At 72.4% G+C, this 56,946-nt stretch carries 50 protein-coding genes (2 of these 50 only partly in view); 24 read left to right on the forward strand and 26 right to left on the reverse strand.

The window, feature by feature from the left end:
- The 11 genes from D9V37_RS17635 to D9V37_RS17685 form a co-directional block, all read left to right on the forward strand.
- A protein-coding gene (locus tag D9V37_RS17635) for a GntR family transcriptional regulator (protein ID WP_232524986.1) crosses the window boundary here: on the forward strand, positions 1-103 show its end. The gene continues 560 nt to the left of window position 1, outside the view; 103 of the gene's 663 nt are visible here — the last part of the coding sequence; its start codon lies off the left edge, out of view; it ends in the stop codon at positions 101-103.
- Positions 104-107: 4 nt separating this feature from the next.
- The gene (locus D9V37_RS17640) at positions 108-485 is read left to right on the forward strand and encodes a phage holin family protein (protein WP_121807437.1); all 378 of its coding nucleotides are present in this window, start codon (positions 108-110) and stop codon (positions 483-485) included.
- Positions 472-990: a low molecular weight protein-tyrosine-phosphatase gene (locus D9V37_RS17645; RefSeq protein ID WP_232524987.1), complete on the forward strand. Its 519-nt coding sequence runs from the start codon at positions 472-474 to the stop codon at positions 988-990. Before D9V37_RS17640 ends, D9V37_RS17645 begins: the two co-directional genes overlap by 14 nt.
- 27 nt (positions 991-1,017) lie before the next feature.
- Positions 1,018-2,073, forward strand: coding sequence for a sigma-70 family RNA polymerase sigma factor (locus D9V37_RS17650; protein WP_121807438.1), 1,056 nt, complete (start codon positions 1,018-1,020; stop codon positions 2,071-2,073).
- A gap of 4 nt (positions 2,074-2,077) precedes the next feature.
- Positions 2,078-2,641 carry a TIGR03086 family metal-binding protein gene (locus tag D9V37_RS17655; protein ID WP_121807439.1) on the forward strand — a complete coding sequence of 188 codons (564 nt, stop codon included), beginning with the start codon at positions 2,078-2,080 and terminating at the stop codon, positions 2,639-2,641.
- A gap of 29 nt (positions 2,642-2,670) precedes the next feature.
- Positions 2,671-3,588 carry a 2-dehydropantoate 2-reductase gene (locus D9V37_RS17660; protein ID WP_158604515.1) on the forward strand — a complete coding sequence of 306 codons (918 nt, stop codon included), beginning with the start codon at positions 2,671-2,673 and terminating at the stop codon, positions 3,586-3,588.
- Positions 3,589-3,649: 61 nt separating this feature from the next.
- On the forward strand, positions 3,650-4,501 hold the full coding sequence (locus D9V37_RS17665) for a fructosamine kinase family protein (RefSeq protein WP_232525044.1): 852 nt from the start codon (positions 3,650-3,652) through the stop codon (positions 4,499-4,501).
- Positions 4,502-4,565: 64 nt separating this feature from the next.
- On the forward strand, positions 4,566-5,132 hold the full coding sequence (locus D9V37_RS17670) for a hypothetical protein (RefSeq protein WP_121807442.1): 567 nt from the start codon (positions 4,566-4,568) through the stop codon (positions 5,130-5,132).
- Between the two features lie 53 nt (positions 5,133-5,185).
- The gene (locus tag D9V37_RS17675) at positions 5,186-5,905 is read left to right on the forward strand and encodes a response regulator transcription factor (RefSeq protein ID WP_269778390.1); all 720 of its coding nucleotides are present in this window, start codon (positions 5,186-5,188) and stop codon (positions 5,903-5,905) included.
- Between the two features lie 10 nt (positions 5,906-5,915).
- Entirely contained in the window at positions 5,916-7,340 is a 1,425-nt protein-coding gene (locus D9V37_RS17680; protein ID WP_121807443.1) for a sensor histidine kinase, read from the forward strand.
- 44 nt (positions 7,341-7,384) lie between these two features.
- Positions 7,385-8,866 (forward strand): S1C family serine protease, encoded by a 1,482-nt coding sequence (locus tag D9V37_RS17685; protein WP_121807444.1) that lies wholly within the window; start codon positions 7,385-7,387, stop codon positions 8,864-8,866.
- A 219-nt stretch (positions 8,867-9,085) separates the two neighbouring features.
- Here the strand turns inward: D9V37_RS17685 and D9V37_RS17690 are convergent, their stop codons facing one another.
- Positions 9,086-11,020 (reverse strand): anthranilate synthase family protein, encoded by a 1,935-nt coding sequence (locus tag D9V37_RS17690; protein ID WP_121807445.1) that lies wholly within the window; start codon positions 11,018-11,020, stop codon positions 9,086-9,088.
- A gap of 89 nt (positions 11,021-11,109) precedes the next feature.
- Between D9V37_RS17690 and D9V37_RS17695 the strand changes: the two genes are divergently transcribed.
- Positions 11,110-12,864, forward strand: a complete 1,755-nt coding sequence (locus D9V37_RS17695; protein ID WP_121807446.1) for a GAF domain-containing protein — start codon at positions 11,110-11,112, stop codon at positions 12,862-12,864.
- Between the two features lie 94 nt (positions 12,865-12,958).
- On the opposite strand, the gene D9V37_RS17700 is transcribed toward D9V37_RS17695, so the two are convergent.
- From D9V37_RS17700 to D9V37_RS17725, 6 genes are all read right to left on the reverse strand, one after another.
- Positions 12,959-13,342, reverse strand: a complete 384-nt coding sequence (locus tag D9V37_RS17700) for a GNAT family N-acetyltransferase (RefSeq protein ID WP_232524988.1) — start codon at positions 13,340-13,342, stop codon at positions 12,959-12,961.
- 184 nt (positions 13,343-13,526) lie between these two features.
- Positions 13,527-14,177, reverse strand: coding sequence for a helicase domain-containing protein (locus D9V37_RS20790; protein WP_232524989.1), 651 nt, complete (start codon positions 14,175-14,177; stop codon positions 13,527-13,529).
- Between the two features lie 1,518 nt (positions 14,178-15,695).
- Positions 15,696-17,051 (reverse strand): MFS transporter, encoded by a 1,356-nt coding sequence (locus tag D9V37_RS17710; protein ID WP_121807447.1) that lies wholly within the window; start codon positions 17,049-17,051, stop codon positions 15,696-15,698.
- A 34-nt stretch (positions 17,052-17,085) separates the two neighbouring features.
- Positions 17,086-18,477: a vWA domain-containing protein gene (locus tag D9V37_RS17715; RefSeq protein ID WP_121807448.1), complete on the reverse strand. Its 1,392-nt coding sequence runs from the start codon at positions 18,475-18,477 to the stop codon at positions 17,086-17,088.
- Complete coding sequence (locus tag D9V37_RS17720) at positions 18,474-19,340, reverse strand: AAA family ATPase (protein WP_232524990.1); 867 nt, start codon at positions 19,338-19,340, stop codon at positions 18,474-18,476. The genes D9V37_RS17715 and D9V37_RS17720 overlap by 4 nt, the downstream gene beginning before the upstream one ends.
- Before the next feature lie 130 nt (positions 19,341-19,470).
- Positions 19,471-21,402, reverse strand: a complete 1,932-nt coding sequence (locus tag D9V37_RS17725) for an APC family permease (RefSeq protein WP_332835764.1) — start codon at positions 21,400-21,402, stop codon at positions 19,471-19,473.
- A 120-nt stretch (positions 21,403-21,522) separates the two neighbouring features.
- On the opposite strand from D9V37_RS17725, the gene D9V37_RS17730 reads away from it, so the two are divergent.
- From D9V37_RS17730 to D9V37_RS17760, 7 genes are read left to right on the forward strand one after another with little or no spacing between them, the layout of a single operon-like run.
- Complete coding sequence (locus D9V37_RS17730) at positions 21,523-21,888, forward strand: hypothetical protein (protein ID WP_147455995.1); 366 nt, start codon at positions 21,523-21,525, stop codon at positions 21,886-21,888.
- On the forward strand, positions 21,885-21,974 hold the full coding sequence (locus D9V37_RS17735) for a K(+)-transporting ATPase subunit F (protein ID WP_121807452.1): 90 nt from the start codon (positions 21,885-21,887) through the stop codon (positions 21,972-21,974). Before D9V37_RS17730 ends, D9V37_RS17735 begins: the two co-directional genes overlap by 4 nt.
- 2 nt (positions 21,975-21,976) lie before the next feature.
- Entirely contained in the window at positions 21,977-23,611 is a 1,635-nt protein-coding gene (kdpA, locus tag D9V37_RS17740; protein WP_121807453.1) for a potassium-transporting ATPase subunit KdpA, read from the forward strand.
- A complete protein-coding gene (kdpB, locus tag D9V37_RS17745) occupies positions 23,608-25,611 on the forward strand; it encodes a potassium-transporting ATPase subunit KdpB (RefSeq protein WP_121807454.1) in 2,004 nt (667 codons plus the stop codon). The genes kdpA and kdpB overlap by 4 nt, the downstream gene beginning before the upstream one ends.
- Positions 25,608-26,198 (forward strand): potassium-transporting ATPase subunit KdpC, encoded by a 591-nt coding sequence (gene kdpC, locus D9V37_RS17750; protein ID WP_121807455.1) that lies wholly within the window; start codon positions 25,608-25,610, stop codon positions 26,196-26,198. The genes kdpB and kdpC overlap by 4 nt, the downstream gene beginning before the upstream one ends.
- Before the next feature lie 4 nt (positions 26,199-26,202).
- Positions 26,203-28,686, forward strand: a complete 2,484-nt coding sequence (locus D9V37_RS17755) for a DUF4118 domain-containing protein (RefSeq protein WP_198412632.1) — start codon at positions 26,203-26,205, stop codon at positions 28,684-28,686.
- A complete protein-coding gene (locus D9V37_RS17760) occupies positions 28,683-29,360 on the forward strand; it encodes a response regulator (protein WP_121807456.1) in 678 nt (225 codons plus the stop codon). Before D9V37_RS17755 ends, D9V37_RS17760 begins: the two co-directional genes overlap by 4 nt.
- Positions 29,361-29,482: 122 nt before the next feature.
- Here the strand turns inward: D9V37_RS17760 and D9V37_RS17765 are convergent, their stop codons facing one another.
- Both D9V37_RS17765 and D9V37_RS17770 read right to left on the reverse strand, forming a co-directional pair.
- A complete protein-coding gene (locus D9V37_RS17765; protein WP_121807457.1) occupies positions 29,483-29,986 on the reverse strand; it encodes a cysteine dioxygenase in 504 nt (167 codons plus the stop codon).
- On the reverse strand, positions 29,968-30,918 hold the full coding sequence (locus D9V37_RS17770) for an amidohydrolase family protein (protein WP_121807458.1): 951 nt from the start codon (positions 30,916-30,918) through the stop codon (positions 29,968-29,970). Before D9V37_RS17770 ends, D9V37_RS17765 begins: the two co-directional genes overlap by 19 nt.
- Before the next feature lie 217 nt (positions 30,919-31,135).
- Here D9V37_RS17770 and D9V37_RS17775 point away from each other — a divergent pair, with 217 nt between their 5' ends.
- The gene (locus D9V37_RS17775) at positions 31,136-32,872 is read left to right on the forward strand and encodes a GAF domain-containing SpoIIE family protein phosphatase (protein ID WP_121807459.1); all 1,737 of its coding nucleotides are present in this window, start codon (positions 31,136-31,138) and stop codon (positions 32,870-32,872) included.
- 25 nt (positions 32,873-32,897) lie between these two features.
- On the opposite strand, the gene fdxA is transcribed toward D9V37_RS17775, so the two are convergent.
- From fdxA to D9V37_RS17795, 4 genes are read right to left on the reverse strand one after another with little or no spacing between them, the layout of a single operon-like run.
- Positions 32,898-33,227, reverse strand: coding sequence for a ferredoxin (gene fdxA / locus D9V37_RS17780; protein WP_121807460.1), 330 nt, complete (start codon positions 33,225-33,227; stop codon positions 32,898-32,900).
- 10 nt (positions 33,228-33,237) lie between these two features.
- Positions 33,238-34,854: a benzoate-CoA ligase family protein gene (locus D9V37_RS17785; protein ID WP_121807461.1), complete on the reverse strand. Its 1,617-nt coding sequence runs from the start codon at positions 34,852-34,854 to the stop codon at positions 33,238-33,240.
- On the reverse strand, positions 34,854-36,536 hold the full coding sequence (gene boxC / locus D9V37_RS17790) for a 2,3-epoxybenzoyl-CoA dihydrolase (protein WP_121807462.1): 1,683 nt from the start codon (positions 36,534-36,536) through the stop codon (positions 34,854-34,856). The genes D9V37_RS17785 and boxC overlap by 1 nt, the downstream gene beginning before the upstream one ends.
- 52 nt (positions 36,537-36,588) lie before the next feature.
- A complete protein-coding gene (locus D9V37_RS17795; RefSeq protein ID WP_121807463.1) occupies positions 36,589-37,233 on the reverse strand; it encodes a TetR family transcriptional regulator in 645 nt (214 codons plus the stop codon).
- Between the two features lie 67 nt (positions 37,234-37,300).
- On the opposite strand from D9V37_RS17795, the gene D9V37_RS17800 reads away from it, so the two are divergent.
- Positions 37,301-38,176, forward strand: a complete 876-nt coding sequence (locus D9V37_RS17800) for an SDR family NAD(P)-dependent oxidoreductase (protein ID WP_198412633.1) — start codon at positions 37,301-37,303, stop codon at positions 38,174-38,176.
- Here D9V37_RS17800 and D9V37_RS17805 read toward each other — a convergent pair.
- The 4 genes from D9V37_RS17805 to D9V37_RS17820 all read right to left on the reverse strand — a co-directional run bounded on the left by D9V37_RS17805 (position 38,170) and on the right by D9V37_RS17820 (position 43,763).
- Positions 38,170-38,694, reverse strand: a complete 525-nt coding sequence (locus D9V37_RS17805) for a GNAT family N-acetyltransferase (RefSeq protein WP_121807465.1) — start codon at positions 38,692-38,694, stop codon at positions 38,170-38,172. The genes D9V37_RS17800 and D9V37_RS17805 overlap by 7 nt on opposite strands.
- Positions 38,694-40,181, reverse strand: a complete 1,488-nt coding sequence (gene boxB, locus D9V37_RS17810; protein ID WP_121807466.1) for a benzoyl-CoA 2,3-epoxidase subunit BoxB — start codon at positions 40,179-40,181, stop codon at positions 38,694-38,696. Before boxB ends, D9V37_RS17805 begins: the two co-directional genes overlap by 1 nt.
- A 77-nt stretch (positions 40,182-40,258) precedes the next feature.
- On the reverse strand, positions 40,259-41,572 hold the full coding sequence (locus D9V37_RS17815) for a dihydrolipoamide acetyltransferase family protein (protein ID WP_121807467.1): 1,314 nt from the start codon (positions 41,570-41,572) through the stop codon (positions 40,259-40,261).
- Between the two features lie 16 nt (positions 41,573-41,588).
- Positions 41,589-43,763, reverse strand: coding sequence for an alpha-ketoacid dehydrogenase subunit alpha/beta (locus D9V37_RS17820; protein ID WP_121807468.1), 2,175 nt, complete (start codon positions 43,761-43,763; stop codon positions 41,589-41,591).
- 116 nt (positions 43,764-43,879) lie between these two features.
- Here D9V37_RS17820 and D9V37_RS17825 point away from each other — a divergent pair, with 116 nt between their 5' ends.
- Positions 43,880-44,386 (forward strand): VOC family protein, encoded by a 507-nt coding sequence (locus tag D9V37_RS17825; RefSeq protein WP_121807469.1) that lies wholly within the window; start codon positions 43,880-43,882, stop codon positions 44,384-44,386.
- The gene (locus D9V37_RS17830; RefSeq protein ID WP_121807470.1) at positions 44,383-45,054 is read left to right on the forward strand and encodes a GntR family transcriptional regulator; all 672 of its coding nucleotides are present in this window, start codon (positions 44,383-44,385) and stop codon (positions 45,052-45,054) included. The genes D9V37_RS17825 and D9V37_RS17830 overlap by 4 nt, the downstream gene beginning before the upstream one ends.
- On the opposite strand, the gene eboE is transcribed toward D9V37_RS17830, so the two are convergent.
- Together eboE and D9V37_RS17840 are read right to left on the reverse strand one after the other, a co-directional pair.
- Positions 45,030-46,244 (reverse strand): metabolite traffic protein EboE, encoded by a 1,215-nt coding sequence (eboE, locus tag D9V37_RS17835; RefSeq protein WP_121807471.1) that lies wholly within the window; start codon positions 46,242-46,244, stop codon positions 45,030-45,032. The genes D9V37_RS17830 and eboE overlap by 25 nt on opposite strands.
- Before the next feature lie 37 nt (positions 46,245-46,281).
- Positions 46,282-46,935 (reverse strand): helix-turn-helix domain-containing protein, encoded by a 654-nt coding sequence (locus D9V37_RS17840; RefSeq protein ID WP_121807472.1) that lies wholly within the window; start codon positions 46,933-46,935, stop codon positions 46,282-46,284.
- Positions 46,936-47,064: 129 nt separating this feature from the next.
- Between D9V37_RS17840 and D9V37_RS17845 the strand changes: the two genes are divergently transcribed.
- Complete coding sequence (locus D9V37_RS17845) at positions 47,065-48,156, forward strand: SDR family oxidoreductase (RefSeq protein ID WP_121807473.1); 1,092 nt, start codon at positions 47,065-47,067, stop codon at positions 48,154-48,156.
- A 129-nt stretch (positions 48,157-48,285) separates the two neighbouring features.
- Here the strand turns inward: D9V37_RS17845 and D9V37_RS17850 are convergent, their stop codons facing one another.
- From D9V37_RS17850 to D9V37_RS17880, 7 genes are all read right to left on the reverse strand, one after another.
- Positions 48,286-49,263: a zinc-dependent alcohol dehydrogenase gene (locus tag D9V37_RS17850; protein ID WP_121807474.1), complete on the reverse strand. Its 978-nt coding sequence runs from the start codon at positions 49,261-49,263 to the stop codon at positions 48,286-48,288.
- The gene (locus D9V37_RS17855; protein WP_121807475.1) at positions 49,263-50,321 is read right to left on the reverse strand and encodes a 2,3-butanediol dehydrogenase; all 1,059 of its coding nucleotides are present in this window, start codon (positions 50,319-50,321) and stop codon (positions 49,263-49,265) included. Before D9V37_RS17855 ends, D9V37_RS17850 begins: the two co-directional genes overlap by 1 nt.
- A 36-nt stretch (positions 50,322-50,357) precedes the next feature.
- Entirely contained in the window at positions 50,358-51,410 is a 1,053-nt protein-coding gene (locus tag D9V37_RS17860) for a zinc-dependent alcohol dehydrogenase (protein ID WP_121807476.1), read from the reverse strand.
- A gap of 16 nt (positions 51,411-51,426) precedes the next feature.
- Entirely contained in the window at positions 51,427-52,848 is a 1,422-nt protein-coding gene (locus D9V37_RS17865; RefSeq protein ID WP_121807477.1) for a M24 family metallopeptidase, read from the reverse strand.
- Between the two features lie 63 nt (positions 52,849-52,911).
- Positions 52,912-55,446: an ATP-binding cassette domain-containing protein gene (locus D9V37_RS17870; RefSeq protein WP_198412634.1), complete on the reverse strand. Its 2,535-nt coding sequence runs from the start codon at positions 55,444-55,446 to the stop codon at positions 52,912-52,914.
- 84 nt (positions 55,447-55,530) lie between these two features.
- Positions 55,531-56,628, reverse strand: coding sequence for a substrate-binding domain-containing protein (locus D9V37_RS17875; RefSeq protein ID WP_121807479.1), 1,098 nt, complete (start codon positions 56,626-56,628; stop codon positions 55,531-55,533).
- 85 nt (positions 56,629-56,713) lie between these two features.
- Positions 56,714-56,946, reverse strand: the 3' portion of a protein-coding gene (locus D9V37_RS17880) for an ABC transporter permease (protein WP_121807480.1). The gene runs 799 nt beyond the window's last position; only the last 233 of its 1,032 coding nucleotides appear in the window; its start codon lies off the right edge, out of view; its stop codon occupies positions 56,714-56,716.

A 56,946-nucleotide genomic window follows, 5' to 3' on the forward strand; every position in this document is an offset into this window, starting at 1 on the left:
GCTCGTCGACCTGCTCGAGGCCGGCCGCACCGACGACGCCGCCGACGAGCTGGTGCGCCACCTCGCCGACGGGGAGACCTCCATGGCCGCCGCCCTAACCTGACCCCATGCGTTTCGTGCTGTGGCTGCTGGCCAACGTGCTCGCGGTCGGCGCCGCCGCGTGGCTGTTCACCGGCATCACCCTCGCCTCGTCGGGGGAGAACCGGGTGGCGACCCTGATCGTGGTGGGCCTGATCTTCGGCGTCGTGACGGCCGTGGTGAAGCCGGTCGTGAAGTTCGTGACCTTCCCCTTCATCCTGCTCACCCTCGGCCTGCTGCTGCTGGTCATCAACGCCGCGATGCTGGGCCTGACCAGCGCCATCGCCGGCGGCATCGGGCTGGACTTCCACGTCTCCGGGTTCTGGACGGCAGTAGCCGGCGGGGTCGTCATCTCCGTCGTGCTCGCCGCCTTCGAGGCCACGGTCGGTCGTCGTGACCGCGACTGATCCTCCGCGCCCCTACCGCATCGCGCTGGTCTGCCTGGGCAACATCTGCCGCTCCCCGATGGCGCACGTCGTGCTCGAGCACCAGCTGGTCGAGGCGGGCCTGACCGACGCGGTCGAGGTGTCCAGCTGCGGCACCGGCGGCTGGCACGTCGGCGACCCGATGGACCACCGCGCGGCGGCGACGCTGCGTGCCGCCGGCTACGACCCCGACCGCCACCGCGCGCGTCAGCTCGACGCCGACTGGGCCGACCGCGACCTGCTGCTGGCGATGGACGCCACGAACCTGGCCGACGTCCGCGCCCTGCTGCCCGAGGCCGACGTCCGGCTCTTCCGCGAGCTCGACCCGGTCCGGGACGCGGGAGGACCCGGCGACGTCCCCGACCCCTACTTCGGCGGCGACGAAGGGTTCGCGGAGGTGCTGGCGATGGTCGAGCGCACCTGTGAGCAGATCGTGAGCGAGGTAGCGATGAGTTCGACCCTGCCGGGCGGTCAGTCGGGTTTGTAGGCTGCGAACGAGCACCGGGAGGCGCACATGCCCACACCGACCAGCACCGCCGACGTACCGGTCCAGCGGACGGAGGTGCCCACCAGCGCCGAGTTCGACTCGCTGGTCGCGCAGTACCGCCGCGAGCTCGTGGCGCACTGCTACCGGATGACCGGCTCGGTCTACGAGGCCGAGGACCTCGCCCAGGAGACCTACCTGCGCGCGTGGAAGGCCTACGACCGCTTCGAGGGCCGCTCCTCGGTGCGCACCTGGCTGCACCGCATCGCCACCAACGTCTGCCTGACGAACCTGGAGGGCAAGGACCGGCGACCCCTGCCCACCGGGCTGGGTGCGCCGGGCTCGGCGGCCTCCGACGAGCTGGTCGAGGCCGGCGAGGTGCCCTGGCTGGAGCCGATCCCCGACACGATGGTCGACGCCGACGCCGGCACCGACCCCGGGCAGGTGGTCGCAGCGCGCGACTCCGTGCGCCTGGCGTTCGTGGCCGCGCTGCAGCACCTGCCCGCCCGGCAGCGCGCGGTGCTCGTGCTGCGCGACGTCCTGCGCTGGCAGGCCAAGGAGGTGGCCGAGGCGCTCGACACCACGACCGCCGCGGTCAACAGCGCCCTGCAACGCGCCCACGCCCAGCTCGAGCAGGCCGGGCTCAGCGTCGACACCGTCTCCGAGTCCACTCTCGACGCCGGCCACCGCGAGCTGCTCGACCGCTACGTGACGGCCTTCTGGGACAAGGACGTCGCCACCATCGTCTCGCTGCTCAGGGCCGACGCGGTCTGGGAGATGCCGCCGTTCACCGGCTGGTACGCCGGCAACGAGAACATCGGCCGCCTCATCGCCGGCCAGTGCCCCGGCGGCACCCACGACATGCCGATGATCGAGACGATCGCCAACGGACAGCCGGCCTTCGGTCTCTACATGCGCCAGCCCGACGGCAGCTTCACGCCGTTCCACCTGCAGGTCCTCACCGTCGAGGACGACGACGGGGTCGACCGCGTCTCCCACGTGGCGGCGTTCTTCGACCCACGACTGTTCGAGACGTTCGGTCTGCCGGCCTCGCTGCCGGCCGGCTACCGACCGTCCGGGAGCTGAGCCGATGAGCACGACCACCGGCGTGAGGTCGGTGGCGCTGCTGGAGCACGCCATCGACTACACCAGCCTGGCGCTGGCCGGCATCGGCCCCGAGCACCTCGACGCGCCGACCCCGTGCGCCGCCTGGACGCTGCGCGACCTCCTGGACCATATGGACGACGCCTTGGCCGCCTTCACCGAGGCCGCGCTGGTCGGCGAGATCGACCTCGGTCCGGTGCCTCCCGCCCCCGAGCTCGACCGGCTGGTCGAGCGGCTGCGGCAGCGGGCCTGCGCGCTGCTGGCGGCGTGGCGCGCCCGCTACGGCGACGAGCCCGTCCGGATCGGCGACGGCCGGCTCGAGGCCGGGGTGCTGGCCGGCGTCGGCGCTTTGGAGATCGCCGTGCACGGTTGGGACGTCGCCACCGCCTGCGGGCGCGACCACCCGCTGCCGAGCGCGCTGGCCGACGCGCTGCTCGAGGTGGCCGCCGACGTCGTCGCCGCGGGCGATCGCGGCCGCCGCTTCGCCCCGGCCCGCCCGACCGACAGCGCCGACGCCGGCGAGCGGCTGCTCGCGTTCCTGGGGCGATGACCTCGGGTGGGGAGCCCAGGGAGCAGCCCATGACCAGCGCGGTGATCGGAGCGGGCTCGCTGGGCTGCCTGGTCGCCGGCTGGCTCCACGAGGGCGCCGGCAGCACGGTGCTGTGCGCCCGCAGCGAGGTGCCCGAGGTCCGCATCACCGACCGCGCCGGCACCCGCACCGTGGCGGTGCCCGTCGTCTACGACCCCGGCGAGGTCGGCGTCGTCGACGTGGTCTGGCTGACCACCAAGGCCTACGACACCGCCGGCGCCGCGGACTGGCTGCGCGCGCTGGTCGCAGAGGAGACGGTGGTGGTCGTGGTGCAGAACGGCGTCGACCATGCCGACCGGCTCGCCGGTCTGGTGCCCGCGAACCAGGTGCTGCCCGCGGTGGCCTACATCGCCGCCGAGCGCGTGGAGCCCGGCCACGTGCGCCACGACGCCGGCCGCCGGCTGCTCGTGCCCCCGGGCCGGACGGCCGCCCGCGCGGTGGCGGCGACCGGCGACGGCCGGCTCGACGTGAGGACCAGTGAGGACTTCCGGACCGAGGCCTGGCGCAAGCTGTTGCGCAACGCCGCCGGCAACCCGATCTGCGCGCTGACGCTGGCCCGCCTGCGGGTCTTCGCCGATCCCAGCGTTCGGGCGATGGCCCGCTCGGTGCTGGAGGAGGTGGTGGCCGTCGGGCGGGCGGCCGGCGCCGACCTGGGTCCCGACGACGTCGAGGCGGTGTTCGCGATGTTCGACGGGCTGCCTCCCGACACCGGCTCCTCGATGCTCTACGACCGGCTCGCCGGACGCCGCCTGGAGCACGAGGAGCTCACCGGCGTGGTCGTGGCCACGGCCGACGCCCATGGCGTCGAGGTGCCGGTGAACCGGACCCTGCTGGCCCTGCTGCGCGGGCTGCGCTCGGGCGAGGACAGCACCGAGGAGACCGGTGTGAACCGGTCCGAGCCGGGCTGACCGAGACGGTCCGACCTGGCCTGTCGAGGCCCGTGCGGCCACAATCGACGGCGTGGCCACCATGCCGACCCTGGCGCAGCGCGTCGAGCGACTGCTCGGCGTCTCGGTGGTCTCGACGTCGCCGGTCGCCGGCGGCGACGTCTGCACGACCACCAAGACCCGGCTCTCCGACGGCCGTACGGCGGTGGTGAAGACGCGAGCCCACGCGCCGGAGGGGTTCTTCCCGACCGAGGCCGAGGGACTGGGCTGGCTGGCCGAGGCGGGCGCGCCGGTGCCCGAGGTGCTGGCGGTCGACGAGGACTGCCTGATCCTGGCCTGGGTCGAACCAGGCCGCGCCACCCCCGAGGCGGCCGCCTCGCTGGGGCGCACGCTCGCCGCGGTGCACGCCGTCGGCGCACCGGGCTTCGGCGGCCCGCACGACGGGTTCATCGGCCGGCTGCCGATGCCCAACGGTTCAGCGACGGACTGGCCGGAGTTCTACGCCACCAAGCGGGTGCTGCCCTACCTCAAGCTGGCGGTCGACCGCCAGCAGATCGCCCCGACCGACGCCGCCGACGTGGAGCTGTGCGTGCGCCGGCTGACCGAGGTCGCCGGACCCGCCGAGCCGCCGGCCCGCCTGCACGGCGACCTGTGGAGCGGCAACGTGGTCTTCGCCCGCGAGGGAGCGGCCCACCTGGTCGACCCCGCGGCGTACGGCGGCCACCGCGAGACCGACCTGGCGATGCTCTCGCTGTTCGGCCTGCCCCAGCTGCCGCGGCTGCTCGAGGCCTACCAGGAGGTCAGCCCGCTCGCCGAGGGCTGGCAGGACCGCATCGGGCTGCACCAGCTGTTCCCGCTGCTGGTACACGCCTGCCAGTTCGGGTCGTCCTACGGCGCCCGGGCAGGCGCGGCGGCGCGGGCGTTCCTGGGTTGATCCACTGCGGCGGAGTTGCCGCAAAATCCGGACAGAACGCACCGCCGTCCTTACCTTGAGCGATATGCGGTGGGTCATCGTGCTCCTCCTGGGGCTGGGTCTGGGGCTGCTGGCCGCCCTGGGCGACGCCGCGACCGGAGTGACCACCCCGACCACGCTGGGCAGCGTCCTGACCATCGCCACCCACCTGGGATCGATGTACGCCGCAGCCGCCGTGCTCGCCGGCGCCTTCTTGGCCCGGCGCCGCAACGGTCTGCTGGCCGGTCCGCTGCTCCTGATCGCCGCGGTGGTCGGCTACACCGGCTACGTCGCGCTCTTCGTCGACCACGAGCGGCTCGGCGTCTCGAGCCTCGCGGGTGTCTTCTCGATCTACCTGCTGGCCGCGGTCACCATCGGGCCTTTCTTGAGCATGCTCGGTCAGGTCGCCCGCGACCGCGGGCTGGTCGGCACCCTGGCCCGGCTCGCCGTACCGCTGGCCCTGGTGGCCGAGGTCGTCGTGCGGTTCCCGCTCAGCCGCAGCACCTACCAGGTCGACCCGACGCGGGCCTGGACGCTGACCGCGATCATCGCCGTCGGCGCGCTCGCGACCCTGGCCGGCACGCTGGGTCACCGCACCGCACGCCACAGCTGAGCTTCCATGCTGCTCTCAGACGGCGCTCAGCCAGTCGTGGCAGGCTGAGGGGCGTGTCACAGCAGGCCGCCACCGAGGAGCATCCGCTCGTGCTCGTCGTCGACGACGACCGCGCCGTCCGCGAGTCGCTGCGCCGATCGCTGGAGTTCAACGGCTACCAGGTCAGCGTCGCCGAGGACGGTGCCGCCGCGCTGGCCGGCATCGGCACCCTCAAACCCGACGCGGTCGTGATGGACGTGATGATGCCGCGGCTCGACGGCATCGAGACCACGCGAGCGCTGCGCGGGGCCGGCAACGACGTGCCGATCCTGGTGCTCACCGCCCGCGATGCGGTCGGCGACCGGGTGGAGGGCCTCGACGCCGGCGCCGACGACTACCTGACCAAGCCGTTCGCCCTCGAGGAGCTGCTGGCCCGGCTGCGGGCGCTGCTGCGCCGCACCAGCCAGAGCGGCGAGGACGACGACGAGACGCTGGCCTACGCCGATCTGTCGATGGACCTGGCCACCCGCGAGGTCCGCCGTGGCGAGCGGCAGATCGAGCTCACGCGCACCGAGTTCACGCTGCTGGAGCTCTTCTTGCGCCGCCCGCGCCGGGTGCTGGACCGCTCGTTCATCCTCGAGGAGGTGTGGGGCTTCGACTTCCCCACCACCGCCAACAGCCTCGAGGTCTACGTCGGCTACGTGCGCCGCAAGCTCGAGGCCGACGGCGAGCCGCGGCTGCTGCACACCGTGCGCGGGGTCGGCTACGTGCTGCGCACGGAGTCGGGCTCGTGAGCGCGGGCCGATGAGCCTGACCGGCACCTGGCACTACCGCCGGTCGCTGGCCAGCCGGGTCACGCTGCTCACCGCCATCGCGGTCGGCGTCACCGTCACGGTGGTCTCGCTGGCCTCCTACGTCACCGTCCGCACCCAGTCGATCCGCACCCTGGACGACACGCTGCGCCACCGGGCCCAGGTCGTCAGCCAGGCCGCCGACCTGAACCAGAGCCAGGTCTCCGCGGTCCTGGCCAGCGCTTCGGACACCCGGCTGATCTACATCGACCTCGCCATCGGCAAGCAGATCTTCGTCATCGGCAACCGCGACCTGCGGGCCGGTACCGTCGAGGCGAACGTGGCTGCGCGGCACCGGGGTTACTCCTGCCGCACGGTGAGTGCCGACGGCCAGCGCTACCGGATGGTGGCGGTGCCCGGGGAAACACGCGGCACGGCCATCGTGCTGTCCCAGTCGTTGGAGCCGACCGACAAGATGCTCGGCCGGCTCGGGCTGGTCGCGCTGTTCTTCGGCCTGGCCGGGGTGATCCTCGCCGGGCTGGCCGGCTGGGGCGTGGCCCGCAACGGGCTGCGCCCGGTGCGCCGGCTCACGGAGGCGGCCGAGAACATCGCGCAGACCGAGAAGCTGGAACCCATCCCGGTGGACGGCAACGACGAGATCGCCCGGCTCGCCACGGCCTTCAACGCCATGCTGGGCTCGCTCTCGGCCAGCCGCGACCGGCAGCGGCAGCTGGTCGCCGACGCCGGCCACGAGCTGCGGACGCCGCTCACCTCGCTGCGCACCAACATCGAGCTGCTGGCCCAGGCCGCGGGCTCCGACCGGCTCACCGCGCAGTCGCGCGCCGAGATGCTCGACGACGTGCAGGCCCAGATCGCCGAGCTCACCACGCTCATCGGCGACCTCGTCGAGCTCGCCCGCGACGAGCCCGTCTCGGCCGAGCCGCAGTCGGTGGAGCTCTCGGAGATCCTCGACAACGCCGTCACCCGGGTGCGGCGCCGAGCGCCCGGCGTCCGCTTCGACGTCGAAGCGGAGCCCTGGTGGGTCACCGGCGACGCCGCGGCGCTGGAGCGGGCGGTCACCAACCTGCTCGACAACGCCGCGAAGTGGAGCCCCGAGGCGGGCACCGTCACCGTCCGGCTCGCGGACGGGACGCTGGTGGTCAGCGACGAGGGGCCGGGCATCGCCGACTCCGACCTGCCGCACGTCTTCGAGCGCTTCTACCGCTCCACCGAGTCGCGCTCGATGCCCGGCTCGGGACTGGGCCTGTCGATCGTGCGCTCGGTGGCCGAGCGCCACGGCGGCACCGCCACCGCGCACCGGGCCGCGAGCGGAGGCGCCGAGCTGCGCCTGGTCGTCCCGGGCTCCGCCCGGCCCGCGAGCGACGACGCGGCTGCGGCCGCACAGGAAACCGGCGCAGCAGTTTCACCGGTGTCGTAGACCGCTCCAAGCGCGCTCTCAGGATCAAGGCGCAAGGTGGAGCCATGACCAACGAGTGGCACCCGTTCTCGGAGGGCGACGATGCCCGCAACCAGGGTTCGCCTGATCTCTCCCAGGACGACACCGCACCGCAGGCCGCGCTCGGCTCCTCGTCTGGTCACCCCTCAGCGACCCCGCCCCCGGCCGCGACCGACCACGGCGAGGGCACCCGAGTACTGCCGCCGCAGCCTGTTGCCTCGCACGACGCACCCGTGCAGAGGCACCGGACGGGAGCCCGCGCGCTGCCGGCAGCCGTACTCGTCGGTGCTCTCGTCGTGGGCGGCGCGGCCGGGGTCGGGGGCGCGGCGGCGTTCTACGCCGTCAAGGGCGGCTCGGACTCCACCACCAGCTCCGACGGCACCATCACCGCCAGCAGCGGCAAGGACACCCCGGCGTCGGCCACGACGTCGAGCACCGCCATCGAGTCGGTGGCCCAGAAGGTGCTGCCCTCGGTGGTGCAGATCAACGTCACCGGCTCCAGCGAGTCGGGCACCGGCTCCGGCATCGTGCTGAACAAGAACGGCACGATCCTGACCAACAACCACGTGGTGAGCGTGGCCGGCAAGTCCGGCTCGATCACCGTGAACTTCCAAGACGGCGACTCCGCGAAGGCCAGCATCGTCGGCACCGACCCGGTCACCGACCTGGCCGTGATCAAGGCCGAGGGCGTCGACGACGCGACGGCGGCCGACATCGGCGACTCCGACGACCTCAAGGTCGGCCAGGAGGTCGTGGCCATCGGCTCGCCGTTCGGGCTGGGCTCCACCGTCACCAGCGGCATCGTCAGCGCGCTCGACCGGGCGGTCTCGGTGAGCACCTCCGAGGACGAAGGCGGCGACGGCGGCGGCGTCGACCCGTTCGGCGAGGAGGACCCGTTCGGCCTCGGGGGCGGCCAGGGCCAGGGCCAGCAGCAGGGACAACAGCAGCAGGGCAGCAGCAGCGACCAGAGCACCACCTACCCCGCGATCCAGACCGACGCCGCCATCAACCCGGGCAACTCCGGCGGTCCCCTGGTCAACCTGTCGGGCCAGGTCGTCGGCATCAACTCCTCCATCCGCACCTCCGACTCCAGCTCCTCCTCCGAGGGCGGCTCGATCGGGCTCGGGTTCTCCATCCCGATGAGCGAGGTGCTGCCGATCGTCAACCAGCTGGTGAAGGGCGAGACGCCCACCCACGCCCGGCTCGGCGTGACCGTCTCCGACGACTCCTCCTCGTCGTCCTCGGGCTCGAGCACCCAGAGCTCCACCTCGACCGGCGCCCTGGTCAAGAGCATTGAGTCCGGCGGGTCGGCCTCGAAGGCCGGGCTGAAGACCGGCGACGTCATCACCAAGGTCGACGACAAGGTCGTCGACGGCGCCGACGACCTGGTGGCCACCATCCGCGGCCACCGGCCCGGCGACAAGGTGACGCTGACCGTCAAGCGCGGCAGCTCGACCAAGACCCTCACCGCCGACCTCGGCAGCGACGCGGGGTCGAGCAACAGCTAGCCCGAGCCCACCCACCCCAGACCCGGGGCCGGTTTCCCGAGAGCCGTCCCCGTCGCAAGGCCCAGGCCCGTCGATCCCCCCGCACCCGGGGTCGGCGGGCCTGGTGCCGTTCCCGCGCGCGCGGCGGCGGGGGTTTTGCCGGGCACCCGGCAAAACCCCGGGAATTTCGCTTCAGAATCGGTCGCGGGGACGAGTTTCGTGCAGACGACGTCCGGTTCGTCAGCCTTCGACCAGGAGGTCGCGGACCAGGCCGCGCACGATGTCGACGCCGTGCTCGGTCAGGATCGACTCGGCGTGGAACTGGATGCCGCGGAAGTGCGGGCCGGCCACGGCGTGGACGTCGCCGCTCACCGGGTCGGCGGCCACCCGGACGTCATACGAACCGGTCGCGCCCGCAGCCACTTCGTATGACGTCTCGCGGTGCCGGGCGACGAAGGTGTTGTAGAAGCCGACGCGCTCGTCGTTCTCGAAGAGGTCGACGTCGGCCTGGGTGCCCTGGAAGACGATGTCCTTGTAGCCCAGCGGCAGGCCCAGCCGGTCGCAGAGCACCTGGTGGCCCAGGCACACCGCGAGGAACGGCGACCCGCTGGCGAGCAGGCCGTCGAGCACGCGGCGGTAGGTGGCGATCTTGGGGTGGTCGCCGTCGCGGGGGTCGCCGGGGCCCGGGCCGACGACGACGAGGTCGTGCCCGTCCAGGGCGCCCGGCTGCCACTCGTCGTAACGGACCCGGGTGGTGCTCATGCCGAGCACACCGAAGAGGTGGCCCAGCATCGCGACGAACTCGTCCTCGCCGTCGAGGACGACGACGGTGCGGCCCTTGAGGTCGGGGTCGGGCGCGGTGCCGGCCTGGTCGGTGAGCCAGAACCGGGAGAGCCGCTGGTTGCGCGAGCCGAGCGCGATGCGGACGTCGTCGTCGTCGGTGAGGTCGGCCATCTCGGCCCGGCCGGTGGCCGCGGCGGGGGCGGGCGGCACCAGCCCGAAGGCAGAGAGGATGCCGCCGGCCTTGGCGTGGGTCTCCGCCACCTCGGCCACGGGGTCGGAGTCGCGCACCAGGGTGGCGCCCGCGGTGACCTTGAGGTCGCCGGCCACGGACACCTCGGCGGTGCGGATCAGGATCGGGCTGTCGAGCTGCTGGCGGCCCTCGCCGTCGCGGCCCAGCAGGGCCAGCGCGGCGCCGTAGTAGCCGCGGCCCTCGGGCTCGTAGCGGGTGATGAGCCGGCAGGCGTTCTCCACCGGCGAGCCCGTGACGGTGGCGGCGTACATGGTGTCGCGCAGCACGTCGCGGACGTCGGAGCGGGTGCGGCCGGCCAGCAGGTACTCGGTGTGCACGAGGTGGGTCATCGGCTTGAGGAAGGGTCCGAGCACCTGGCCGCCCTCGTGGCAGACCTCGCACATCATCTTCAGCTCCTCATCGACCACCATGAAGAGCTCGTAGATCTCCTTCTCGTCGGCCAGGAAGTCCAGCAGCCGCTGCCGCCGCTGCTCGACGCTGGTCTCGCCCCAGTCGCGGCCGAGCCGGAAGGTGCCGCTGATCGGGTTCATCCGCACCTCGCCGGCGTGCACGCTGACGTGGCGCTCGGGCGTGGCACCGACCAGGTAGCGCTCGCCGGTGAAGAAGCAGAAGGTCCAGTACGAGCCGCGCTCGCGCTCGAGCAACCGGCGCAGCACCGAGAGCGCGGCCTCGGCGTCCCAGTCGGCGAGCCGTGTGCGGTACTGCCGGCCCACCACGAGGTTCGCCCCCTCGCCGCGACCGATCTCCTCGGCGATGATGGCGCGCACCGTCTCGGCGTAGGCGTCGTCGTCGGTCTCGAACCCGCCGTCGCCCACCGTGGTGAGCTCGCGGTCGGGCAGCGCGGCGAGCAGCTCGTCCAGGGCGAAGATGTGCCGCTCGGCGATCTCGACGACCTGCAGCGGGGCGCCGTCGTCGTGGGCGGCGAACCCGCGCTCGCCCACCTGTCGGAAGGGCACGGCGAGCAGCCGGTCGTGCACGGGACGGCCGTCGGTGGGTACCGAGGTCTCCACCGGCACGTCGGCGAGCCGCTCGACGCTGCTCACCGGACCGCCGACGAGGAGCACCTCGTCGCCGTCGTGTAGCCGCAGCACGGCCCACGCGGGGTGGGCCCGGATCGACGCCAGGGCGGCTGCCGGCTCCATGGGGGGCAACGCTACAACCCGGTCGACGCCGCGTTTCCGGTGCGGTCCGAGGGGGCCGGCGATGCGATGATGAGGCGAACGCGGAGGGGATGGGGACGATGGAGCAGGGCCGGCACGACGCACTGGTGCGTCTGCACGAGGTCACGACCCGGGCCAACGCCGGCGCCGATCTGGCGACGGTGGTGCAGACGATCGCCGACGGCATCGTGGAGGTGTCGGGCTTCCGGGCGACCACGGTCAACCTGCTGCGCCCCGACGGCGAGTTCGAGCTGGTCGCGATCGGGGGCGACGAGCCGGGCCTCGATGACCTGCTGCACACGCGCTACTCCTCGGAGTCGGTGCTCGCCCGCAACGCGGACGCCGAGCGCTGGGGCCGGTTCCGGTTCATCCCGCACACGGCCGGCAAGGCGATCCCCGAGGGCTTCCGGGCGCTGGACTTCGACCCGATCGACCACGCCGACGCCTGGCACCCGCTCGATGAGCTGTCGGTGGAGCTGACCTCGCCCGGCGGCGACCTGATCGGGATCATGTACGTCGACCACCCCGGCGACGGGCTGCGCCCCGATGCCGACCTGATCGAGCTGATGGAGATCTTTGCCGGGCAGGCCGGTGTCGCCATCGCCCACGCCCAGCAGCGCGAGCAGCTGCGCGAGTCGGCCTGGCTGGGCGGCATGCTGCGCCGCGTCATCGACACCGTCGGCACGCCGCGCGAGCTCGACGCCACCATGGACTCGGTGCTGGAGATCCTGCGCTCGGAGCTCTCCGCCGACGCGGCCTGGCTCGACGTCTTCCCCAGCGACGACCCCGGCAGCCTGGTCCGCAGCCGCGGCGACGACGGGGTCTTCACCGTCTCGGCCGCCATCGGCGCGTACGGCGCGACGCTGGCCCGCGACGCCCAGGACCGCGACCGGTCGCTCGTGCTGGGCCGCCGCGAGCTCGGGTCGGACCACCGGCTGCTGACCGAGGGACAGCGCTCGTGGATGCAGCGGGCCCTGGACGCCGACGGCGTCCACGCCATCGCGCTCGCGCCGCTGGACCTCGACGAGGACGTGGCCGGGCAGATCGTGGTCATGCGCAAGCGCGAGCGGTCGTGGACCACGCTGGAGGCCGAGGCCGTCCGCGACGTCGGACGCGAGCTGGGCTGGGCCATCGGCCGCGACCGCAGCCGGCACCGCGAGCGCATGGCGCGCGAGGACCTCGAGCGCGTCGCCCGCGAGCGCCGCGAGCTGCTGCAGTCGCTGGCCAGCGAGGTCGGGCCGCTGTTCGCCTCGGTGGACAACTACCTCACCGCCCAGCGCCTGGAGTACGACCACCCGGCGCGCCTGGGCCTCGACCGGTTCTGGACCCTTTTCGAGCGGGTCGGCGCCCTGGTCGCCTTCGAGCAGCCCGGCGGCATGCCGATGCCGGAGAAGGTCGACGTCCCCGGCCTGCTGGGGGTGCAGTGGTCCTACCTGGAGCGGGTGGCCACCGAGCACGAGGTGCAGCTGCTGGCCCTGGACGCCCAGCCGGCGCAGTACGCGTGGGCCGATCCCGCGCAGCTGGAGTGGGTCACCCAGCTGCTGCTCGAGGACGTGCTGGGCTCGGCGCGGCGGCAGAGCTCTGTACGCATCAGCGTCGTCACGCTCAACGGCCGCCTGGTGATGTCGGCGCAGACCTCGGGGCTCGACGACGCGCCCGAGCACAGCCGGCGCGTCGGCGACCGCGTGGCCGACTCCGACGCCCGCTGGTGGCGCACCGGGGTCTCCGAGCTCCTGGCCCGCCAGGACGGGCGGCTGACCACCCGCACCGGGCCGCTGGGGAGGCGGGTTCTCAGCGTGAGCCTCCCGGTGCCGCCGGAGGCGTAGCCAGCCAAAACTCCGCACTTGCGGGGTTGTGGGTGCGACATATCGGTCAACCGCCGCCGAGACCTTCGCAAGTGCACAGTTTCGGCGCGACGGGTCAGCGCAGCCGAAGCCGCATCAGCACCCGCGGGAACCCGTTGAGCACCGACGTGGTCTCGGCGGCCTGGACGAAGCCGGCCGCCTCGAAGAGCCGCTTGGTGCCGACGTAGGCCATCGTCAGGTCGACCTTCTGGCCGCGGTTGTCGACCGGGTAGGCCTCGACGGCCGGCGCGCCGTGGGACCGGGCGAACTCGACCGCACCGGCCACCAGCTGGTGGGAGATGCCCTGCTTGCGCCGGCCGGGGCGCACCCGCACGCACCACAGCGACCAGACCGCCTGGTCGTCGACGTGCGGGATCTTCCGGTTCGTGGCGAAGCTGGTGTCGGCGCGCGGGTGCACCGCCGCCCAGCCGACCGGCTCGTCGTCGTCGTAGGCGATCACGCCCGGCGGCGGTGTGCGTCGGCACAGCCTGCGCACCAGCTCGCCGCGCTCCTCGCGCTTCAGCGCCCGGTTCTCCTTGGCCGGGATGCGGTAGCTCAGGCACCAGCAGACGTTCGACCCGGGTTCTTGGGCCCGACGAGTGTGCGGACGTCGGCGAAGGAGGTCGCCGCCCGCACCTCGATGCTCACACCGACCGCACGACCGTCATCTGCTGGGTGGCGCGGGTGTAGACGACGTACAAGGTGGCCCGGCCCGTGGGCGACTCGGCCTCGATCTCCTCCGGCTCGACGACGAGGATCGCGTCGAACTCCAGGCCCTTGGTGTCCAGGCCGGTGAGCACGGGGATCCGCGCCCCGGACTCCTCACCGGCGCTGCCGGCCCGGTCGCCCTCGAACTCCGGCCACGTCGCCAGCCAGCTGCGGACCTCCGACTGCCGTGCGGCCGCGGCCACGATGCCCACGGTGCCTTCGACGGTCCCGGCCAGCTCGCGCAGCGCCTCGCGGACGCCGTCCTCGAGGTCCTCGACGCTGCGCTCCTGCGGCTCGACACCGGTGGAGCGGACGGCCTCGGGCAGGTCGGCGGCCAGGCCGACGCGGTCGGCGTAGCGGGCGGCGAAGTCGTAGATCTCCGCGGAGTTGCGGTAGTTCTTCGACAGGTGGAAGGAGTGGAGGTCCTTCTTGGCCAGGGCCTCGGCTCGGGCGGCCTCGGCCTCGGCGGGCACCGGCCACGACGACTGCGCCGGGTCGCCGACGACGGTCCACGTGGCGGTGCGGCCGCGCCGGCCGACCATGCGCCACTGCATCGGGGTGAGGTCCTGGGCCTCGTCGACCAGCACGTGGGCGAACCCGTCGTCCTCGACGCGGTTGGTCGGCGGCCGCCAGCCGGGGCGCCCGGCGAACNCCGAGGGGGTCCTCGTCGGGGTGGTCCACGATGGGCGGGTCGCCGAGGACGTAGCGCAGCTCGTCGATCAGCGGCACGTCGTCGACCGAGGGCTCCTCGCCCCACGACTTGGCCAGGAGCCGCACCGACTCGTCGTCGAGCACGCCCTGGCTGACGCGCACCAGGAGCTCGGTGTCGCGCAACCAGCCCAGCACGGTGGGCGCGTCGAGCACAGGCCACCAGGCCTGTACGAAGTCGAGGAACGCGTCGTCCTCGCGCAGCGTCTCGGCGAACTCCTCCTGCGTACGCTCCCGAGCCCGCTCGCCGCGGACCTGCCGCCACAGCACGTCGACGAGCGCCGAGGCGACCTTGGTGGTCGACCGGTTGCGGCCCGAGCCCGACAGCAGCTGCCGGCGGACGCGGTCCAGGTCGCGCTGCTCGAGACGCAGCACGTCGTCGCGGAAGAAGTAGCGGAAGGAGGTCGGCGCTCCAGGCACCGCCTGACGCGCCGTGCGCCGCATGAGCTCGACCATCGCGCGCGAGCCCTTCACCTCGGCGACGGCCGGGTCGTCGCGGCGGGTGGCGCGGACGCCGTCGACCACCTCGCCGAGCGAGCGCAGCGCCACCGCGGTCTCGCCGAGGCTGGGCAGCACGCGCTCGATGTAGCGCATGAACACCCCGCTCGGGCCCACCACCAGCACGCCGCCGGTCTCGTAGCGGCGCCGGTCGGCGTAGAGGAGGTAGGCCGCACGGTGCAGCGCGACGACCGTCTTGCCGGTGCCGGGCCCGCCCGAGATGGCGACGACGCCCTTGCTCGGCGCGCGGATCGCCCGGTCCTGCTCGGCCTGGATGGTGGCCACGATGGAGTGCATCGAGCGGTCGCGGGCGCGCGAGAGCTGAGCCATCAGCGCGCCCTCGCCCACGATGGGCAGGTCGGTCTCGACCTCGGTGTCGATCAGGTCGTCCTCGACCCCGACCACCTGCTCTCCCGAGCTGCGCAGGATCCGACGCCGCACGACGCCGCGCGGGTCGGCGTGCGTGGCCTGGTAGAACACCGCCGCGGCCGGGGCCCGCCAGTCGATGAGCAGGACGTCGCGGTTGTCGTCGCGCAGCCCGATGCGGCCGATGTAGCGGGGCTCGTCGGTGATCTCGCGTCGCATGTCGAGGCGACCGAAGACCAGGCCCTCGTGGGCGGCGTCGAGCGTGGCCAGCCGGCGGGCGGCCTGGAAGACCATCGCGTCGCGCTCGACGAGCCCGCCCTCGTGACCCAGGGCGCCGCGCGAGTAGCCCTCACGGGCCAGGGCCTGCGCCGACTCCGCCGAGCGGACCAGCTGACGGTAGACGCCGTCGACGAACTCCTGCTCGCGCGCTACTTCGCGCGATGCGACGTCGTCGTTCACTGCGTCGTCCCTTTCCCGATCGAGCGAGGGAACAACGTTACCTGTGAAGACCTTCCCGTGATCCGGGTTCTGCGTCACACCTCCTCGAGCGCGCGGCCGGTCGACCGCGGCCCGAGCAGCCCGACGTCGAGGCACAGCAGGCCCATGATCACCGCTGCTCCCGCGAAGACGCCGCCCGCGTGGAAGGTCTCCAGCGCGCTGACCGCGATGAACGGCAGGACCGCCGAGATCAGCCGCGACAGCGAGTAGCAGGTGCCCACCGCGGTGGCGCGGATCGTCGTCGGGAAGATCTCGGCCTGGTAGACGTGGAAGGCGTTGGAGAAGACGTTGCTGGAGACGGTGAGCAGGAACCCGGCCGTCACGATCACCGCGGTGTCGGTCGAGAGCCCGAAGACCAGCCCGAACGCCGCCAGCAGCAACGCCGAGACCACGATGAGGTGCTTGCGCTCGAGCCGCTCGACGATGGGGACGGCCACGAGCGCGCCGAGCGGGTAGCCGGCGAAGGCCAGCGCCGCGTAGCCGAGCGAGTCGGTGACGTCGTAGCCCTTCGACACCAGCACCAGCGGCGCCAGCGTGCCGAAGCCGTAGTAGCCGACCGTCTGCAGGACGTTGAAGACCGCCAGCATGACGGTGCGCCGCCGGTACTCCGGATCCAGCAGCCGCCGCAGCGGCACGCGGCCCTCGGGGGCGGCCTCGATGACGGCGGCGTCGACCCGGGGCGGCGTGGTGACGCCGGCGGCGGCCTCGATGCGGGCGACGACCTCCTCGGACTCCGCTGCGCGACCGTGCGTCTCCAGCCACCGCGGCGACTCGGGCAGCCAGGTGCGCGCGGCCAGCACGAACAGCGCACCCAGGCCCCCGGCGATGAGCAGCCAGCGCCAGCCGTCCAGGCCGAGGATCTGGTGGCCGGCCACCACCCGGGCGCCGAAGAGCGCGGCCAGGGGAACGCCGAGGAAGCCGACGACGTAGGCCCACGAGACGTAGCGGCCCCGCACCCGGCCGGGCAGGAACTCCGCGAGGTAGGTGTCGACCAGCACCAGCTCGGACCCGATGCCCACTCCGCACAGGAACCGCACGACCACGAAGAAGGCGAGGTCGGGCGAGAACGCGGCGATGATCGACAGCAGGCTGTAGGAGGCCAGGTTGAGGATGAAGACCCGGCGGCGGCCCCAGCGGTCGGCCAGCGCGCTCATCACGTTCGCGCCGACGAACATGCCCGCGAACGCCGAGGCGATGACCATCGACTTGCCCGTCGTGCCGAGGCCCCACTGCTCGGCGAGGACGGCGGCGAGCACGCCCCCGAGGAAGACCTCGTAGAGGTCGAAGAACGAGCCGATCCCGACGATCGCCGTCATCCGGCGGTGCCAACCCGAGATCGGCAGTGAGTCCAGCCGGGCTGCAGAGCCCGCCTGGACGGTGGCCTGTGACATGCGCCTCACTCCCGGTGAGGACCGTGCCCAGGAATCAGATCGCCAAACCGTGCACGAACTCCCCGAGCTGCGTGAGGTTGCGGCACTCGACCATCGGCACCACCTCGCCGTACGCCGACGCCGCGGAGTCGCCGGTGTCCCAGTGCCGCGCGTGCTCGGGGTTGAGCCACCAGGCGTGGCGGCTCTCGCGGACCATGCGGCGCAGCGTCGGCAGCGCGAGGTCGCTGTGGTTGGAGCGGGCGTCGCCGAGCACCAGCAGCGAGGCCTGCGGACCGAGCGCGTCGTGGTGTCGCTCGTAGAACCGCTCCAACGCGCGTCCGTAGTGGGTGCGCCCGAACATCGCGACCTGCTGCACGCTGGCGGCCAGGTCGAGCATCGTCTGCACCGGGTCGGCGCCGGGCCGGAACCGGTCGGTGACCTCGGTGACCTCGTCGACGAAGGTGAAGGCGCGCACGCGGCTGAACTGCTCGCGCAGCGCGAAGACGAGCATCAACGTGAACTGGGCGAAGCTGGCGACGCTCCCGCTGACGTCGCAGAGCACCACCAGGTCGGTGCGAGCGGGGCGGCGCGGGCGGTGCTTGGTCTCCAGCGGGACGCCGCCGGTGCTCATCGACGCCCGCACGGTGCGGCGGAAGTCGAGGCTGCCGCGGCCCTGCGCTGCCTGCTCGCGGGCCAGCCGGGTGGCCAGGCGCCGGGCGAGCGGGTGGATCTGGCGGCGCATCTCGACCAGGTCGGCGCGGCGGGCGGAGGTGAAGTCGAGGTTCTCCACGGTGGGCCGCACCGCGTGCCGCGACATGTGGTCGGCGCCCTTCTCCTCCGCGACCCGGCGGCGGGCGTCGGCCTCTGCGTAGCGGCCGAACTCCTCGACGCGGCGCTGCACGCGGCGGCGGGCGGCGGGGGCGTCGTCGGGATCGGCGGCCAGCCCGGCGACGACGCGGTCGACCAGCTCGGCGGCGTGGATGCGGTGCAGCGCGGTGTACGCCGACCACGACGCCTGCCCCTGACCGCGCCCCTTCATCTCCCCGAACCGCCCCACCCCCTCCCGCGCGAGCTGGGCCAGCAGGTCCGGGTCGCCGCTCCCCAGGGCCTCGGCCAGACGGTCGCGGAGGTGGGCCAGCGCCTCCGGCCCGTCGGATAGTCCGAGACGAGATGGCTGCTGATCGGGCTCCGGAGCAGCCATTTCGTCTCTGACTATCCCGTCACCGAGCAGCGGCGGGAACCAGAGGTCGAACAGGGCGTCGAAGTTGGGGCGGTGGGTGGGGCGCTTGACCAGGGTGGCGGCATACGCGGCGCGCAGGGCGTCGCGGTCGAGGAGGGGCAGCTGCTGAGCGGCACGGACGGCGTCGAGGTCCTCGGCCAGCGACACCGGGACGCCGGAGCGCCGCAGCGCCTCGACGAGACCGACGTGCCGGTCGAGCAGGCTCACGACGTGCGCGCCAGCCGTAGCTCCTTGGTCGCGCGCTCCTGGTCGGAGACGTGCTTGAGCACGACCCCCAGGGTGCGGGCGGCGACGTCGGCGTCGAGGTGGCCGGCGTCGAGCGCCAGCAGGGTGCGGGCCCAGTCGACCGACTCGGCGATCGAGGGCGCCTTCTTCAGCTCCAGCTCGCGCAGCCGGCCCACCATCTCGACCAGCTGCTCGACGAGCCGCTCGCCGGCCTCGGGCACCTGCGACAGGACGATCGCCTTCTCGCGGTCGGCGTCGGGATAGTCGAGGTGGAGGTAGAGGCAGCGGCGCTTGAGCGCCTCGGAGAGCTCGCGCGAGGCGTTCGAGGTGAGGACCACGAACGGACGCCGCGTGGCGACCACGGTGCCGAGCTCGGGGATGGTCACCTGGAAGTCGCTGAGCACCTCCAGCAGCAGCCCCTCGACCTCGACGTCGGTCTTGTCGACCTCGTCGACCAGCAGCACCGTGGGGTCCTCGCGCCGGATCGCGGTGAGCAGGGGCCGGGTGAGCAGGAACTCCTCGGAGAAGATGTCGTCGTGGGTCTCCTCCCACGCCTGGGCGCCGGCGGCCTGGATGCGCAGCAGCTGCTTCTTGTAGTTCCACTCGTACAGCGCCCGCGCCTCGTCGAGCCCCTCGTAGCACTGCAGCCGCACCAGGGCGGCGTCGGCCGCGGCGGTGACGGCCTTGGCCAGCTCGGTCTTCCCGACGCCGGCCGGCCCCTCCACCAGGAGCGGCTTGCCGAGCACGCCGGCCAGGAACACGGTGGTGGCGGTGTCGTCGTCGGCGAGGTAGCCGACGTCGGCCAGCCGCTTGACGGCGTCGGCGGGCGACTCGAACCAGGTCACCACCCCAGTCTGCCCGTCGGGTGATCGGCGGCTCCAGAGGGGCTTGGGGTCAGGAAGTGATGGCGGTGGTCAGGCATTCTCGTGGCCCCGGGCCCCGCAATTCCCCGCACGTGCGGGGAATTGCGGGGACCTAGCCGACGTGCACGTGCGGGCGCCGGTCCCGGTCCGGCTCGGCCCGCCGCAGGATCTCCCGGGTGGTGGGGGCGACCTCGCCCTGGCCGAGCAGGAGGAAGCGGAGGAAGTTGCTGACCGGGTTGCCCTCGGTCCACTCGAAGTAGACGTGGGGCACCGCACCGGTCAGGTCGCGCACCTCGATGGCCAGGGCGGCGAGGGCGTTGGAGACCGAGGAGGACTCCAGCGACAGCACGCGGTAGCGCTCGCACAGCACCTCGCCGTGCACGCGCAGGGCGGTCTCGAAGTCCGAGGGGTCGGTCACCGTCACCTCGACGAACACGACGTCGGCGTCGGCCGGGATCTCGCCGTCGCGGCGGATCTGGCGCTCCTTCTCGGCGTACTCGGTCAGGTCGCGGGCGTCGGGCTCGTTGGCCACGAGCCGGATGGTGCGGCGCGCGCAGTCGCGCACGAAGCGCTGCGCGGTGGCGTCGAGCTCGACGTCGGTGACGCGCAGCTCGAAGGACCGCGTCACGCGGGAGAGCAGCGAGACGGCGATGATCGCGGCGATGAAGCAGGCGCCGATCTTGACGCCGTCGGGGCGCTCGAGGACGTTGTCGACCGTCGTGTAGACGAACACCGCGGCCACCAGCGCGAAGAACAGCGTGAGCTTGCGCTGGCCGTGGCGGCGGGCCGCGAGCGTGACCGCCACCGCCGCGCTGGTGATCAGGACGAGGACGCCGGTGGCGTAGGCGCCGCCCTGGGCGTCGACGCTGGCGTCGAAGATCCAGGTAATGACGAAGCCGGTGGCGGTCAGCACCAGCACCAGCGGCCGGACCGCGCCGGCCCACTCCGGCGACATGCCGTAGCGCGGGAGGTAGCGCGGGATGAGGTTGAGCAGGCCGGCCATCGCCGAGGCGCCGGCGAACCAGAGGATCGCGATGGTCGAGACGTCGTAGACGGTGCCGAAGCCGCTACCGAGGTACTCGTGGGCCAAGAACGCCAGCGCGCGGCCGTTGGCCTCGCCACCGGTGCGGAACTCCGCGGCCGGGATGAGCAGGGTGGTGATGAACGAGGTCGCCACCAAGAAGACGCTCATGATCACCGCGGCGGTCGTGAGCAGCCGCTTGGTGCCGCGGATCCTGCCGGCGGGGCGGTCGCTGCTGTCGCCGGCGTCGCCGCGCACGTGCGGCATCACGGCCACACCGGTCTCGAAGCCCGACAGGCCGAGCGCCAGCTGCGGGAACACCATCAGCGCCACCGCGACCATCATGATCGGGTCGCCGTGCTGGCGCACCAGTGCCGAGGACCAGTCGGGCACCACCGTCGGGTCGGTGACGATGTGGGCGAGGCCGACCACCACGACGACGACGTTGAGCGCGAGGTAGACGCCCACCAGCACGACGGCGATCCCGATCGCCTCGCGGAAGCCCCGCAGGAAGACCGCACCGAGCAGGCCGAGCAGCACCAGCGTCACGATCAGCTGCTGACCGTGCAGGAACGACGGCGCGAACGGGTTCTCGATGAGGTGGGCCGAGGCGTCGGCGGCCGAGAGGGTCATGGTGATGACGAAGTCGGTGGCGGCGAAGCCGAGCAGGACCAGCACGAACAGCTTGCCCCGCCAGAACGGCAGCAGCCGCTCCAGCATCGCGATGGAGCCCTGGCCGCTGGGACTCTCCTGCGCGACGCGGCGGTAGACCGGCAGCGCGCCGAACAGGGTGACGAGCACCAGGATCACCGTGGCCACGGGCGAGAGCACCCCGGCCGCGAGCGCGGCGATGCCGGGCTGGTAGCCCAGCGTGGAGAAGTAGTCGACGCCGGTCAGGCACATCACCTGCCACCACGAGCGGCCCTCGTGCGGGGACGACGCCGTGTCGGCGTCGGCCTGCTCGAAGAGCCACCGGGCCAGCCGGCCGCGACGAGCCGCTCGCGCGGCGGCGGGTGAGGTCATGGTGGTCACGCCTTCCATTGCAGCAGCCGGGTGTCAGGACCGCGTTAGGAACCGGGCCGACGTCGTCAGGATCACGTGAGGGGCGCCGAGGCGGCCCCCGAGCGGGTCGACGCTGGCGCCATGACCACCACCGTGGCGCCGCCCGCAGCCGCACCCACCTCACCTCCGATCAGCCGCGAGCCGGGCGTCCGGTTCGCGATCGCACACGTCGTCCTCGTCGTCGCGACGCTGCTCGCCGCCGCGCTGCACCTCGACGTCCTCGCCGAGCTGGCCGTCCTGGCCGCGGCCGTCGCGATCGGGGGCCACGGTCTGCGTCCGGCCTGGACGACGGCGCTCGGCCTCTCCGGGTGGGCCCTGCTCACCGGGTTCCTCGAGCACACGGCCGGGACGCTGAGCTTCGCCGGCGGCGACCTGCGCCACCTGGCGCTGCTGGTGGCGATCGGCCTCGCGACCGGTCTGGCGACCGGTCTGGCGGCTGGCCGGTGAGCGCCGCCGACGCCGTCGGGCTGGTGCTGAGCCTGCTCGCCCTGGCCTACCTGCTCCTCGCCCTCGTCCTCCCCGAACGGTTCTAGAGATGCCTGATTCCCTGGCCGGCCTGCTCCAGGTCGGTGTCCTGATCCTCGCCCTGGGCCTGGCCTGGCGACCGCTGGGCGACTACATCGCGCGGGTGTTCACCTCCGAGCGCCACCTCGCCGTCGAGCGCCTCACCTACCGGCTGATCGGCGTCGATCCCGACGGCGACCAGCGCTGGCCGGTCTACGCCCGCGCCGTCATCGCCTTCTCGGTGGTCGGCGTCGTGCTCCTCTTCGTGCTCCAGCGGGTTCAGGCGCACCTGCCGTTCTCCCTCGGCCTGGACAACGTGCCGACGGCGCTGGCCTTCAACACCGCCGCCTCCTTCGTCACCAACACCAACTGGCAGGCCTACTCGGGTGAGTCCACGATGGGCTACGTCGTGCAGGCCGCCGGGCTGGCGGTGCAGAACTTCGTCTCGGCTGCGGTCGGGCTCTCGGTGGCGGTCGCGCTGATCCGCGGCTTCACCCGCAGCCGCACCGACCGGCTCGGCAACTTCTGGGTCGACCTGGTGCGCGGCGTCGTCCGGGTGCTGCTGCCGCTGTCCGTCGTGGCCGCGATCGTGCTGATCGCCTGCGGCGCGGTGCAGAACCTCTCCGACAACACCGTCGTCACCACGCTGCTGGGTCACCACCAGACCATCACCGGCGGTCCCGTCGCCTCCCAGGAGGCGATCAAGCAGCTGGGCACCAACGGCGGCGGCTTCTACAACGCCAACGCCGCCCACCCCTTCGAGAACCCCGGCCCCTTCAGCGACCTGTTCTCGGTGTTCTTGCTGCTGCTCCTGCCCGTCGCGCTGACGCGCACCTTCGGCAGGCTGGTCGGCGACGTACGTCAGGGCGTCGCGGTGCTGGCCACCATGACCCTGCTGTGGGGCGTCCTCGTCGTCGCCGTCACCGCCCTGGAGCTGCACGCAGGCACGTTGGAGGGCACGGAGACGCGGTTCGGGATCCCGTCCTCGGCGCTCTACGCCGTCAGCACCACCGGCACGTCCACCGGCTCGGTGAACTCCTTCCACTCCTCCTACGGCGGCGTCTCGGGCGGCCTGCTGATCCTCAACATGGGCCTCGGCGAGGTGGCGCCGGGCGGCGTCGGCTCGGGTCTCTACGGCATCTTGGTGCTGGCCATCGTGGCGGTGTTCGTCGCCGGGCTGATGGTGGGCCGGACGCCGGAGTACCTGCGCAAGAAGATCACCGGCCGCGAGATGAAGCTGGTCTCGCTCAACATCCTCACGATGCCGCTGGTGGTGCTGGTCGGCACCGGCATCGCGATGTCCTTCAGCGCGCCGCGCTCCTCGATGCTCAACGACGGACCGCACGGGCTCTCCGAGGTGCTCTACGCCTTCATGTCGGCCACCAACAACAACGGCTCGGCCTTCGCCGGGCTGAGCGCCGACACCACCTTCTACAACCTCGCGCTGGGGATCGCGATGCTGCTCGGCCGGTTCGTGCCGATCGTGCTCACCCTCGCGCTGGCCGGCTCCCTGGCCCGTCAGCAACCGGTCCCCGAGAGCGCGGGGACCCTGCCCACCCGTGGTCCGCTGTTCGTGGTGATGCTCGCCGGCGTCACCGTGATCGTCGCGGCCCTCACCTTCTTCCCGGTGCTGGCACTGGGACCGTTCGCGGAAGGCCTGCGATGAACCTGTCCCTGCTGGCGAGCGCGCTGCCCGGCGCGTTCCGCAAGCTCGACCCCCGGGTGATGGTGAAGAGCCCGGTGATGTTCGTGGTCGAGGTCGGCGCGGTGTTCTCCACCGTGTCGGCGATCCTCGACCCGAGCGTCTTCGCCTGGACCATCGTGGTCTGGCTCTGGCTCACCGTGCTGTTCGCCAACCTGGCCGAGGCCGTCGCCGAGGGGCGCGGCAAGGCGCAGGCGGCGACGCTGCGGCGCACGCGCACCGAGACCACGGCGACCTTGCCGGACGGTGGCGAGATGCCGGCCTCCGACCTGCGGCCCGGCGACCTCGTCGTGGTGGTGGCGGGCCAGGTGATCCCCGGCGACGGCGACGTCGTCGAGGGCGTCGCCTCGGTGGACGAGTCGGCGATCACCGGCGAGTCCGCGCCGGTGATCCGCGAGTCCGGCGGCGACCGCAGCTCGGTGACCGGCGGCACCACGGTGCTCAGTGACCGCATCGTCGTGCGCATCACCGCCAAGCCCGGCGAGAGCTTCGTGGACCGGATGATCGCGCTGGTCGAGGGAGCCAGCCGGCAGAAGACCCCGAACGAGATCGCGCTCAACATCCTGCTCGCCGCGCTCAGCATCGTGTTCCTGGCCGCCACCGTGACGCTGCAGCCGTTCGCCGTCTACTCCGGGGCGCCGCAGTCGGTGATCGTGCTGGTCGCGCTGCTGGTCTGCCTCATCCCGACCACGATCGGCGCGCTGCTCTCGGCGATCGGCATCGCGGGCATGGACCGGCTCGTGCAGCACAACGTGCTGGCGATGTCGGGCCGCGCGGTGGAGGCCGCCGGCGACGTCAACACGCTGCTCCTGGACAAGACCGGCACCATCACCCTCGGCAACCGGCAGGCCACCCGGTTCTTGCCGCTGGCCGCCGTCGACGAGGCCGACCTGGCCGACGCCGCGCAGCTCTCCAGCCTGGCCGACGAGACCCCCGAGGGCCGCTCGATCGTGGTCCTGGCCAAGCAGGCGTACGGCCTGCGCGAGCGCGAGACCGGCGAGCTGCCGCAGGCCGAGTTCGTGCCGTTCACCGCCCAGACCCGGATGTCGGGCGTGGACCTGCCCGACCACCAGGTGCGCAAGGGGGCGGCGGCGACGATCATGGCCTGGGTCCACGAGTTCGGCGGCCAGACCGACACCACGCTGACCCGCACCGTCGACACCGTCTCCGAGGCCGGCGGCACGCCGCTGGTCGTGGCCGAACGGCGCGGCGGCTCCGCCCGTGCGCTGGGGGTCATCGCGCTGACCGACGTCGTCAAGGACGGCATGCGCGAGCGGTTCGACCAGATGCGGGCGATGGGCATCCGCACGGTGATGATCACCGGCGACAACCCGCTGACGGCGAAGGCGATCGCCGGCGAGGCCGGCGTCGACGACTTCCTGGCCGAGGCCACGCCCGAGGACAAGATGGCGCTCATCAAGGCCGAGCAGGCCGGCGGCCGGCTCGTGGCGATGACCGGTGACGGCACCAACGACGCCCCGGCGCTCGCGCAGGCCGACGTCGGCGTGGCCATGAACACCGGCACGTCGGCGGCCAAGGAGGCCGGCAACATGGTCGACCTCGACTCCGACCCGACCAAGCTGATCGAGATCGTGGGCATCGGCAAGCAGCTGCTCATCACCCGCGGCGCGCTGACGACCTTCTCGATCGCCAACGACGTGGCCAAGTACTTCGCGATCATCCCGGCGATGTTCGCCGGGGTGTACCCGACGCTCTCGTCGCTCAACGTGATGCGGCTGGCCACGCCGGAGTCCGCGATCGTCTCGGCGGTCATCTTCAACGCATTGGTGATCGTGGCCCTGGTGCCGCTGGCGCTGCGCGGCGTCGCCTACCGGCCCTCGTCGGCCGCGGCGCTGCTGCGCCGGAACCTGCTGGTCTACGGCGTCGGCGGCCTCGTCGCGCCGTTCGTCGGCATCAAGCTGATCGACCTCCTGGTCTCACAGATCCCGGGGCTCGGACGATGAGAGGGCGCACGAGAGGAATGAGGATGGGTCAGTACGGACCGGCCGTGCGGGTGATGGTGCTCTTCACGGTGCTGCTCGGCATCGCCTACCCGCTGGCGATCACCGGCGTGGGCCAGGTGGCGTTCCACGACCGGGCCAACGGCTCGCGGGTCGAGAAGTCCGGGACGGTGGTGGGCTCCTCGCTCATCGGCCAGTCCTTCGCCGGCTCGAAGCGCTACTTCTGGGGCCGGCCCTCGGCCGGCGGGTACGACCCCCTGGCCACCGGCGCCAGCAACCTGGCGCTGGACAGCTCCGGGCTGCGCAAGCAGGTGGCCCAGCGGCGGGCGCAGGCGGCGAAGGCCGACGGCGTGGCGCCGTCGCGCGTGGCCGCCGACGCGCTGTACGCCAGCGGCTCGGGCGTCGACCCGCAGATCTCCCCGGCCTACGCCGAGCAGCAGGTGCGGCGGGTCGCCGCGGCTCGCGGACTCTCGGCGGCGACGGTGCGCCGGCTCGTCGCCGAGCACACGCAGGGCCGCGAGCTCGGCTTCCTCGGCGAGCCGCGGGTGAACGTCTTGGCCCTCAACCTCGCTCTCGACGCGTCACACTGAGGCGGTGGGATCGAGGGGCCGGCTGCGCGTCTACCTGGGCGCGGCGCCGGGGGTGGGCAAGACGTACGCGATGCTCGGCGAGGCCCGCCGCCGGCTCGAGCGCGGCACCGACGTGGTGGTCGGCGTCGTCGAGACCCACGGCCGGGTGCACACCGAGGAGATGCTCGCCGGGCTCGAGGTGGTGCCGCGGGTGAAGCGCACGCACCGCGGGGTGGAGCTGGCGGAGATGGACGTCGAGGCCGTGCTGCGGCGCCACCCCGAGGTGGCGCTGGTCGACGAGCTGGCCCACACCAACGTCCCGGGCGGGCGGCACGACAAGCGCTGGCAGGACGTCGAGGAGCTGCTCGACGCCGGCATCGACGTCGTCACCACGGTCAACATCCAGCACCTGGAGTCGGTCAACGACGTCGTCGAGCAGATCACCGGCGTGGCCCAGCGCGAGACCGTGCCCGACGCGGTGGTCCGGGCCGCGGACCAGATCGAGCTCAAGGACATGGCCGGGGCGTCGCTGCGTCGCCGGCTGGCGCACGGCAACATCTACGCGCCGGAGAAGATCGACGCCGCGCTGGGCAGCTACTTCCGGCTCGGCAACCTCGAGGCGCTGCGCGAGATCGCGCTGCTGTGGACCGCCGACCGCGTCGACGACGCGCTGCAGCGCTACCGCGCCGACCACGACATCGACCGCACCTGGGAGACCCGGGAGCGGGTGGTCGTCGCACTGACCGGCGGCGCCGAGGGAGAGACGCTGGTCCGGCGAGCAGCACGGATCGCCAACCGGGCCGGCGGCGAGCTGCTGGCGCTGCACGTGACCCGCTCCGACGGCCTGGTCGGCGTCGACGCGGAGAAGCTCGCCCACCAGCGCACGCTGGTGGAGTCGCTCGGCGGCAGCTACCACCAGGTGCTCGGCGACGACGTGCCGCAGGCGCTGCTCAGCTTCGCCCGCGCGGAGAACGCCACCCAGCTGGTGCTCGGCGACAGCCGCCGCAGCCGGCTGGTGGCGCTGCTGACCGGTCCCGGCATCGGGACGTCGGTGATCCGCAGCTCCGGTGACATCGACGTCCACATCGTCACCCACCGGCTAGCCGGCGCCGGCCGGTTCCCGCGGCGACGCGGCGCCGTCAGCTCACCGCGCCGGCTCGCCGGGTTCGGGCTCGCGGTGCTGCTGCCCGCGCTGCTCACCGGGGCCCTCGTGCCGCTGCGCGGCGACAACCTGGTCACCGACGCGATGCTGTTCCTGCTGCTGACGGTGGTGGTCTCGGTGGTCGGCGGCACGCTGCCGGCGCTGCTGGCCGCGGTGGTCGGCTCGATGCTCCTCAACTTCTTCTTCACCCCGCCGCTGCACACGCTGACCATCGCCGACGGCAACAACGCCCTGGCACTCGGCGTCTTCCTGCTCGTGGCCGTGCTGGTGAGCTCGGTGGTCGACCTGGCCGCTCGGCGCACGCGCGAGGCGGCGAGGTCCTCGGCGGAGTCGCGGACGCTGGCCGACCTGGCCGCCGCGAGCCTGGGCGGCGACGACGCGGTGGGCAACGTGCTGGAGCGGCTGCGCGAGACCCTGGGCCTGACGTCGGTGTCGCTGTGCGACGCACCCGACAGCAGCGCCGACACCTGCGTGCCGGCCGGTCCCGACCGCTACCTGCTGCTGCGCGGACGGATCCTGGAGGCCGACGAGCAGCGCATGGTGGGCGCCTTCGCCGACCAGGTGGCGGCCCTGGTCGACCGGGCCCGGCTGCGCCAGGAGGCCTCCGAGGCGGGAGTGCTGGCCGCCGGCAACCGGATGCGGACCGCGCTGCTGGCCGCCGTCGGCCACGACCTGCGGACGCCGCTGGCCGCCGCGAAGGCGTCGGTCTCCAGCCTGCGCGCCGCCGACATCGCCCTCGACGACGCCGACCGCGACGAGCTGCTCGCCGCAGCCGACGAGTCGCTGGATCGCCTCGCCGCCCTGGTGGACAACCTGCTCGACATGAGCCGGCTGCAGACCGGCGCGATGACGGTGCGACTCGAGCCCACCGGCCTGGAGGAGGTCGTCGCCCGTGCCCTGGACGACCTGGGCCCCGACGGCCGTCGCGTCCGCGTGGAGGTGCCGCCCGACCTGCCGCCGGCGCTGGCCGACCCGGGACTGCTGGAGCGGGTGGTGGCCAACGTCGTCGGCAACGCCCTGCGGTACGCCCCGGCCGACCGGCCGCCGCTGCTCACCGGCAGCGCCGTCGGCTCGCGGGTGGAGATCCGGGTGGTCGACCGCGGACCCGGCATCCCGGCCGCCGAGCGCGACCGGGTGTTCCGCCCGTTCCAGCGGCTCGGCGACACCGACAACACCACCGGTCTGGGCCTGGGCCTGGCGCTCTCGCGCGGGCTCGCCGAGGGCATGGGCGGCACGCTCGAGCCCGAGGAGACCCCCGGCGGCGGCCTGACGATGGTGCTGGCGCTGCCCGCAGCCGACTCCCCCGAAGTGCCCGAGCCCGGGCGGCGCGAGCGGGCCCGTCGATGACCCGCATCCTGGTCGTCGACGACGAGCCGCAGATCGTGCGCGCGCTGGCCATCAACCTGCGCGCCCGCGGCTACGAGGTGCGCACCGCCGCCACGGCCGCCGAGGCGCTGCAGCAGGCCTCGGCCCACCAGCCCGAGGTGGTGGTGCTCGACCTCGGCCTGCCCGACCTCGACGGCACCGAGGTGATCGCCGGCATCCGCGGCTGGAGCGACGTCCCGATCCTGGTGCTCTCCGGCCGCTCCGACAGCCTGGACAAGGTGGCCGCCCTCGACGCCGGCGCCGACGACTACGTGACCAAGCCGTTCGGCATGGAGGAGCTGCTGGCCCGGCTGCGCGCGATGCTGCGACGCGGCGGCCGGGTCGAGGAGGAGACCCCCGAGGTGCGCCTGGGCGAGGTCTCGGTCGACCTGGCCGCGCACCGCGTCGTGCGCGGGGAGGAGACCGTGCGGCTCACCCCCACCGAGTGGCACCTGCTCGAGGTGCTGCTGCGCAACCCCGGCCGGCTGCTGAGCCAGCGCTACCTGCTCGAGGAGGTGTGGGGCCCCGGCTACGAGACCGCCCAGGGCAACCTGCGGCTCTACATGGGCCAGCTGCGGCGCAAGCTCGAGCCCGACCCGGCCCGGCCGCGGTTCTTGGTCAACGAGCCGGGGATGGGGTATCGGTTCGAGCCATGAGCGGCGGGGGTTTTGCCGGGTGCCCGGCAAAACTCTTCACAATCGCCGCATTTCTCACCGGTTTTCGGGGGGTTTTGCCGGGTGCCCGGCAAAACCCCGGGCGCGAATGCCTCAGAGCGGCCTCAGATCGGGCGCAGCTCGTCGGCATACGACAGCGAGACCCGCTTGAGCAGCCCGCCCTCGTCGACGCGGTACTGGCCCATCCGCCACAGCGGCGGGCTGTAGGCGTGGATGGAGACCGAGCCGTGGACGGCGCCGTTGAGCCGGTGGATGTGGTCGGTCTCGAAGGAGAAGGTCTCCCCGGCGCGCACGCGGGTCTCCTTGGCGCCGTGCTCCAGCGTCAGGTTGTTCTCCACCAGCTCGCCGGCCACCACGGTGACCGCGCCGCAGGAGACGTCGTGGTCGTGCCAGCCGGTGTCGTTCTCCGGGGTCCAGCACAGGAGCCAGACGTCGACGTGGGCGTCGCGGTGCAGCGAGACGTAGACCCGCTCCTCAGTGTCGAAGGCCACGCGGTCGGCCCACTTCTCCGGGTGGGCGGCCAGGTCGCGGACCAGGTCCTCCAGCTCGCTCGGGGTGAGGTCGCGACTGACGACCTCCTCCAGCACGCTCAGCTCGCGAACGCCCATGACGGCTCCTCCTCCTGCTGGTTGCTCCCCTCACCGGCGAGCAGCCGGGTCGGGTTCGTGACGCGGACGGCGTGGGTGGCGGCGTCGCCGAACAGGTGCGCCACCGGCTCGCCGTAGGGCCGGTCCGAGCCCAGGACGAGGGCGTCGATCCCCAGCGCGCGCACCAGGGCGTCGTGCCCGCGGGCGCCGTAGCCGGCGGAGTCGACGTAGACCAGCGGGTCGACCGCGGTGTCGGTGCCGCCGCGCAGCACGTGGCGCTCGTGGTGCAGGGGCGCCAGGCCCGCGCCGGCGGCGAAGACCAGGCGCAGGGTCGGGAACAGCGAGCGACCCCGCAGCTCGTGCCAGGCCCACCAGGCCGCGTGCAGCTGCTGCACGTAGCCCACGACGGCCGGCCACCAGGAGGGCACCGGACCGTCGAGAGGGTGGGAGCGCACCGGGCCGGGGTGGACCATGACCGGCTTGTCGCACAGCTCGGCCACCAGCAGCACCTGGGCCAGCCGCTCCCAGCCGGCCGGCGTGGCCAGCCAGGTGGCCGGCAGCTGCAGGCCGACGACGCGCTCGTGGCGCAGCAGCTCGGTCAGCCCGACGGCGTCGGGCTGCTGCGCGGCGACCGAGGCCCAGACACCGAAGTGATCGGGCAGCGCCAGGGCACCGTCGTGCCAGGCCGCCAGCAACCCGGCCGCCTCGGGCCGGGGCAGGTCCTCGATGCCCAACGGGGAAGAGAGGCTGAGGCAGGCCGATCCGACGCCGCTCTCGGCGTCGAGGCGGCGGCGAGCGTCGACGTCGTGGTCGGCCGGGTCGACCTCGTAGGGCTGCTCGCCCGCGGTGTGCAACGTCCAGCCGCGCAGGTACGGCGCGTGGCTGCGGGCGCGCAGCCGGTCGACCAGCTCCTCGGGCCACAGGTGCTGGTGCACGTCCACGGCGAGGGTCATCGCCACACACCTCCTAACTGCATAAGTTCTATTGACTTAGACTATTTCAGCAGATCCGCGGCTCGCGCGCCAGCGGAGTCTCGACATCGGGCGTGTCGTCGAGGAGCCGCGTCAGCCCTCCACCACCCCTTCACCACCCCTCTAACCTGCGCGTTCGTGGCTGTGCGGTCACTTTGAGCACGTACAGTTCGGGCCAGCCTGTGGGAGGGGAGGGCACATGACGCAGCGGCTCGCGGCCGATGTGGTGCCGGCCGACCCCTCCTTCGACCGCTACGCGCGGATGGTCACCCGCTACCTGGCCGTGCCGATGGCGATGGTCACGATGCTCGAGGAGGACCGGCAGGTCTTCCCCGGCGCCGACGGCCTCCCCGACGACCTCGCACAGACCCGCTCGACGCCGCTGGCGCAGGCCTTCTGCCAGCACGTCGTGGCCCGCGAGGCGCCGGTCGTGGTCACCGACGTCCGGGTGGACGGCCAGTTCGGCGACGACGCGGTGGTCAGCGAGCTCGGCGCGATCGCCTACGCCGGCTGGCCGCTGATCGACGAGGCCGGGGCAACGATCGGCGTGCTGTGCGCCGTCGACACCGAGCCGCGCGAGTGGACCCGTGAGGACCTGGACGCGCTGGCCGACCTGGCCGACGCCTGCTCGGCGGAGATCCTCTACCGGCGCCGTCAGCAGCGCGCCGAGGTGGCGGCCGGCCACGCCCGCGAGATCTCCCACCGCAGCCAGGTGCTGCTCGCGCTGAGCGAGGGCCTCTCGGCCACCCGGACGCTGGACGACATCGCCTACGCCGTCGAGCAGATCGCGGTGGAGAACATCGGCTGCCTGCACGCCGGGATCTGGTTGCGCAGCTCCTTCCTGGGCGATCACGAGAACCCCGACCAGCTGCGCTTCGTGTCCGACCCGACCGTGCGCTGGACCTCCGCGCAGGTCAACAGCGAGGTGGCCACCGACGCCGAGCACCCCGTCGCCGAGGCGCTGCGCAACGGCCGCCCGCTCTTCTTCCGCGACCGGGACTCGCAGAACCTGCGCTATCCGCACCTCTCGGCCAGCACCCAGGTCGGCGAGGCCCGCGCGCTCATGCCGCTCTCGCTGGGCCAGGCCTTCGGCACCTTGGTGCTGCTGTGGGAGGACGTCCAGGACGTCTCCGCGCAGATGCGCATCACCATCGCCGCGCTGACCTCCTACGTCGCCCAGGCGGTGCAGCGCGCGGTGCTCTACCAGGAGCGGGTCGACGCCTCGATGACGTTGCAGAGCGCCATGCTGACCCGGCTCCCCGAGGCCCCCGGCATGGACCTCACCGCACGCTACCGCCCGGCGGCCGTGCACGACCGCGTCGGTGGCGACTGGTACGACGCGGTGGTGACCGCCTCGGGCGAGACGAACCTGATGATCGGCGACGTCTCGGGCCACGACATCTCCGCGGCCGCCGTCATGGGCGAGCTGCGCAGCACGCTGCGCGCGTTCGCCTGGGCCAACGACGACCTGCCCGCCGCCAACGTCGGCCGGCTCGACGAGGCGATGGAGACCTTCGGCATCGAGCGCTTCGCCAGCCTGGTCTTCGCCCGCATCGAGAAGGCCGACGGCGACGGCTCCCGCGTCATCCACTGGACCAACGCCGGTCACTTCCCGCCGCTGGTGGTGCACCCCGGCGGCCAGGTCGAGCTGCTCGACGACGGCACCGCCCCGGATCCGGTGGTCGGCATCGACGCCTCGGTGCCACGCCACAACCAGCAGGCGGTGATCCCGCGCGGGTCGATGCTGCTGCTCTACACCGACGGCCTCATCGAGCGTCGCGACGAGCCCATCGACGAGGGGCTGCAGCGGCTGCGGATCGCCGCCTCCCGGCACCACGGTCTGACCCCCGGCCGGTTCCTCGACGAAGTCGTCGAGGACCTGGTGGGCATCTCGCACGAGGACGACGTCGCCCTCCTGGCGGTCCGGTTCGGCTGAGCCCCGACCGGGGACTGCCGGGCCGCTAGCGGGCCGCAACCAGGGGCGTGTCGACGCCCACGATGCCGATCTTCGCCGCACCTCCGGGGGCGCCCAGCGGCTCGTCGCGCCCGGGCAGCACCTCGGTGAAGAAGTCGCGGTTGTCCTCGACGAACGGCTCGTCGCCGTCGGCTACGCGGCGGTCCTGGGTGATGGCCTCCACCGGGCACACCGGCTCGCAGGCGCCGCAGTCGATGCACTCCTTGGGATTGATGTAGCTCTTGCGCTCGCCCTCGTAGATGCAGTCCACGGGGCACTCGTCGACGCAGGCCTTGTCGTTGACGTCGATGCAGGCGCTGGCGATCACGTAGGGCACGGGCTGCTCCTCACAGACTCGGGGCGGAAGCGGTCAGGTCGTCGGTGCCTAGATCGTGAGGGTCGAGGTTCTCGGCCTGCGCCAGCAGCGCTCGCACCTTGAAGCGCTGCAGCTTGCCGGTGGCGGTCTTGGGCAGCTCGTCGACCAGCACCACGTGGCGCGGCGCCTTGAAGTGCGCGAGACCGTCGCGGCACCAGCCGATCAGGTCCGCCTCGAGGACGTGGGCGCCCGCGACCAGGACCACCACCCCGACCGGCTTGTCGAGCCCGTCGGAGTCCGCGACCCCGACGACGGCGGCCTCCTGCACGGCCGGGTGCTCGAGAAGCCGCGACTCGACCTCGGCCGGGGAGACCCAGATGCCGCCCGCCTTGAGCATGTCGTTGTTGCGGCCCAGGCAGGTGAAGTAGCCGTCGGCGTCCTGCACGTAGGTGTCGCCGGTGACCAGCCACTCGCCGCGGAAGACCTGCCGGGAGGCGTCGGTGCGACGCCAGTAGCCGAGGGCGATCGAGGCACCGCGCACGTGCAGCGCGCCGGGGGTCCCCGGCGCCGCGTCGCGGCCGTCCTCGTCCTTGATGGTCACCTCGTAGCCGGGCACGGCGACGCCGGTGGTGCCGGGGCGGATGTCGCCGGGGGCGTTGGACACGAAGATGTGCAGCGCCTCGGTGGACCCGATCCCGTCGATGATGTCGACCCCGAACCGCTGCTCGAACCGTCGCAGCAGCGGCGCCGGCAAGGCCTCGCCGGCCGAGGCCGCCAGCCGCACCGAGGCGAAGGTGTCGTCGGGGATGGTGCTGGCCAGCAGCGCCGCGTAGAAGGTCGGGACGCCGAAGAAGAGCGTGGGCCGCTCGGCGACGACCCGCTCGGCGACCAGGTCGGGCGTGGGGCGCCGCGGCTCGAGCACGGTGGTCGCGCCGACGGAGAAGGGGAAGAACAGCGAGTTGCCGATGCCGTAGGCGAAGAACAGCTTGGCCACCGAGAAGGTCGTGTCCTCCGGCCGGATGCCGAGCACCTGGTGACCATAGGTCTCGCACACGTGGCGGATGTTGGCGTGGCGGTGCATCGCGGCCTTGGGGGTGCCGGTGGTGCCGCTGGTGTAGAGCCACAGCGCCCAGGCGTCCTCGTCGGTGACGGCGACCTCGTGCTGCGCCGCGCCGGCCCCCTCCCCGGCGGCCGCGAACGCATCCCACGCCGACACCGCGACGGCCGGCGGCGCCGCCAGAGCCCCCTCGCCCACCAGCACCACCTCCTCGACGTCGGCGGCCACCAGCAGCGCGGCCGCCACGGGCTCGGTGAACTCCGAGGTGCACACCACCAGCCGCGCGCCGGAGTCGGCCATGATCGTGCCGAGCTCGGCGCCGGTGAGCATCGTGGAGACCGGCACGGCCACCACGCCGGCACGGAAGGCACCGAGGATGGCGGCCATCATCGGCACGTCGTCGCTCATCACCATCAGCACGCGGTCGTCACGGCGCAGCCCGGCGGTCCGGTAGGCGGCGGCGACGTCGCCGCACAGCGCGTCGAGCTCGCAGTAGGTGAGCGAGGCCGTCGGCGTCCGCACGGCCACGTGGTCGCCGCGCCCCTCCTCGAGGTTGCGGGTGAGCAGGTAGGTCGCCGCGTTGAACAGCACTAGACGCGCCCGTGCTCGTAGGAGCCGCGCTGCCCCGTGCCGTAGCGCCGCAGCGCACCCTCGGGGCCGGAGGCGTTGGGCCGGATGAAGATCCAATTCTGCCAGGCGGTGAGCCGGCCGAAGATCTTGGTCTCCAGCGTCTCCGGGCCGACGAAGCGGTGGTTGGCCTCCATGCCGGTCAGCGCGTCGGGCGAGAGCGAGGCCCGCTCCTCGGTGGCGATCCGCAGCTCGTCCTCGAAGTCGATGTCGTCCAGCGCCAGCGTGACCAGGCCGACCTCCTCCGCCGCGCGGGCGTCGAGGTCCTGGCCGGTCGTGGCGCGCGCCGCGGCAAGGTCGTCGTCGCGTCCCCAGAACCGCGAGGCCAGCCGGCTCAGCCCGTTGCCCATGGGGTAGGAGCCGTCGTTGGCCGCGGTGAGCCGGACGGTCGCGGGCTCGGCGTCGGGGTCGACGTCCTCGTAGACCCCGTCGAGCATGTACTGCCGGTCGCAGGCCAGCGCCACCTCGGCGAGCAGGCCGACGAAGCAACTGCCCGGCTCGACCACCGCCATCAGGCTGCGGCTGGTGACGTCGAGCCGCTTGAGCGTGCGCTTGAGGTAGTGCCGGATCTCGTTGACCAGCCAGTCGTCCTGCTCGGTCTCGAGCTGCTCGTCGTAGGCCGCCACGAGGTCGGCGTCGCCACGGGTGCGGAACACCCAGGTGCCCAGCTCGGGCTCGTTGGTGCGCAGCCGCAGCACGAGGTCGTCGAGCTCGCGGGCCAGCGCCAGCGGCCAGTAGCCGGCGCCCAGGTCGTGCACGCCGGCGACGTCGGCGGGCGGCGGCTCCTCGGGGCCCGTGATCTCGACGTCGACACGGCGGCTGCCGCGGTCGAAGGTCGCCCGCACGTGGCGGTAGCCCAGCTCGTCGTCGGACTCGACCCGCTCGAGCGGCGTCAGGGCGACGCCCTCACCACCGGGCCGGTCGCTTCGCGCGGCGCGCGCCTCGGCGCGGGCCTGCACCTCGTCGGCGAACCGGTTGCGCGGCACCGTGGCGTCCACCAGGCCCCACTGCACCGCGGTCTCGCCGCGGTATCCCTCGGACTTGGTGGCGAACAGGTCGGCGCGGTCCTTGCGCACGCGCCGCTTGTCGACCACCCGGGTCAGGCCGCCCGTGCCGGGCAGGACGCCCAGCAGCGGCACCTCGGGCAAGGAGACCGTCGAGGAGTTGTCGTCGATCAGCACGATCTCCTCACACGCCAGGGCGAGCTCGTACCCGCCGCCGGCCGCGGTGCCGTTGAGCGCGGCGATCCAGGTCTGGCCGCTGTGCTCGGTGGCGTCCTCGATGCCGTTGCGGGTCTCGTTGGTGAACTTGCAGAAGTTCACCTTCCAGGCGTGCGAGGACTGGGCGAGCATCCGGATGTTGGCGCCGGCGCAGAACATCCGCTCCAGGCCCCCGGTCATGACGACCGCCTTCACCTCGGGGTGCTCGAAGCGCAGCCGCTGCACGGCGTCGTAGAGCTCGATGTCGACGCCGAGGTCGTAGGAGTTCATCTTCAGCTCGTAGCCCGGCACCAGGCCGCCGTCCTCGTCCACCCGCAGCGTCACGGTGGCGATCTCGCCGTCGACTGTCAGCGTCCAGTGCCGGTAGCGCTCGGGGGAGGTGTCGAAGTCGACCTGCGTGCGGACCTCCGCGTCGAGCACCGTCATGCGTGGCAATGTAGTACGTCACAGTTCATATTCGTCAAGAGGTTGTAGAGCATTAACGATCCAGCCCGACGAGCAGCGCAGTCAGGATGCGCGTCACGCGAGGCACGAGGTCGATGACGGCGTGCTCCAGCTGCGGGTCGGTGCGGTAGACCTCGGCCAGCCGGTCGCCCGGGTTGGCCATCTGCCACATCGCCCCCACCAGGCAGGACACGGTGGCCACCACGTCGGCGCACTGGTCCTCGTCGAGCCGCCGCAGCCGACGCAGCTCGACGGCGACGGGACCTCGGGCCGCAGCAGTGGCGAGCTTGTAGTCGCGCACCGCCGTCACCGACACATTGCGCTCGAGGTGCAGCGGGACCTGGGCCAGCAGGTCGCAGAACAGCGGATCCGCGGCGAAGGCCGTCGTGATCGCGGCCGCCACCGCGCCCGCGTCACCGGGGGCGTCGAGGGGTCGCAGCAACGCCACCAGCTCGTCCGAGCAGCGCTGCCACCCCTGGGCCGCCAGCCGCAGGAAGATCAGCTCCCGCGTCTCGAAGTAGCGCAGCATCGCCGACTTGTGCAGGCCGACGGCCTCGGCGATGCCGGTCAACGTCACCTCTCGGACGCCGTCGCGTGCGCCCAGCTCCGCCGCCGCGGCCAGGATCGCGGCCTCGCGTTCCTGCTTCGCTCGCGGCGACCGCGCACGTTGCCCCGGCATGGGCTCAGCGTAACGTGTTAGCGAAACCACGTTGTGTTATTTAATGAAACGATGTTGTATTAACTCCGTGCAGACCTGGTTCATCACTGGTTCCTCGCGCGGCCTGGGCCGCGCCCTCCTCGACGCCGCGCTCGCGGCCGGCGACAACGTCGTCGCCACCGCGCGCGACCCCCAGGCGTTGGCGGACGCAGCCGCTGATCGCCCCGACGCGCTGCTCAGGCTGCCGCTCGACGTCACCGATCCGGACGCGGCGCAGGCCGCCCTCGCTGCCGCCGCCGCCCACTTCGGACGCCTCGACGTCGTCGTCAACAACGCCGGCTACGCCGACCTGGCTCCCGTCGAGACCGACACCCTGGACAACTTCCGACGACAGTTCGAGACGAACTTCTTCGGCGTCTACCACGTCTCGCGCGCGGCCATCCCGGTGATGCGCGCACAGGGCGGCGGACTGCTCGTGCAGGTGTCGTCGCTGGGCGGACGCGTCGGCGGCTCACCCGGCATCGCCAGCTACCAGGCGGCCAAGTTCGCCGTCGACGGCTTCACGCGGGCCCTGGCGGTCGAGGCCGCACCGTTCGGCATCCGGACGCTGGTGGTCGAGCCGAGCGGCTTCGCCACCGACTGGGCCGGCTCGTCGATGACGGTGCACGACATCGGCGAGGACTACGACGCGACCATCGGCGCGATGCAGCGACTGGTGCGCACCGGTGAGTCCGGCGCGGCCGGCGACCCGCGCCGCGCCGCCGAGATCATCGTGCGGACGGTGGCCGTTTCGCCGGTGCCCTCGCACCTGCTGCTCGGGGTCACCGCGGTGGAGCGGGCGATCGCCTACTCCGAGGAGCAACTGGCGCAGGCCCGCGCCTGGGAGCAGGTGAGTCGTTCGGCGGACTTCGCCGAGCCCTACCCGGTGCCCCTACCCGGTGCCACTCCCGCTGACGCTCAGTAGCGGTGCTCGTCGACGTCGACGTAGCCGCCCTGCTCCTCCTGGCCCGGCGCCCGGTCGCCGGTGTCGCGGTGGAAGGGGGCGGGCGCCGCCGTGGCGCCGACCGGCTCGTAGGGGACGACCCGTTTGCGCAGGTCGCCGTCCACCGAGCCGCGGAAGCCGCGCACCACCAGCCAGTCGTGCACCAGGTCGCGCGCCTCGTGGTCGCGGATCGTGTTGTAGACGTAGTTGATGCCGCGCCCGGCCGCCTCCTGCTCGAGGTGGCCGAGCACGAACGAGCCGACGCCCTGCTGCTGTCGGTCCGGGTCGACGGCCAGCAGGATCTCGGCGTCGCCGCCCCAGCCGATGTCGAGGCGGCCGTAGCCGACCACGGCGCCGGCCTCGTCACGCGCCGACCACCACTCGCCCGGCAGCTCGTCGCCGTCGGCGAACAAGAGCACGAAGGCACCCTCGGGCGCGCCGCCGATGATGCGCTGCTTCTCGGCGTCCCAGACCGGGTGCTCCTCGCGCGTCCAGTCCATCAGACGAGGCCCTCCTCGGCGAGGTGGACGTAGTCGAACTCCACGGGCTGGTCGTTGATCCCGCTCTGCGGCGGGGAGATCCAGCCGGCGAACTTGCCGTACTCGTACTCGGGCACCATCAAGGCGGCCACGGCGCGCCGGTCGTCCTCCGAGGGCAGCCAGCCGTCCTTCGCGGCGTCCCACTCGGCGTCGGTGAGCACATGACCCTCGGGGCTGAGGTGGTGCTGGGCGTAGGCGCCGACCTTGCGGTTGAACCCCTCGTGCGGCAGCACCAGGCGTTCGGCCAGGCCGCGGTCCTCCAGCTCCTGGTTCCAGCGGCGGACGCCGTTGGCGCAGTCGGCGACGTACTCGTCGCGCAGGTCGAGATTGAGGGCCGAGAGCATCGGCACCTCCTTCTCCTGCAGCTCGCCGCCGTCGACGACCGTCATGGTGCGGACGTCATCCAGCAGCACGTGGTCGTCCTTGCGCCGGGTCTCCTGCCAGCGCCCCTTGAGTCCCGAGGAGTAGTAGTTGCCCGCGTTGGTCGACTGCTCGGAGCCGAAGAGGTCCATCGAGACCGAGAACTGGAAGTTGAGGTACTTCTGGATCACCTCGAGCGGGATCACGCCGTCGTCGAAACCCGCCGGCGACCCCTTCTCGGCGGTCACCTCCGCGGTGCGCTGCACCGTGCGCTGCACCCCGGTGGTGCCCACGAACATGTGGTGGGCCTCCTCCTTGAGCATGAACTCACAGGTGCGGGCCAGCGGGTCGAACGCCGACTCCTTCAGCGTGCCGAGCTGGTACTTCCCGTCGCGGTCGGTGAAGTAGGTGAACATGAAGAACTGCAGCCAGTCGGTGGTCTCCTCGTTGAACGCACCGAGGATGCGCGGGGCGTCGAGGTCGCCGGAGTTGCGCTTGAGCAGCTGCTCGGCCTCGTCGCGGCCCTCACGACCGAAGTAGGCGTGCAGCAGGTAGACCATCGCCCACAGGTGCCGCCCCTCCTCCACGTTGACCTGGAACAGGTTGCGCATGTCGTAGATCGACGGCGCCGTCTCGCCGAGGACCCGCTGCTGCGCCACCGAGGCCGGCTCCGTGTCGCCCTGGATGACGATGAGCCGCATCAGGTCGGCCCGGTGCTCGCCGGGCACCTCGGTCCACACCGGCTCGCCCTTGTGCTTGCCGAAGGTGATCGTCTTGTCCGGGTCGTTCTCGGCCAGGAAGATGCCCCAGCGGTAGTCCTCCATCGGCACGTGGTCGAAGTGGGCCCAGCCGTCGCGACCGACCGCGATCGCGGTGCGCAGGTAGACGTCCTTGGTCGGCAGCTGCGGGCCCAGCGTCTTCCACCAGTCGAGGAACTTGGGCTGCCACCCCTCCAGGGCGCGCTGCAGCCGGCGGTCCTCGGCGAGGTTGACGTTGTTGGGGATCTTCTCGGAGTAGTCGATCCGGCTCAGCGGGCCGGTGGGAGCCGGGGCCGCGCCGGTGCGACTGTCGGGGACCTGGGTCGTCATGCCTACTCCTGGGCGTCGAGGATGGTCCCGTCAAGTTCTACACTTCGACGTCGCAGATGCCAAGGGTATGTAAAACGTCAGGCGAGCAGGCGCAGCGGCTCCTCGATCGCCGCGACCAGGGCGGCGAGCCAGCGGGCGGCCAGGGCGCCGTCGACCGCGCGGTGGTCGACCGAGAGCACCAGCGCCATCGTCGTCGCGACCACGACGGCACCGTCCTCGACCACCGCCGTCGGCTGCGCGGCGCCGACGGCCAGGATCGCCGACTGCGGCGGGTTGATGATCGCGGCGAACTCCTCCACGCCGTACATCCCCAGGTTGGTGACGCTGATCGTCCCGCCCTCGAGGTCCTGCTGACGCAGCCGGCCCTCGTCGGCCTGCGCCGCGAGCTCCTTGACCCGGCGAGCCACGCCGCTGGGCGTGAGCCGGTCCACGTCGCGCACCACCGGGGTCACCAGGCCGCGCTCGGAGGCGATGGCCACGCCGACGTCGACGCCGTCGTGGTGCAGCAGCGCCTCCTCGGACCAGGTCACGTTGGCCTCGGGCACGACCGCGTGCGCCACCCCGACCGCTCGCACCACGAGGTCGTTGACGGAGATCTTGTGGGTCGAGACCTCGTTCAGCTCACCGCGCAGCCTGAGCAGCGCGTCGACCCGCGCGGTGCGCCGCAGGTAGAAGTGCGGGACCTCCCGCTTGCTCTGCGAGAGCCGGGTGGCCACGGCGCGGCGCAGCCGGGAGTGTGGCTCCGCGCTGGCGCCTGCCGGGGCATCCGCGGCGGCCGGCGGCTCGGCGGCTGCCTGCTCGGGGGCTGTCCTCTCGGGGGCAGCCTGCTCGGGGGCCGCCTGCTCGGGGGCCGCCTGCTGGGCGGCGGCCTGGACGTCCTTCTTGGTGATCCGGCCGTTGGGTCCGCTGCCGGGCACCTGTGCCGGCTCCAACCCGGCCTCGGCCATGAGCCGGCGCGCCAGCGGGGTCGCGAAGACCCGCTGCTCCCCCGCTGCCGGACGTTCCGCCGCCGGACCCGGGTCGGGCTCGGGCTCAGATTCGGGTGCAGATGCGGGTTCGGGCTCGTCGGGCGCCGCGGACACCTCCGGCTCCGCCGCCGGCGGCGCGGTGTCGGTGTCGGTGTCGGTGTCGGTGTCGGTCTCGGCGTCCTCGCCCTCTGCGCCGACCACGGCGTACGGCGAGCCGACCTCGACCGTGGCACCGGCCTCCACCAGCCGCTTGAGTACCACCCCGGTGCTGTCGGCCTCGATCTCCACGACCGCCTTCTCGGTCTCCACGACCGCCACCGTCGCTCCGGAGGAGACCTCGGCCCCCTCCTCGACCAGCCACTCCGAGAGGACCACCTCGGTCGTGCCGGCCGCCACCTCGGGCACGCGCATCAACGTCGCCATGTCGTCGTCCTCCGGCTCAGCGCTCGTCGAGGTGCCGCAGCGCCTCGACGACTTCCTCGGTACGGGCGATGGCCGCGCGCTCGAGCACCTTGCTGATGCTGGGCGAGGCGACCGCGCCGTGGACCCGGGCGATCGGGGCGTCGAGCCAGTCGAAGAGCCGTCGGCCGATCTCGTCGGCCAGCCAGCCTCCGTAGGAGGTGCCCACCGCGCCCTGCTCGACGATCAGCACCCGGTTGGTCTTCTTGACCGAGGCCTCGATGGTGTCCCAGTCCAGGGAGGCGCGGTCGAGCCAGCGCAGGTCGATCAGGTCGGCCGAGACGTCCGAGACCTCGTCGAGCGCCTCCTCGCAGTGGCGCACCATCGACAGGTAGGAGATGACGGTGACGTCGTCGCCCTCGCGCCGCAGCGCCGCCTTGCCCACGGGGAGCAGGTAGTCCAGGTCCTCGACGGGTCCGACGCCGGTACTGGAGTAGAGGTCGACGTGCTCGAGCACGACGACGGGGTCGTCGCAGGCCAGCGCGGTGTTCATCAGCCCGACGTAGTCGAAGGGCGTCGAGGGCGCCACCACTCGGAAGCCGGGCGCGGTGGTGAGGATGCCGGCCGGGTCCATCGAGTGCTGGGAGCCGTAGCCGGTGCCGGCGGCGAGCTTGCTGCGCAGCACCAGCGGCACCGCGCTCTCCCCGCCGAACATGTGGCGGGCCTTGGCGATCTGGTTGAACAGCTGGTCGGCGGCCACCCACATGAAGTCCGCGTACATGAACTCCACGACCGGCCGGTAGCGACCGTCGAGCGCCATGCCGCCCCCCATGCCGGCGAAGGCGTTCTCGCTGATCGGCATGCCCAGCACGCGCTCGGGGAACTTCTCCAGCGCCGCCCGGGTGGCGCCGTTCGTGCCGCCCTTGAGGCCGTCGACGTCTTCGCCGAGCACGACGATGCGCTCGTCGCGCTCCATCGCCCGGCCCATCGTCTGGCTCACGACGTCGATGAACCGGCGCTCGCCGAGCTCGCCGGAGAAGTCGTCCTGGTCCTCGTAGCGGCTGCCCTCGAGCTCACTGAGGTCGCCGCGGACGCCGACGTCGACGAAGTCGGTGTCGGGCCACGTGTCGGGGCGGATCTGGCGCTGCCCGGGCTTGCCGCCCGGCTTGGGCTCGACGAGCGTGGCGCCGATCTCGGCCATGAGGTCGGCGATCTCGCGGCGGGCGGACTCGGTCTCCTCCTCGGTGAGCAGGCCGCGCCGCACGACGTTGGTGCGCAGCATCTCCAGCGGGTCGCGTGCCCGCCACGAGGTCTCCTCGTGCTTGGTGCGGTAGCCGAAGGAGGAGCCGGGGAAGGGCCCGTTCTGGTGGAAGAAGCGGTACACCTCGGCCTCCACCACCGTCGGCCCCTGCCCGCTGCGCATGTGCTCCAGCGCCTCGGCCATGGCCAGCCGCACGGCCAGCGGGTCCATGCCGTCGACGCGCCAGCTGGGGATGGCGAAGGCCGAGCCGCGTGCGGAGAGCCGCGGCTCGGCGGTCGAGGTGGAGAGCGGGGTGGAGACGGCGTACAGGTTGTTCTCGATGAAGAAGCAGACCGGCAGCTGACGCGCCGCGGCGAGGTTCATCGACTCCAGCACCGAGCCGATGTTGACCGCGCCGTCGCCGAAGTAGGTGACGCTGACGGCCTCGGTGCCCGCCCGCTGCCGGTTGAACGCGAAGCCCAGCGCCTGGGGCACGCCGCCGCCGACGATGGCGTTGGTGCCCATCGCACCCGCCTCGCGCCACTGCAGGTGCATCGAGCCGCCACGGCCGCGGCAGAAGCCCTCGGCCAGGCCGCAGATCTCGGCCAGTGTGCGTCGCAGCACCTCGCGCACCGGGTCGGTCAGCGCGGGCTGCTCGCCGGCCGGCATCACGTGGCTCAGGGCCTTGGCCAGGAACTGGTGGTGGCCGCGGTGCGAGCCGGTGACGGCGTCGGCCGAGGTCAGGTCGAGGATCGAGCCGACGGCGCCGCCCTCCTGGCCGATGCTGGAGTGCGCCGGCCCGTGCACCAGGCCGTCGCCGGCCAGCTCGAGCACGTACTCCTCGAACACCCGGATCCACAGCGTCTGGGCGAACATCCGGCGCAGGTCCCCGGCGTCCACGGCGTCCCAGTCGGCCTTGGTGGTGCTCAGCCCGCGCCATTCCGCGGCGGGTGAGAGTCGCTTCGTCCGTACCATGCTGCCTCCGACTGATGGATCCATTGGCGGGCCGAGTTACGGCGAAGCTTGCCTCGTCGTGCGACCGCGGTCACAATCTAGGCGAGCAATTGGATCCATTGCAACTCGGAGGTGTCATGTCAGACGCAGCTATCCCCGGCCTCGCACGGGTCGACCACATCGGGCTGACCGTGCCCGACCTCGACCAGGCCCACGACTTCTTCACCGAGGTGCTCGGCGCGCAGTTCATGTACGAGCTCGGCCCCTTCGAGCACGACGACGACTGGATGAGCCAGCACCTCAACGTCGCCGACGACACGGTGATGCGACGGCTCCGCTTCTACCGGCTGGGCGGGCAGGCGATCTTCGAGGTGTTCGAGTACGAGGCCCGCGAGCAGGCCGCGGAGCCGCCGCTGAACAGCGACGTCGGCGGGCACCACGTGGCGCTCTACGTCGAGGACCTCGATGCCGCCGTCGAGCGGCTCCACGAGCTCGGCCTGCGGGTGCTGGGCGAGCCGACCGCCAGCAGCGGTCCCAGCCAGGGGCAGCGGTGGGTCTACTTCCTGGCACCGTGGGGCCTGCAGCTCGAGCTGGTCTCCTATCCTGGCGGCAAGGCTTTCGACCGGGAGCAGGAGCGCCGTTGATCCAGGCCGCGGACGAGCCGGCGCCGGCGGGCGTCGCCAGCCGGCGCATCGCCGACCACGTCCGCGCGCAGATCCTGGCCGGCGAGCTGGAGCCGGGCACCCGGATCCGGCAGGACGACCTGGCGCGGGAGCTGGCCGCCAGCCGGCTCCCGGTGCGCGAGGCGCTGCGGATCCTGGAGACCGCCGGCCTGGTGACGCTGCACGCCAACCGGGGCGCCTGGGTCACCCGCCTGGACCAGCGCGACTGCGAGCAGAGCTACCAGATCCGCGAGCGCATCGAGCCGCTGCTGCTGCGCGAGAGCGCTCCCCTGCTCACCGCCGAGGACCTCGCCGAGCTCGACCGGCTGCAGGTCGCCATCGAGTCCACCGACGACGTGGAGCAGTTCCTGGTGCTCGACCGGCAGCTCCACTGGACCACCTACCGGCACGCCGAGGCGCGCGAGCTGGTCGCGATCATCGAGCGGTTGTGGGACACCACGCAGCACTACCGCCGCGCGTTCAGCCGGATCGCCCACGAGCGGCGCCGGTGGATCATCGACGCCGAGCACCGGCTGCTCATCCAGGCCCTGCGCGACGGCGACGTCGAGGAAGCCGAGCGGGTGCTGGAGATGCACATCCGCCGGACGCGGGTGGAGCTGCAGGCTCACCCCGAGGTGTTCAGCTCCTGACGCACGAACTCCAGCTCGCGCGTCACGTAGTCGGTGATCGAGCCGGTCTTGAGGTGCTCGGGGAGCACGTCCCAGGTGTAGGTCTCGATCTCCAGGTGGTCCGAGAGCGGCAGCTCCCGGTGCAGGCGAAGCGCGTCCTGCACCGCGGGCCGGGTGGTGCGGAAGGGCCCGATCTCCTCGAGGAACACCGGCACGTGGAAGTGCGTGCGAAGCTCGGTGGGGCGCAGGTCGCCCGCGTAGGCGTCCAGCGCCTCGCCCAGGGTCAAGAACGAGCGCCGGCCGCCGTCTTGCTGCAGCGTCGTCTGGCTGAGGTAGATGGTGTCGGTGAACTCGCGCAGTGCGGGCACGACGTCGGCGTCGAGGTCCTCGACCCACAGGGCCGCCGCCGCCTGGAGCTTGAAGACGGGCACGCCCGCCTCGGTGAGGGCGATCAGCGAGGCCCGGACGTCCTCGAAGCCGACGGCCTGGTGGCCCATGTCGAACACGACGCCGAGATAGCGGCGCAGCGCTCCCTCGGCCTCCGAGAGCGGCAGCCGGGCCACCCGCGCCAGCTCGGCCACCGAGCGCGGGTCGCGCAGTCGCTCGAAGTACGCGATCGTCTGCGGCGTCGTCTCCAGGTAGCAGGCCGGCTCGGGCTCGATGGCGAGCTTCACCCGGACGCCGGTGCGCGCCTCGAGGTCGGCCAGGTGCGCGACCACGCGCAGCACCTGGCTGGTGAAACGCGAGACGTACGCCTCGTCGCCGACCTTGGGGGCGAACGCCATCGGGGCGGTCTGGATGCTGGGACTCAGCCCGGGCCGGCCGGCGCGCAACGTGAGGTCGGCGAGCACGTCGGCGACCTGGCAGGTGTAGGTCGCCCGCTCCTCGGTGGTCCAGTCGGGTTCGTAGACGCGCTCCATCACCGACGCGCCCTTGAACGGCCCGTGCGGGAACGCGTTGACCGTGTAGACGAAGAGGTCCTCGCGGTCGAGCAGATCGCCCAGCGACGCCCGCTCGTCGGGGTCGGCGGCGAGCACGCCCGCGGCCTTTCCGGAGAGCCGCAGCGAGACCCCGAACGGCTCGTCCGGGCTCACCCGCGCCTTCACCTCGGGGACGTAGGTCGCCAGCGAGTCGCGCATCTGCGACCACGTGTCGCCGGCGTGCACCAGCGTCGAGTACGTCAGCAGTCCGAGGCCGTCCGGCAGCTGCATCGCCCACCTCCACATGTTCAGTGGTGGTGAACTTATCTCAGTGACGGTGTCCGTGCACGAACCAGATGCCGGTGAACACCTCGTCGCTGCGGTTGTGCAGCACGTGGGGGATGGTGGAGTCGAACCCCAGCGACTCGCCCTCGCGCAGCACGAAGACCTCCTCGCCCACGGTGACCTCGACCTCGCCGGAGAGCACGTAGCCGTACTCGTAGGCCTCATGGGCCTGCAGGTCGCCCTCGACGCTGGAGGAGGCGCCCGGCGCATAAGTGATGCGCATGAAGTTGACGCCGCGCTCGGGAGTCGCGGCCAGCCGCTCCCACTCCACGCCCTCGGCCATCGCCAGGCGTGAACGGTGCGAGGGGTGCACCACCGAGATGCGGGTGGCGTACTCCGAAGGCCGCCAGGCGTGAGCCGGGTCGACGAAGCCGTTGCTCTCGGTGCTGTGCCCGACGCGGGCCAGGCTCAGCGAGGTGGCCGCGGGCGCGGGCTCGTCGCTGCTCTCGAAGAGCTCGTCGACCGAGACCCCGAGCACGCGGGAGAAGGTGTAGAGGGTGGCCACCGAGGGCTGGGACTTACCGTTCTCGATCTGGGAGATCAGCGACGGCGACACCTGGGCCGAGCGGGCCAGCTCGCGCATCGTCAACCCGGCGTTCAGCCGCGCCTGGCGCAGCCGCTCCCCCAGGAAGTCCATCGCGCCATCCCCTCCGCCGGCCACCCCGGCGTCCTCACTTTAGCAGCACTGCACAGGATCGACCGATCCGCCTTGATGTTTACCGCCATGCAACAGTACGGTCGCGGTTCCCCACCACAGGAGGATCGCATGACGTCCACGCCCATCCCTGCGACGACCCGCGGCCGCGCCCTGGTCGTCGGCGCCACCGGCATCACCGGCCAGGCCGTCGCCCGGCGGCTGGTGGCCGACGGCTGGGACACGACCGGGCTCTCCCGCAGCGGTCGCGAGCTGGTCGACCAGATGGCCACCGTCTCGGCCGACCTCACCTCGGCCGAGGAGCTGCGGACGGCCCTGACCGACGTGCACCCGGAGATCGTGGTGATCACCGCATGGACCCGGCGCGACACCGAGGCCGAGAACATCGAGGTCAACGGCGCCCTGGTGCGCGACCTGCTCGCCGCGCTGGAGCCGGCCGGGTCGGTGCGCCACGTGGCGCTGATGACCGGGCTCAAGCACTACCTCGGCCCCTTCGAGGCCTACGCCACCGGCGTCATGCCCGACACCCCCTTCCACGAGGAGGAGCCGCGGCTGGAGACGCCGAACTTCTACTACGCCCAGGAGGACGAGCTCTTCGCCGCCGCGGCGCGGCAGGGGTTCACCTGGAGCGTGCACCGCGCCCACACCGTCTTCGGCTTCGCCACCGGCAACGCGATGAACATGGTGGCCACGCTGTGCGCGTACGCCACGTTGTGCCGCGAGCTGGACCGCCCCTTCGTCTTTCCCGGATCGCAGACGCAGTGGGACTCGCTGACCGACGTCACCGACGCCGAGCTGCTGGCCGAGCAGATGGTGTGGGCGGCCACCGACCCGGCCGGCGCCGACCAGGCCTTCAACATCGCCAACGGCGACGTCTTCCGGTGGCGCTGGCTGTGGCCGCAGATCGCCGCGCACTTCGACCTGCCCTGGGAGGGCTTCGAGGGCGAGCCCCGCACCCTGGAGCACGCCATGGCCGGCGTCGAGGACACCTGGACCGCCATCGCCCAGCGCGAGGGCCTGGCCGAGTCGCGGCTGGACCGCGTGGCGTCGTGGTGGCACACCGACGGCGACCTCGGCCGCGACATCGAGGTGTGCACCGACATGAACAAGAGCCGGGCGGCCGGCTTCACCGCCACCCGCGACACCCGGGCCGCCTTCTTCGACTACGCCGAGCGCTACCGGGCGGCCCGGATCATCCCGTAGCGGCACAGCGCACGCCGCTCGAGGAGGTCGCCTGCCCGGCGCTGGTCGAGGAGGTCGCCCGCCCGGCGCGCTGGTCGAGGAGGTCGCCCGCGACCGTCTCGAAACCCGCCCCGCCCCACGGCCCCCGGCTCAGTCCCCCGGGCCGGCGAACTCGATGTGCGCCTTGATCGTGTCCCGGGCGTGGTGGGCCGCCTCGATCGCACCGGTGGCGTCCTCGATGCCGAAGCGGCCGGTGACCAGCGGGGTGAGGTCGATGCCGCTGCCGGCCAGGAACCGCAGCGTCTGCGGCCACACGCCGGGGGAACCGATCGTGCCGGTGAGGCGGAGCTCCTTGGACTGGATCAGTCCCAGGCGGGCCGGCGCATCGCCGCCGACGTCGATGCCGATGTAGGCGACCCGGCCGCCGAACCCGGCCAGCTCGAGTGCCGCCGCCATCACCGCCGGCCGGCCACTGGCCTCCAGCACCACGGTGGGCCCGCTCCCCTGCGTGAGCTCGGCCAGGGCGTCGGCCGCCTCCTCGGGCAGCACCGTGTGGTGGGCGCCGAGCCGCCTCGCCGCCTCGCGCCGGTCCTCGGCCGGCTCGACGACGACCACCTGCGCGCCCATCGCCCTGGCCGCGGCGACGACCGCCAGCCCGATCGGTCCGGCGCCGAGCACCGCGACCGTGTCGCTGGCGTCGAGACCGCCGGCTCGCACGATCGCGTAGTAGGCGACGCTGAACGGCTCGACGAGCGCGCCCATGGTGAACGACAGCTCGTCGGGCAGTCGGTGCAGCCACTCGGGCCGGGCCACGAACCGCTCGGCGGCCGCGCCGCTGATGGAGAACCCGAAGTGGTCCTCACCGATGACGCACTCGCCCACCACCCGGTCGCCCGGGTTGAGGCTCGAGACGTCATCGCCCACCGCCACCACCTCCCCGGACCACTCGTGGCCGGGGATGAGCGGGTAGGAGAAGGGGATGATGTAGCGCCCCTCCAGCAGATCGATGTCGGAGTGGCAGACGCCCACCGACCGCGCCGCGACGAGCACCTGGTCGGCACCGATCTCGGGCGTCGGGAGGTCGACGACCTCGGCCACGCCGCGTGCGGTGTACTGCAGGGCACGCATCAGCGCGCCTGCACCAGGACCTTGACCTGGTCGCCGGTCGGCGACAACAGGGTCTCGAAGCCGGCGGTGACGACGTCGGCCATGTCGATCTGGGCGGTGACCACCTTCTCGACCGGGTAGCGGCCACTGGCGACGAGCGCGATGATCCGCGGCCAGTCGAAGACCGGGTAGCACCAGGTGCCGGCCAGGGTCACGTCGTGCTCCGCGAGCGCCATCGGGTCGATGCTGGCGGGCTTGGTGTGCAGTCCGGTCTGGGAGACCCGGCCGGCCGAGCGCACCGAGGCCAGCGCGGTCTGCAGCGCCTGCTCGTTGCCGGAGCACTCGATGGCGGCGTCGAAGCCGATGCCGTCGCGCCGGTCCTTCGCCCAGGCGGCGACGTCGACCTCGCGCGGGTCGAGCACCTCACCCACCCCGAGCGAGCGCGCGAGGTCGGCCCGCGTGGGGTTCACCTCGGAGACCACCACCTCCGCGCCCGCGGCCGAGGCGTAGAGGGCCGCCAGCGCACCGATCGGTCCGGCGCCGGTGATCAGCACGCTGTCGCCGGGCCGCACGCCCGCGACGTCGACGCCGTACGCCGCCACCGCAGCCGGCTCGATGAGCGCACCCTGCAGGTCGCTGACCTCCCCGGGCAGCACGCTGACGTGGCTGGCGGGCACGATCGCCCGCTCGGCGATGCCGCCCCAGGCGTAGCTGAGCCCGACGCAGGCCATCGAGACGCACAGGTGGTTCAGGCCGCGGCGGCAGTAATAGCAGGAGCCGCAGAACAGCAGCGGCATGATCGAGACCCGGTCGCCGGCGGCGACGTGGTCGACGCCGGCCCCGACCTCGAGCACCTCGGCGGAGAACTCGTGGCCGAGCACCTGCGGCAGCTGCGAGCCGTTGAGCCGGTGCGGCTCGCTGGGGATGACGATCGGGCCCATCGCGTACTCGTGCAGGTCGGTGCCGCAGATGCCGCACCACAGCGGTCGCAGCAGCACCTCCCCGGCCCCGGGCGCGTCGGGAGCATCGACCTCGTCGATGCGGACGTCGTGCTCGGCGTGGAAGACAGCGGCTCTCATCAGGTGTCCTTCGTCTCTGGTGTCGGTGAACGGGGGTCAGGCGACGCGCGTGGGGTCGATCAGTACCTTGCCGTGCAGCTCGCCGGCGGCGAGCCGCTCGAGCTGGGCGGGCACGGCCTCGAGCGGGTGCACGGAGTCGAGCACTTCGTGGGCCAGGTCGCTCTCGTGCAGCAGGGTGAGCGCGGCGGCCAGGTCGGCGTCGCACACGTGCGCCAGGGTGGTGACGACGTCGATCTCGCGCATGACGGTGGTGAACACGTCGACCTCCTGGCGCTGCTTGGGCAGCCCGACCTGCAGCACGGTGCCACCCGGACGCACCAGCTCCAGGGCGGCCTGCAACCGGCCCGGGGCGCCGCTGGCCTCGATGACGACGTCGACGGGAGCGCTCGCCGCCGCCTCGCGCAGCTGCTCGTCGGCCTCGGGACCGGCCGGCACCACCCGGGCGGCACCGAGCCGCGTGGCGCGGTCGAGGCGGGGGCCCGCGAAGTCGACCACCGTCACCTCGGCCCGCGCCAGCGAGCTCAGGCCGGCGAGCACGAACGAGCCGATCGCGCCCGCGCCCGTCATCACCACCCGGTCGCCGTCGCGGACTCCGGAGCGGCGGGCGGCATGCAGTCCGACGGCGAGCGGCTGCGCGAGCCCGGCCGCGTCGAGCTCCAGACCCTCGGGCACCGGCCTCAGCGTCTGCTCGGGCACCGCGACGAGCTCGGCCATCCCACCGGGGGCGTTGAGGCCGAGCGTCCAGTAGCGCTCGCACAGGTTGGTGCGGCCCTCGGCGCAGCGTCGGCACCGCCCGCACCACACGCCGGCCCCGGAGGCCACGACGTCGCCCGCGGCGAGGGCGCTGCCGCCGGGGTCGACCACCTCGCCCACGAACTCGTGGCCGAGCACCATCGGCCCGACGTGCCCGGTGACCGGGTGCGGCGTGGCGACCGGGAACGTCCGCGGCCCGACCGACCACTCGGTGGCGTCGGTGCCGCACATGCCGCTGCGCAGCACGCGCAGCAGCACCTCGCCCTCGCGCGGGCGCGGGTCGGGGACCTCCTCGAGCCGGACGTCGCCGGCCCCGTGGAAGACACTGGCTCTCATCGGATACTGGCCCGCATCAGGCCCGCTCGCCGCGCCCCGCCGCGGTGTTCAGGTGCGACTGCGCGCTGCGGTGCAGCAGCGGCGAGCCGCTGACGGAGTAGTAGCGCTGACCCGCGACGAGCAGCTCCTCGGCCGGGAACTTGGTGACCACCTCGCAGCCGTCGGCGGTCACCACGAGCTCCTCCTCGATCCGGGCGGCACCCACGCCGTCGGCCGAGGGCCAGTAGGTCTCCAGCGCGAAGAACATGCCCTCCTTGAGCTCCTCGGGGTGATCGAGCGAGACCAGCCGGGAGAAGATCGGCTTCTCCCAGATCGACAGGCCCACGCCGTGGCCGTACTGCAGCGCGAAGGCCGCCTCCTCGTCGGGGAAGCCGAACTCCTGCGCGGTCGGCCACTGGCTGACGATGTCGGCGGTGGTGGCCCCGGGCCGCACCAGCGCGATCGCGCGGTCCATGTACTCCCGCGCGCGGGTGTAGGCGTCGTGCTGCGCGCTGCTGGCCGAGCCGACCGCGAAGGTGCGGTAGTAGCAGGTGCGGTAGCCGTTGAAGCTGTGCAGGATGTCGAAGAACGCCGGGTCGCCGGGCCGGATGAGGCGGTCGGAGTACACGTGCGGGTGCGGTGAGCAGCGCTCGCCGGAGATCGCGTTGACGCCCTCGACGTACTCCGAGCCGAGGTCGTAGAGCACCTTCGAGACCAGCCCGACCGTCTCGTTCTCCCGCACGCCCGGGCGCAGAAACTCGTAGAGGTGGTCGTAGGCCGCGTCGACCATCGAGGCGGCCTGGGTGAGCAGCGAGATCTCGTCACGCGTCTTGATCGAGCGCGCGCGCATGAACACCTGCTGGCCGTCGACGACGTCGATGCCCGCCTTCTGCAGGGCGAAGAGCACCGGTAGCTCGACGACGTCCACACCGAGCGGCTCCCCCAGCAGTCCGAACTTCTCCAGCTCGCGGCGGATCTTGGCCGCGACGTCCTCGGCGATGCCGGCGTCGGGGTTGAACGCGCCGCGCAGCGTGGAGATGCCCGCCCGCGACCCGTTCTCGGCCCGGGGGCGCACCGCGCCGTGGTGCGGCGCGTGCGGGTCGGCGTCCATCTCGGTGGTGGTCGTCGCCAGCCACGGGTTGTACAGCTGGTGGTGGCGTGCCGCGGAGCCGAAGTCCCACACCACCGGGTCGGAGTTCCGGGTCACCAGCGCGAACCGGATCATCTTGTCCATCGCCCAGGTGCCGATGTGGGTGGCGCTCATGTAGCGGATGTTGGAGAAGTCGAACGCCAGCAGAGCACCGAGGTCGGAGGCCTCGAGCTCGGCGCGCAGCCGCGCCAGCCGCTCACTGCGCAGCCGGTCGTAGGAGATCCGCTGCTCCCAGTCGACGGCGTTCGTGCCGGTGGTGGCGGTGCTGTAGGTGGGGGTGTCGCCGAGGTTGTCGATCGTGCTGGTCATGGGGGAGGCCTTTCTGTGGCCCGCGGTTCGCGGCCGTGGGTGGAACGGGTCCGGAGGTGGGGGCTAGCCGGCCGCAGGGCGGCCCCGTCGACGAGAGCGCGCCAGCGTGTAGACCACGGCGGCGACGAGGATGAGCAGCCCCTGGAAGTAGTACTGCGAGGTCGACCCGAGCCCGAGGAACGTGGTCGCGTTGAGCAGCTGCTGCAGCAGCACCGCGCCGGCCAGGGTGCCGATGAAGGTGCCGCGGCCGCCGAGCAGGCTGGTGCCGCCGAGCACCACGGCGGTGACGCTGGTCAGCGTGAAGGCCGAGCCCTGCGAGGGGTCGCCGATGCCGTACTGCCCCATGAACATCAAGGCGCCGAGGAACGCCAGCAGCGAGGAGCACACGTAGGCCCCGATGACCGTGCGGTCGACGTCGATGCCGACGCGGCGGGCGGCGTCCTCGTCCGACCCGACGCCACGCAGCCGCCAACCCCACCGCCGCCGACGCAGCGCGAGCTCCATCACCACGGCGAGCACGACGAAGACCACGAAGGCCACCGGCAGCGGGCCGAACCGCAGGTTCACGGCGTTCTGGAACCCCAGCGAGATGTAGCCGCCCTGGGTGGAGCGCAGCAGGAAGGCGAAGCCGCCGAGTGCGATGTAGAGGGTGAGCGTGGCCGCGATCGGCGTGAAGCGCGCGAAGCGCACGAGCGATCCGTTGACCAGCCCCACCACCGCGGCGACCAGCACCATGAGCACGAAGCCGAGCAGCACCTTCGCCGGTCCGCTGCGGTCGAGGACGTAGAAGGAGGAGACCACTACCAGGAAGCCGGCGAGCGGTCCCACCGACAGGTCGATGCCGCCGGTGAGCAGCGCGAGGTTCTGGCCCAGGGCGATGAAGCCGATCGCGGTGGCGGCGAGCAGCACGTTGGAGATGTTGAAGGCCGAGAGGTACCGCTCGTTGCCCGGGGTGATGTAGGCGGCGAGCGCCAGCATGAGCACCACCAGCAGCGCGCTCGGGGAGTAGTCGCCCTCCACGAACCGGCGCAGGCGGCTCGAGCGCGTCGCCCGGCGGGCGGCCGCGGCCGAGACGGTCTCGGCGGTGGAGGTGACCGCGGCCGAGACGATCCGCTCCTCGGTGACCTCCTCACCGACCAGGGTCTCCACGACCCGCCCGCGCGACATCACCACGACGCGGTCGCACAGTCCCTCGAGCTCCTTGGCGTCGGAGGAGGCGATGATCACCGGGACGCCGCGCTCGGAGGCGGCACGCAGGATGGTGTAGATCTCCGAGCGCGCGCCAACGTCGACGCCCTGGGTGGGCTCGTCGGCCAGCAGCAGCGGCGGGTCGGCCAGCAGCGCGCGGGAGATGACCACCTTCTGCTGGTTCCCGCCCGAGAGCGCGCTGACCGGCGCCTCGAGCGAGGGCGCGCGCACCGAGAGCGAGCCCAGCGAGCCGCGGACCTCGCTCACCTCGCGGCGGCGGCTGAGGAACCCGGCACTGCGGAAGGACGAGAGCGCCGAGAGGGCGGCGTTCTCCCGCACCGACAGGCTGCGCATGAGGCCCTCGGTGATCCGGTCGGCGGGCATGTACGCCGCCTCGCCGAGCAGCTCGCGGTGGTCGAGGCGCCGGCCACCGACGCTGACGGTGCCGCTGGTCTCCTCGAGCCCGGCCAGGCCGCGCAGCAGCTGGCTCTGCCCGTTGCCCACCACGCCGGCGACGCCGACGATCTCGCCGCGGCGGGCGACCAGCGAGACGTCGCCGAAGCCGGGCCCCGAGAAGCCCTCGACGCTCAGGTTCTCCTCGCCGTCGCCGCCGCTCTTGGCGGGGAAGGTCGACTCGAGCTCGCGACCGACGATGAGGTTGAGCAGCTCCTGGTCGGAGATGTCGGCCACGACCGCGTTGCCGCGCAGGCGGCCGTCGCGCAGCACCGTGACCGTGTCGGCCAGCTCGCGCACCTCGGCCAGCCGGTGGGTGATGTAGACGACCGAGGTGCCCTCGGCGACCGCCGAGCGCACCAAGTCGAAGAGCAGCTCGGAGGCGTCGTTGCCCAGCGGGGCGGTCGGTTCGTCGAGGATCAGCACACGGGGGTCCACGGCGAAGGCCTTGGCGATCTCCAGCAGGTGCCGCTCGGCCAGGGTGAGGGTCTCCACGCGGTCGGCCAGGTCGACCTCGAGCCCGACGCGGGCCAGCATCCGCTCCGCGGCCTGGCGCGCACCGCCCGCGAAGGCAGCGGCGGGCAGCGCCACCTGCAGGTTCTCCTGGACCGTGAGGTCGGGCATCACCGCGGGGTGCTGGTGCACGATCGCGATGCCGAGCGCGGTGGCCCGCGCCGGGGTCAGCGTCGCCGCGACCTCGCCGCCCACCCGGATCTCGCCCTCGTCGGGCTGCAGCGTGCCGGTGGCGATGTTCATCAGCGTCGACTTGCCGGCGCCGTTCTCGCCCAGCACGGCGTGCACCTCACCGGCTCGCACGCTCAGCGAGACGTCCTTGAGCGCGGCGACGCCGGCGAAGTGCTTCGAGGCCCCCTGGATCTCCAGCCGCAGCACGGCCTCGTCGCCGACGCTGCCGGCCGGCGGGTCGAGCGTCTCGCCACCCATCGCAGTCCTCGTCATCGTGTGGTCCTTTCCGGGGCTCGGACCGACCGGTCCGCATCAGCGGGACCGGCCGGTCCGAGCAGAGGGGTGGGCCCGGAGGCCCTACTTGCCGAGCTTCGCCTGCTGGTCGCCGGGCATCTCGGCCGACAGGTAGACGTCGCCGGGCAGGTCCTTGCGGCACTGCACGCCGTGCGGCTGCTGGCTCACCGAGTCCTCGAAGACCGGGCCCTTGAAGGAGTCCGCGGTCGGGATCTTGCCGCCGGTCGCCTTGGCCACCGCGTAATCCACCGCGAGCCGGACGTTGTCGTTGCCGGTGGTGACGGTCATCATCTTGAACGGGTCCGTGGCCTGCTGGTCCTGCCAGAAGCAGCTCAGCGAGTTGCCGTCGCTGGTCGCCAGCGCGGGGATCGAGCGGCCGCTCTTGGCGAACAGCGGCAGCGAGCTGACCAGCGTCGGGCCGAAGTCGGAGACGATGACGTCGATCTTCGGGTACTTGGCGATGTCGGCCGTCAGCAGCTGCTGGGTCTTGGTGGGGTCCCAGTTGGTCGGCTGGAACGGCGTCTGGCCGATGAACTTGTAGGAGTCGGGCAGGTTCTTGCGCAGCGTCGTGTACTCGGTGGTGCTCTGGCTGTTGCCGGCCGGACCGCCCAGGAACAAGATGTTGCCGCCGTTCGGCACGTTCTGCTTGATCCAGGTGGACCAGTTGACGGCGTCGTTGGCGAAGTCGTCGCCGATCCACTTGTCGTAGTTGGTGCCGGCCTTACCGCCGGGGAAGACCCGGTAGGGCACCGTCACCACGCCGGCCTTGAACGAGTCGGTGAGCGCGGGGAGCACCGCCTTGCCGGCGTCGGGGAAGACCACCATCGCGTCGACCCCGGAGGAGACCATGCCCTTGATGTCGGAGATGGCCTTCTGGGTGTCGCCCTGCCCGTCGGCGTAGCGGAACTTGGTGACACTGGGGCACTTGGACGCCTCGTCCTTGCCCGAGGCGGTCGTCACCAACCGCCAGCTGTTGCCGCCGTAGCCGTCGAGCAGCCCGAGGGTGATCTTCTTGGTGCCGCACCACGACGGTGCGCCCTTGACGTGGGTGACCGGACCGCTGGCGCCGTTGGACTGTCCTCCCGAGGAGCCGCAGGCGGCGAGCGCCATCGACGCCACCAGCGAAGCGCAGGCGGCCGCGACCGTCGTGCGAGATCTCATCGTTGTTCTCTCCTTACTCGGGCGCGACAGCGGTGTCGCGCACTACCGGCCCCGAAGCCGCGGACTGGGTGGTGGGCACCGACGCTCATCCCGTGCCGGCCGCCGGCGCCCCGGCAGCTGCCGGGGGTCGCGGTCGGCGGGCCAGGATCGAGCGCCAGTCGATGGTGTAGAGCGAGACGCCGACGGCCAGGGCGGCCGCCTGCACCAGCGGCGAGATCGCCGCGGAGAAGCCGAGGACGGTGACCAGCTGCACCAGCTGCTGCAAGAAGACCGCCGCGATCACGGTGGGAAGCGGGAACCCGCGGCCACCGAGCAGCG

This window comes from Nocardioides mangrovicus (assembly GCF_003674065.1).
In the GTDB taxonomy this organism is placed as follows: domain Bacteria; phylum Actinomycetota; class Actinomycetes; order Propionibacteriales; family Nocardioidaceae; genus Marmoricola; species Marmoricola mangrovicus.

Excerpts from the sequence above, each read along its gene's own strand:
- D9V37_RS17640 (WP_121807437.1), top strand. The coding sequence starts at position 108 with ATGCGTTTCGTGCTGTGGCTGCTGGCCAACGTGCTCGCGGTCGGCGCC.
- D9V37_RS17650 (WP_121807438.1), top strand. The coding sequence starts at position 1,018 with ATGCCCACACCGACCAGCACCGCCGACGTACCGGTCCAGCGGACGGAG.
- D9V37_RS17655 (WP_121807439.1), top strand. The coding sequence starts at position 2,078 with ATGAGCACGACCACCGGCGTGAGGTCGGTGGCGCTGCTGGAGCACGCC.
- D9V37_RS17660 (WP_158604515.1), top strand. The coding sequence starts at position 2,671 with ATGACCAGCGCGGTGATCGGAGCGGGCTCGCTGGGCTGCCTGGTCGCC.
- D9V37_RS17665 (WP_232525044.1), top strand. The coding sequence starts at position 3,650 with ATGCCGACCCTGGCGCAGCGCGTCGAGCGACTGCTCGGCGTCTCGGTG.
- D9V37_RS17670 (WP_121807442.1), top strand. The coding sequence starts at position 4,566 with ATGCGGTGGGTCATCGTGCTCCTCCTGGGGCTGGGTCTGGGGCTGCTG.
- D9V37_RS17680 (WP_121807443.1), top strand. The coding sequence starts at position 5,916 with ATGAGCCTGACCGGCACCTGGCACTACCGCCGGTCGCTGGCCAGCCGG.
- D9V37_RS17685 (WP_121807444.1), top strand. The coding sequence starts at position 7,385 with ATGACCAACGAGTGGCACCCGTTCTCGGAGGGCGACGATGCCCGCAAC.
- D9V37_RS17690 (WP_121807445.1), bottom strand. The coding sequence starts at position 11,020 with ATGGAGCCGGCAGCCGCCCTGGCGTCGATCCGGGCCCACCCCGCGTGG.
- D9V37_RS17695 (WP_121807446.1), top strand. The coding sequence starts at position 11,110 with ATGGGGACGATGGAGCAGGGCCGGCACGACGCACTGGTGCGTCTGCAC.
- D9V37_RS17710 (WP_121807447.1), bottom strand. The coding sequence starts at position 17,051 with ATGTCACAGGCCACCGTCCAGGCGGGCTCTGCAGCCCGGCTGGACTCA.
- D9V37_RS17725 (WP_332835764.1), bottom strand. The coding sequence starts at position 21,402 with ATGACCTCACCCGCCGCCGCGCGAGCGGCTCGTCGCGGCCGGCTGGCC.
- D9V37_RS17730 (WP_147455995.1), top strand. The coding sequence starts at position 21,523 with ATGACCACCACCGTGGCGCCGCCCGCAGCCGCACCCACCTCACCTCCG.
- kdpA (WP_121807453.1), top strand. The coding sequence starts at position 21,977 with ATGCCTGATTCCCTGGCCGGCCTGCTCCAGGTCGGTGTCCTGATCCTC.
- kdpB (WP_121807454.1), top strand. The coding sequence starts at position 23,608 with ATGAACCTGTCCCTGCTGGCGAGCGCGCTGCCCGGCGCGTTCCGCAAG.
- kdpC (WP_121807455.1), top strand. The coding sequence starts at position 25,608 with ATGAGAGGGCGCACGAGAGGAATGAGGATGGGTCAGTACGGACCGGCC.
- D9V37_RS17760 (WP_121807456.1), top strand. The coding sequence starts at position 28,683 with ATGACCCGCATCCTGGTCGTCGACGACGAGCCGCAGATCGTGCGCGCG.
- D9V37_RS17765 (WP_121807457.1), bottom strand. The coding sequence starts at position 29,986 with ATGGGCGTTCGCGAGCTGAGCGTGCTGGAGGAGGTCGTCAGTCGCGAC.
- D9V37_RS17770 (WP_121807458.1), bottom strand. The coding sequence starts at position 30,918 with ATGACCCTCGCCGTGGACGTGCACCAGCACCTGTGGCCCGAGGAGCTG.
- D9V37_RS17775 (WP_121807459.1), top strand. The coding sequence starts at position 31,136 with ATGACGCAGCGGCTCGCGGCCGATGTGGTGCCGGCCGACCCCTCCTTC.
- boxC (WP_121807462.1), bottom strand. The coding sequence starts at position 36,536 with ATGACGGTGCTCGACGCGGAGGTCCGCACGCAGGTCGACTTCGACACC.
- D9V37_RS17795 (WP_121807463.1), bottom strand. The coding sequence starts at position 37,233 with ATGCCGGGGCAACGTGCGCGGTCGCCGCGAGCGAAGCAGGAACGCGAG.
- D9V37_RS17805 (WP_121807465.1), bottom strand. The coding sequence starts at position 38,694 with ATGGACTGGACGCGCGAGGAGCACCCGGTCTGGGACGCCGAGAAGCAG.
- boxB (WP_121807466.1), bottom strand. The coding sequence starts at position 40,181 with ATGACGACCCAGGTCCCCGACAGTCGCACCGGCGCGGCCCCGGCTCCC.
- D9V37_RS17815 (WP_121807467.1), bottom strand. The coding sequence starts at position 41,572 with ATGGCGACGTTGATGCGCGTGCCCGAGGTGGCGGCCGGCACGACCGAG.
- D9V37_RS17820 (WP_121807468.1), bottom strand. The coding sequence starts at position 43,763 with ATGGTACGGACGAAGCGACTCTCACCCGCCGCGGAATGGCGCGGGCTG.
- D9V37_RS17825 (WP_121807469.1), top strand. The coding sequence starts at position 43,880 with ATGTCAGACGCAGCTATCCCCGGCCTCGCACGGGTCGACCACATCGGG.
- eboE (WP_121807471.1), bottom strand. The coding sequence starts at position 46,244 with ATGCAGCTGCCGGACGGCCTCGGACTGCTGACGTACTCGACGCTGGTG.
- D9V37_RS17840 (WP_121807472.1), bottom strand. The coding sequence starts at position 46,935 with ATGGACTTCCTGGGGGAGCGGCTGCGCCAGGCGCGGCTGAACGCCGGG.
- D9V37_RS17845 (WP_121807473.1), top strand. The coding sequence starts at position 47,065 with ATGACGTCCACGCCCATCCCTGCGACGACCCGCGGCCGCGCCCTGGTC.
- D9V37_RS17850 (WP_121807474.1), bottom strand. The coding sequence starts at position 49,263 with ATGCGTGCCCTGCAGTACACCGCACGCGGCGTGGCCGAGGTCGTCGAC.
- D9V37_RS17855 (WP_121807475.1), bottom strand. The coding sequence starts at position 50,321 with ATGAGAGCCGCTGTCTTCCACGCCGAGCACGACGTCCGCATCGACGAG.
- D9V37_RS17860 (WP_121807476.1), bottom strand. The coding sequence starts at position 51,410 with ATGAGAGCCAGTGTCTTCCACGGGGCCGGCGACGTCCGGCTCGAGGAG.
- D9V37_RS17865 (WP_121807477.1), bottom strand. The coding sequence starts at position 52,848 with ATGACCAGCACGATCGACAACCTCGGCGACACCCCCACCTACAGCACC.
- D9V37_RS17870 (WP_198412634.1), bottom strand. The coding sequence starts at position 55,446 with ATGACGAGGACTGCGATGGGTGGCGAGACGCTCGACCCGCCGGCCGGC.
- D9V37_RS17875 (WP_121807479.1), bottom strand. The coding sequence starts at position 56,628 with ATGAGATCTCGCACGACGGTCGCGGCCGCCTGCGCTTCGCTGGTGGCG.